The organism is Autumnicola psychrophila (genome assembly GCF_031846645.1).
Lineage (GTDB): Bacteria > Bacteroidota > Bacteroidia > Flavobacteriales > Flavobacteriaceae > Autumnicola > Autumnicola psychrophila.
The window spans coordinates 57,672-101,320 of record NZ_JAVRHN010000015.1; the positions used below are offsets into that span (position 1 = coordinate 57,672).

Here is a 43,649-nt window from a genome sequence, read left to right on the forward strand (position 1 = left end):
CATGCCCAACAAGGAACGTCTTATTGTTAAACTTAAACTCTTTGGGTTTATGAAAAACCGGAATATTCAGTTCTTCCTCAAAATAATTATTCATCCACAAGTCGTGGTTTCCTACGAAAAAATATACCGGAATTCCGCTGTCCTTAATTTCAGCAAGTTTGCCAAGGGTACGCACAAATCCTTTAGGAACTACGTGCTTGTATTCAAACCAGAAGTCAAAAAGATCGCCAAGTAAAAATATTGCAGCAGCGTCTTCTTTAATATCATCAAGCCACTGCACGAACTTCTTTTCACGTAACCGACTTTCTTTTTGAGTGGGCGCACCAAGATGGTTGTCGCTGGAAAAGTACACTTTTTTGCCTTCAGGAATAGTCATAAAATCAATTCTGGATGTAAAGATAATATTTTAAGCAAAAGACCTCACAGGTTTTAAAAACCTGTGAGGTCTGGGTTACTTTTTGAGGTTTAACCCTTCCGTCCTGGTCTTCTGCCGAAGATTAGGCTACCTTCCCTTTAAAAAAGGGAAGGAACTGTCATGTTTGTTTTTTAAGCTCCCCTCCTTTAAGGAGGGGTGGCCGCAGGCCGGGGTGGTTGCGCAAAGGATAGCAGCGGTTAGCTCCCGGTGCACTTTTTTGTGCGGCGGGACTAAGAGCGAATAGCCCGACCCTTTAGGGTTGCGCCCTACTTATTATCACTCGCATACCACTCGGCAAACGAAGTTTCGGTTTCCTGAAGTTTTAACGAATGTAAATGAATATGAGAGGGCAGGTGTTTCTGAATTTTCGCTGCAAAATCGATAACCATATTTTCACTGGTTGGCTGATAATCTACCAAAATTACGTGATGGTCCCGGTTCTGAAGTTCTTTTGCCAGCTCGAGGTGCGGCGTATTTTTGTTGAAAACCGTGGCGTGGTCAAACTGATCTACAATTTCTGACTTCACAATTTTTTTAAGGTCGCCAAAATCGATTACCATTCCAAATTTCACATTTTCAGCGTCTGTAATCGGCTCGCCCATAACCGTAACACTCAATTTATAACTATGGCCGTGAACATTCCGGCATTTGCCGTCGTAGCCGTAAAGGGCATGGCCGGTTTCGAAAGAAAATTGCTTGGTAATCCTTATCTTGCTCATGGCATCTCGATTTTGCTGCAAAGATAAAAGATTTTCAACGCATAAATTTTTTATACAGGCAATCATTTTCTACTTTATATTTGGCAAATTTTTTCACTATGGAAGGAGCATTAGAAGAGTTATATGAGCAGCTGGAGTTTCGGGAGAATCCGCTGTACGAGAAGATCATTTCCGATCTATTAGAGAACCAGTACTCGATTGTCGATTCTTTTTTTGACGAAGATGAAGTGGAGGCGCTACGCAATTCCCTTCTGAATAAATATACCGAAGACAATTTTAAAAAAGCGGCTATTGGTAACAGGACCAACGAAGTTATCGCGAAGTCGGTACGCGGGGATTTTATCTTATGGATTAACGAAGCTGAAGCGGGCGATGCAGAAAAGCTTTTTTTCAATAAAATTAATTCTCTTGTAGATTACCTGAATAAAACCTGTTTCCTCGGAATTCTTACAAAAGAATTTCACTATGCGCTCTATCCTGAAGGGACTTTTTATAAACGGCACCTGGACACTTTTCAGAACGACGGGCGCAGGAAACTTTCTATGGTTTGCTATCTTAACCAAGAAGACTGGAAGCCTGAAAACGGGGGTGAGCTGGTGATCTATAAGGATGAAAATGGAATTGAAACTTCAAACAGTATTTTTCCTTTTCCCGGGCGTATGGTGATATTTGAAAGTCAGGTGCTCGAGCATGAGGTAAAACCTGTAAAACAGGAACGGCTGAGCATTACGGGCTGGTTAAAAACCCGCTAGCTATTTTTTGAACTTTTTATATAGCACAACAACTATAAGCAAAATGGCCAGTAAGAGCCAAAATCCATAACCACTAAGAAAACTAAGGATTTCCCAGGCTTCTCCGTCGGGGGTCTCTTGTTGCATCATCTTTCATGTCTTTTGCGCCAGCTATAACGCGCGTAAAAAAAAATGCCCAAAAGAAAGATTATCGCTACCAGGTACATCCAGTTCCCTTCGATAAATTCCCACAGGCTGTAACCCCACATTTGGTCTTCAGAAGGATTGCGGTCCTGTGGTAAGTGTTGTTGTAGTGCCATAACAAAGTTCAAAGTTCAAAGTTCAAAGTTCAAAGTTCAAAGTTCAAAGTTCAAAGTTCAAACTAATTTGAAAAGGTAGGATGTTTATTTTATATATCCACTGGCAGTAAGAAAACTTTAATGTTTTCAATTTCCAGTTGATTTCTGAATGTTATTTCGCAGAACATCTATTTCCTGAACTTTGACAAAGCTTCCCGTGTAAAGTCTGAAAGTACTAATTCTCCTGAAACAGCAGCTCTCTCCTCCAGCAAATTACCCCAGTCGGCAGTATTTTTCCATAGAATCCGCTTCATTTCCTGTAGGGCCTGCGGATTATAAGAAGCTAGCTTTTCAGAAAAAATTTCTATTTCCTTGTCCAGATCTTTAATCGATTCAAAAACCTTGGCATAAAGTCCTTTTTCCTTTGCCCAATAGGCATTTTTCCACTCATGTGCAGCCAGCGTTAACTCGCCCAAAGCGGCAACTCCCATTTTTCTTTCCACTGCCGGGGCAATTACAAAAGGACCAATTCCTATACTTAATTCAGAAAGTTTTATTGCCGCGGCATCTGTAGCCATGGCATAATCACAAGCGGCTACCAAACCGACTCCTCCGCCAACCGTTTTTCCCTGCACTCTACCTATAATAAGCTTTTTACATGTTCTCATTGCATTAATTACATTTGCAAAGCCGGAGAAAAATTCCTTTCCGGATTCCCGGTTTTCAATCTCCATAAGTTCATCAAAAGAAGCACCGGCACAAAAAGCTTTTTCACCTTCAGATTTAAGGATAATCAGGTTTACAGAATCATCTTCAGAAAGTCGGTTAATTTCTTTTTCCAGTCTTTTCAGAAGTTCAGAGGGAAAGGAATTACTCGCAGGATGTCCAAATTCCAGGGTGGCAATTTTGTTTTCAACATTAGTATATAAACTTCCGTTTTCGCGTGTGGTTGTCATTGTTTGCTTTGGTTTTACTCAAATTTACGTTTTTGTTCGGAGTTTGTAGTTCGGGGTTCGTCGAATTCTTCACTTATGCAGGTCGATAATTGGCATTTTTGGATGCTCTTTTAATGGAGAGAGAAAAGACTTTAGCTATTCGTGATTTAGAGTTTTTTAATTCATAGTATTCCCAGCTGAAGGGTCTAAGACTAACCCTGAAATATGCCCGATCGACAGAAGATATTATCTACAAACCATGAACAATAGACGATGAACTTTATAGTATTTAAACTTCTTTATCTAAATATTTTCTTCGGAATTGGATTACCAATGCGCTGCTCCTAATCAGCATCCATACGAAAAAAGCCATCCAGATCGCATGCAATTTTAGTCCGAAATAGTCTGAAATGAGCAGGGTAGGAGTAAATCCGAGGAAAGTGGCAACTAAAAGAACATTCCGAAGATATTTTGCTTCACCCAGCCCTTTAAAAATTCCGTCGAACATAAAAGCAATGGCATTTACAGGTTGCATCAGCAATACGATCCAAAAAACTGAAGAAAATAAGGCAAGTACAGTGGCTTCCTTATTAAAAAGTAAACCTATTTCGTCGTAAAAAATTCCGCAGATTCCCATTAAAATAAGTGCGATAAGAACGGCATAAAGGCTGATCTTTTTACTCAATTCCCATAAATTTTTATAATCCCGGGCGCCAAGTAAACGACCGCCAATGGCATTTCCGGCATTTGCGTATCCATCAATAAAAAAACTGAAAAATAACCAGATATTCATCAAAATACTCTGCGCCGCGATATAACTTTTTCCATAATCTGTAGCGTAGGCGTTCGCCAGGTAAATGGCAAAATTTAGTGCAGCGGTTCGCACAAAAAGATTTGCTGCCATTAACAACAACGGCCTCATTTGCGGATTAATGTTAAAACTTAGCTTGAAATGAAAAGGGGTTTTCTTAAAGAAAAACCACAGCGCCATAATCAGCATTGTACCCTGGGCGGCGAGGCTGGCAAAAGCAGCACCTTCCAGGTGCATCGCAGGAATATAACCTTCAACTCCGTACACCAGCAGATAATCCAGCGCCACATTAACTACGGCACCGGTAAGGCTGCATTTCATTGCCCAAAGCGTATTTTGAAGACCCCGAAAAACCCCAAATATCGCAAAAGTAACCAGCGTTAAAGGATAACCCAGCGCTCTAATCTGGTAATAATTTTCAGAATATTGTAAAATAAGACCTTCGGCATTATAAGCGCTAAAAATAGCTTCAGCAAAAAAGGCGGTAACGGCATAAATAACGAGACTGAAAATAAGATTAAAGCCAATGGCCTGTGGAATAAGCGTTTTTACGGCATGTAGTCTATTGGCACCAAGATGCTGAGATACTATTGCTGAAATTGCTGTTTTCGTTTGCGCAACAATCCAGATAATCGCAGAGAGGAAGGAGCCTACAATTCCCGCTGCGGCCAGGGCCTCTACAGAATTTTCTTCCACATTGCCAATCACCGCAATGTCTGTGAGCGAAATAAGCGGCTCTGCAATTCCTGCAATTATCGCCGGAATTGCGATTTTGTTGATGTTCCTAAAACTTACCGAAGTCGCCACTGTGAAAAATTAAGCTGCAAAGATAAATATCTGCTGCTGTTTTAGGCTTGCTTTTTAAGACTAAGGCCGAAAATTGCCATTTTAGAGCGCCAGTTCATAATAAAAGAAAAATTTCTGGTTTAGCTGGTTTATACTGAAGGTATCCAGCCTCACCGACTCATAATTGTGCTTCCGGCATGATTTTCAGCAAAAACCATCAGCGATTTTCCCATTATGCAGCGTCAATTGGCAGGGGTTGTCACCAGACTGTGGATATAGAGCTTGTTTCTGCTTTCGTTAGTCATTTAACAAGAATATTTTCTTTGTCCATAAAATTGGTCAAAACCAATGATGCTTTCAATTTGGCAATTTTCGACCTTAGGTAAAATCCTGCTTTTAAATTTCTTTTGAAATTCGTTCACCGGGATAATGCTTATTCCACTGGTAAAATTTCCTTTTGCTGCCTAGCCGCAGCGCAAGTTTCCGTTAGCTGCCTTATCTGCTCAAGATCTTTTTCCTTAGCAAGTGCGATCATCTAAAATTCGGAAAATAAAAGATTTAGTTATTTAAAGAAAATTATTACATTTGCGGCACACGGGGGATTAGCTCAGCTGGCTAGAGCGTTTGGCTGGCAGCCAAAAGGTCATCGGTTCGACTCCGATATTCTCCACAAAAACCACTGCATTTGCAGTGGTTTTTAGCTTTTATATTCTTTCCTAGTCTCCGTAGGCATCTATTAGATCCTGATCGTCGGTTTCCATAAATTCTAAAGTATTGTTCAGAACATACTTAAAATCCTTTGAAAAATCTTCCTCTTCCCAGGGATGCTTCATTCCAAAAACATGATCTGCATTTTCCACTAGTAGTAATTTCGAAGTTGGACTCCATTCAAAAAGATTACCAGCATCTGCTATAGAAACACTGGTGTCGCTACTACCATGCACAACAAGATGTGGAATTTCCAGTTTTTTTGCCGCTTTTTGAATATTCAGTCGTTCTTCATTTTCTTTAAAATTTCGGTAAAACTGAAAATGATGCGGGAGTTGCTGTTTAGTTCTGGTGTTGGTAATATATCGAACACCTTTCTTCTGCCACGCTTCAAGTTCTTTTTCTTTAGGAAACCTTGATCCAAAGTCGCTTATAGATGCAAAGGTGATAAGATTGGTAATCCTTTTTTCTTCCGCAGCTTTTATTATAGTAATTCCTCCACCCCTGGAATGTCCTATTAAATTAATATCGGAAACATCCAGGTGCCCAAGATGTTTAAAGTCGGGTAGTAGCAAGTAATCAATGACAGACTGTAAATCATCAAGTTCTTTGGTGAAATTATTATCACCAAAGGCCTCAATATTTAGAAATTCTGTTGGGTTATCTGGTGTAGTTCCATTATGAGAGAAGTTAAACTTCACGAAAAAATAACCTTTACGGGCAAACCATTCTGCCATTAAATTCCAGCCACCCCAGTCTTTAAAGCCTTTGTAGCCATGACAAAATATTACAATGGGCTTTGGTTTTTCTTCAGATTCAAAGAACAAATCGGCAACAATGGGTTTACCATGTTTTCCTTCTATAATCAGATTTTTTTTAATCTCCATTTTTTCTTTTTAGGCAGAAGTTTGTACTAAAAACTTCCGTAGGATTTCTTGATTTCTTTTTCCGTGAAAGGTACTTCAGGATTACAGATTTCCACAATTAATTTGTTCAATTCTATCTTAAAAGATTCGATAATATCCTTATTTATTTCATATTTTTTAGCACTTCGCTGGTTCGGAGTTTCTTTTTTGCAAAATTTAAGAAATCCTCCCTTCAGATTTTTAAAGGAAATTATTCCGGCTTCCACAGGCTGTTCTAACCTTTTAGTTTGGTTTATCATTGTTGCATAAGTCAATACCTGGAAACTTTTACTGTATTTATCATAATCTGTAGCAATGGCTTCCCAGTCGAAAATTTCAATTTTATTTTGTTCTACTTTTCCGGTTTTATAATCTATAATTCGGGTAATCCCGTTCGTCTTTTCTACCCTGTCCACTTTTCCGCGGATATAAACAGGAAAATCAAGTTCTGGGATATGTAGAGGAGCTTTTAGATTGTTTTCTATCTGAAGGATTTGGATTTCATCTCCTCTTTTCAAACGTTTCTTTTCATATTTCAGAAAATTAAGAAGATACCGTTTTGCTACCTCGAAAATGAGCAAATTCTGACCACGGTCCATAGGTGCGCGTGTATACGATTTTTCAAACTGAAGTTTAATTTCGCTATCGACCCGCTTTATAAAAGTTTCAATAATTTCTTCGGAAATCAACTGATTTTCATACGGCTCGTAAAACTCCTGAAGTGTATCGTGTACCACGGTACCGAGCGTGTTGTAAGCCACAGTTTCTTCTACTTCTTCCTGCTCCTTTATCCCCAGAACGTACTGGTGGTAAAAATCTAGCGGATTCCTGATGTAAGTCGTTAATGCTGAAGGGGAAAAACCCGAAGCTGCCAGAGATTTAATTTTCGCTATGATCTCAGGAGTTTTACTTATTTCCTGAAGCTGCTTTGGATTTGCCCCGACTTTAGGCGCAATGGATTTTTTAATAATATGATGTTTGGACTGTTTTTCTATTTGCAGCTGCGTCAAAAAACGGCTCTTTTCACCGGCATTTAATCCGCTGCTTTCCGTGTTGTACAGCAGCGTCACCTTTTTTGCCCTCTGCAATAACCTGTAGAAGTGATAGGTGTAAACCGCATCTTTCTCTCTGTAAGTCGGCAGTTTATAAGCTTTTTTAAGATCGTACGGAATAAAAGAATTACTTGATTTACCTGAAGGTAACACGCCTTCATTCACTGAAGTAATTATTACATTTTCAAAATCCAGGGCTCTCGATTCCAACATCCCCATTAATTGTAGTCCGTTAAACGGTCGCCCCTGGAAATCGAGACTTTGAGTACTCATAATTTCCCTAAAGAAGCCGTGTAAGGATTTGATAGTTTTTATATGAGGATAGGAGGTATTCAGATTTTCGAGTTTATTAAACAGGACGTGGTAATGGTAAAGAAATTCCAGCCCCAGGTTGTTTTCTGTGGTTCTGAGATGCATTTTTACTTCAGAAATAATATTCTGTAAGTTTTGCAGCGCCAGCTTTGGAGCATCCTGCCAGTCTGTAAAGCAATAAGTAATCAGGTTTTTAAGATCTTCAGGGAAAAAAGAAATTAGTTTTACGGGCTTTAGGTAAACTATGTTTTCTTTACTGATTTTTGCTGTTACCTTTGCAGAATGTAGATTTAAAATAGGGGTGATTGCAGGATGATTAATTATAGAAATCACATCCTTGTAATAATATTCCTTTTCCTTGTTAAGGTGAATATGAAAGAGCTTTTCAAAGAAGGAAGTTATTGGAGCATTTTTGAGAGGGAAACCCATCGTGATGTTAAGTGCTGAAATATGGGGCGGCAGGCTGTTTAAAACCGGAAGTAGTAAATCTTCTTCCCCCAATACAACCGCTGTTTTCTCCAGTTCAGACTGGTTCATATTTGCCAAAATTTCACCTAAATATTTTGCCTGGCCTATGTTTTTTGGAACACCTGCAATTTCAATAGTTTTCTTGCCGGCGTATTCTTCTGTTCTTAAAGGAAGGGAATGGGATTGATAATAGGGCCATTTTTCAAGGTATTCTCTTATAAATAGAGAAGCACCGTGCTCACGGTCTTGAAGAAAAATTTCATCCATATCCCAAAACACTTCAGCAGTAGTATTTTCCAGCATGTACTGGAATATTTTTTCTTCCGCAGCATTTAGGGCATTAAAGCCAATGAAAACATGTTTTTGTAAGTTTTCCAGGGTATACTCTGGAATCTTTTCCGCTGCTTCCCTGTATATTAAACCTTGATATCCCTGCTTTTTAGAGCGAAATTCATCTGAAAGCTTCTCATAAAATTCTGGTAATTTGTGCCAGAACTTCAGATAGTTTTTGATTAAATCTGTTTTCTCTTCCTGCAAAAACCAGTGTTTTTGATCTTGAATTTCTGAAAGATAATTGAAGAATGCACGGTGATCAATCAGGTAGCGATCTACTTCATTGAAATCATGGATGAGCGTTTGTGCCCAATTCATAAAGGTATCGAAATCTTCCTGTTCTTCTTTTGGAGTACACTCTTGGTATACTTCAAAGAACTCGAAAATTGAAATGGTATTGTCTACTGTTTTTAAACCCGAAATTTCTTCGGTAAACTCTTCAATACTGTAAATTTTTGGAGCGAAAATAGCTGTTTCGCTTAACCTGGAAAGTTCGTTAATCAGAAAAGCACCGGCCCTTTTGCTGGGAAGTACAAACGTTATTTCTGAAATATTTTCTTCGGAAGAAAGGAGCCTTTGAATTACGCGGCTTATAAATGATCTCATGCTACCAAAAATAAAAAACGCCCCGATTAATCGGGGCGTTTTTAGTAAAGAAAATTAATTCTATAAGTTACTACTTCTTAGTCTCTCATTTCTTTTTCTTCATCAAGAGAAATTTCAACTCTTCTGTTTTCCTGTCTTCCTGCAGAAGTACTGTTAGTAGCAATTGGTTGAGATTCCCCATAACCTTCAGAAGTTAATCTGGAAGATGAGATTCCTCTTTCTACAAGTGCTTCTCTTACAGATTCCGCTCGTTCTCTGGAAAGTTGCAAGTTGTAATCATCAGCTCCTGTACTATCTGTATGACCTCCAATGTGGAATACAGTGTTAGAATACTCTTCCATAATTTCAGCAATCTGATCTAATGCATCTTCAGATTCTGTACGGATTGTTGCTTTGTTAAGATCAAACAATACAGTATTTGAATACTCATTTAATTCAGAAACAACTTCAGCACTTGGCTCTGGACATCCATTATTTGCCATTGTACCAGCAACATCTGGACATTCATCTTCATCGTCAACTACTCCGTCATTATCTCTATCTTCATAAGGGCATCCATTATTATCGGCAGGACCAGCTTCGTTTGGACAATCATCTTCATTATCGGCAACTCCGTCACCATCAGAATCCGGGCATCCATTCATTGCAGCAGTACCAGCTTCATTAGGACATTCGTCTTGTGGATCTGCAACACCATCCCCGTCAGTATCAGGACATCCGTTAAACTGAGCTAAGCCAGCTTCATTGGGACATTCATCCATACGGTCTTCTATACCATCTCCGTCAGAATCTGGACAACCATTAAATTCTGGTAGTCCAGGAGTCTCAGGACATTCGTCATCTTTATCGTATATACCATCACCATCAGAATCAGTACCACCAAATATAAACTTAATACCGGCAGCATGTTGGAAATGCGATGCAGTTTCAGTTTCGAAAGAGTGCTTATAATTAGATTCAACAGTTAAAGCAACATTGTCTGAAAACCAGAAGTTAAATCCAAGTTTACCATTTAAAGTAGCACCATCAAAGCCTTGCAGATCATTGTCTGTATCACCAATCCAGTTATAACTACCACCAACACCAACTACAGGGTCGAACCAGCCATCATTAAGAAGGGCTCTAAGACTGTAATTAGCCATTAAATCTGCTGAATAATAAGAGAGATCGCCAATAGATCGTTCTCCAAATTGGTCAATTTGGTTTATAGATCCTCCAACCTCGGCTACAAACCCAGCGCCAATATAACGTCCTACTGTAAGTCTCGATACAGCAGGGAGAATATTCCAGTTATCTGTTTCAAAATAATCGTTGAACCACTCACCCTGTGGGGCATCCTGTCCAGTAGGATAAAAATCCACTGCATTTGTCTGGATACCTATAGACCAGGGATTGTTGGCATCCTGAGCATTAACCGAAGTAAGTCCGAGAACCAACATCGAAGCTAATAGGAATTTGCTAAAATGTTTCATATTCAATTGTTTAGTTTACATGTTATTGAAAACAAAAGTATACGCTTAAGGAACATTAACAAAGAAAGAAATAATAAAGTTTTCTTAATTAGCCCTTGAATAATGGCGGTTTCGTGAGGTTTTCTTCCCAAAAAAGAGCCAATTTTTTTCGTGCCTTCTATAAAAACTTTTCTAAATAATCTCCAGTTCTTTACCAACTTCAATAAAGGCTTTTACGGCTTTATCAAGATGTTCCTTTGTATGAGCAGCAGAGAGTTGAACCCTTATTCTAGCCTGTTCTTTTGGTACCACAGGATAAAAGAAGCCAATTACATAGATGCCTTTTTCCAGAAGTTTGTCTGCCATTTCCTGGGATAGCTTCGCATCATAAAGCATTACCGGAACGATTGCTGCCTCTCCATCTATAATATCAAATCCGGCATCTTTTATTCCTTTTTTAAAATATGCGGTGTTTTCTTTTAATTTACTGCGTAGGGAATCGTCTCTTTCCAGCATTTCAAAGACTTTAATAGAAGCTCCTACAATAGCTGGGGCAAGTGAATTAGAAAAAAGATAAGGTCTTGAACGTTGTCTAAGAAGTTCTACAATCTCTTTTTTTGCAGTCGTATACCCACCCATAGCGCCTCCAAGAGCTTTCCCAAGAGTTCCGGTGATAATATCAACTCGATTGAGTACATTTTTTTCTTCCAGGGTTCCTATTCCCATGTCACCAATAAAGCCCGTGGCGTGACAGTCGTCTATCATTACCAAAGCATCATATTTATCGGCGAAGTCACAAATTTTGTCCAGTGGAGCTACAAGGCCATCCATAGAGAAAACGCCATCGGTCACTATAATTTTAAATCGCGCTCCGTTTTCATTAGCTGCTTTTAACTGCTTCTCGAGATCTGCCATATCACTGTTTTGATAACGGTATCTGGCAGCTTTACATAAACGTACGCCGTCAATAATTGAAGCATGATTAAGGGAATCCGAAATTATCGCATCTTCCTTGGTAAGTAATGGTTCAAAAATCCCGCCGTTGGCATCAAAGGCCGCAGCATATAAAATTGTGTCTTCAGTTCCGTAGAAATCGGCGATCTTCTGCTCGAGTTCCTTATGGATATCCTGGGTTCCACATATAAAACGTACGCTGGACATTCCAAAACCATGTGAATCCATAGTGTCTTTGGCAGCCTGTATCACTTCTGGGTGCGAGGAAAGTCCGAGGTAATTATTGGCACAAAAATTTATCACTTCCTGCCCGGTGGAGATTTTTATCACGGCATCCTGCGGAGTGGTAATTATTCGTTCTTTTTTATAAAGTCCAGCCTCTTTAATGTCTTCAATTTCTTTCTCTAAATAATCTTTTATTTTTCCGTACATAGTCTTCTTTTTTGCAAAATTACATTTCTTTTATACAAACATTGGAGAAACCTCCTCGTTAACATAAACCAGGATCTTTTCTTGAATTTCATAGCCCATTCCGCTAAGAACTTCAGCATATTTGTTAATCTGGTTTATATGCGAATCTGCCGTATTTCCGGTTTTATAATCTATGACCGTGCATATATTTCCAGAGATCACCAGCCTGTCGGGGCGAATTTTCTCTTCAGTAGTAATAATGGTTCTTTCATTAAAGCTATTAACTCCCGGTGAAAAAAATTGCTTTAGCTTTGGATGGTTGCAGACCTTAAAGACAAGTTCTTTAATTTCTTCCGCAGCATTTTCTGTTATCATTCCGTCTGTAACAGCATTCTCTATAGCCGCTTTAATATCTTCTTCAGAATTTATTTTTGCCAGAATTTCGTGTGCAATTTCACCTTTTTCTATTGCGCCTTTTTGTTTCGTATCCCAAAGTGAGCCAGAGCGGGTCACTATATTTACCGCCTGGCTTTGTGTTGCTGAAGAATAAAAATGTTCAGGAGAAATGGTATCGGTGCTACTTTTAGTCTCTTTGGCTATTTCTGAAGTTTTCCCGAATTCATAACTTTTGCTTTCGTCCCACAAGCCTTTACTTCTAAGGAATTCTATGAGTAAGCCTGAAGTTTTGTTGGTTTTTGAAATCCCTTTTTTATCCAGGTCGAAATTTGTCAAAATATAGAGTTGATCTGAAGCGCGGGTGGCGGCAACATAAAGCACATTTAAAGTGTCCAATTCCTTTTGGTGAAGCAATTCCTGGTAAACTTCGCCAGATGCGGGGTTCCAGTTTAGCATTTTTTTGGAGGCACTAAGGTAACTTACAGGAATTTCATTCATAGGTTCCTCCATTTCCAGCCAGAGATCGTCTCGTTTTGTGTCGCTGAAGTCCGAATTCGCAAAAGGATAAATTACAATGGGAAATTCCAGCCCTTTTGCTTTATGAATGGTCATAATTTCTACCGCGTCATCATCTTTCGGCACTAAAATGCTTAAACGCGACTTCTCCCTTTCCCATAAATCCATAAATTCTGAAATCCCCAATGAAGATTTTTGGGTGTTTTCAAAAATGAAGTCGAGAAAGAATTGAACATAAGCATCAGAGGCTTCGACCAACTCAAAAGTCTGAATAATATACTCTGCAGCTTCATATAAGGAAAGTGTTGTAAGGTTTTCAAGATCGAAATTCAGGTCAAAATCTTTTAGCCAGCTAAAGAATTCATTTCCGTTGAAAGGAAGGTTTGCACTGATGATCTTATGCGGACTTTCCAGTTGCAAGGCTTTTTGCAGATAGTCGAAAATTGCCATTTTTAGCATGTCATCTTCTGGATTAATCGAGAAGGCGAGGAGATCTGCAATAAAGTTGACTTCAGGAGAATTTGAGATAAGCAAAGTTTCTGAAGAAACTACAGAAATACCGTGCTCGCTGAGATGATTCGCAATGGCAATTCCTTCGGTTTTTTTCCTGGTAAGAATGCAAATATCTCCTTTTCTGAAGTTTTTAGACTCCAGCTCACGAATGATTTCCAGAATTTTTTCAGGATAGACCTCGAATTCTTCTTCCCGGTTTTCTGCTTCAAGAAAACTGACATTTACATAGCCGCAATTTTTACGGATAGGCTCCTGATTGCTTTTCTGAAACAAATCCTTATAATCCGGATGGCTCAGGTAATCTGCCGCAAATCCAAAAAAGGCGTTGTTAAATTTCACAATTTCTTCGCCACTTCTGTAATTGGCCGGAAGATTAACTACGTTCTGCGGTATCGAAAATGGCCGTGTTTTGGTATTGCTCAAATCTATAAACTGCTCTGCTTTCCCGCCACGCCAACGATAAATAGATTGTTTGGCATCTCCTACCAGCATTAAATTTGCCGGAACTTCTTCTCCACCCATTCCCGCAAGGCTGGCATCCATTAACGGAATCAGATTTTCCCACTGCATTTGGGAGGTGTCCTGAAATTCGTCTATAAAATAATTGTTATAACGTTCGCCCAGCCGCTCGTAAATAAAAGGAGCAGGCTGATCTTTTACCTGCGCACTTATTTGCGGATTAAATTCTGAAATAAGAACCAGGTTACGGTCTTTTTTTATTGCCTGTATTTCCTGGTTGATTGCATTGAGCAGAGAAAGCTGAACCGTTCTTTTATTTACTGCTTCAAGAAATTCTATTTTGAAATAATTGTCTTTTGTAGCATTAAAAAGATCGACTATCTTGGGTTGAATAGTATCGATAATTGCCTTTTTGGAATCGTCTTTAAAAGTTTTTTTATATAGCGGGTCACTTTTTAATTTCTGCATCCATCCCGTTTCAAAACTCAAAACAGTCTTTCCATCTAATATTTTTTGAAAATAACCGGGTACATATTTTCCACTAAAATCTGAATCTTCGAGTCCGTTTTGCTTTAAAAGTTCAAAAAATTCTGCTGCCAGTTTTTTATTTTCCTCCTTTGCTTGTTTTGTTTCAGATTTAAGTTTAGCGGCAAATCTTTCAAAATCTTCCAGGGATTTGTTCTGAAGGAGTTCGAGGGGTTTCTGGTTGTTTTCGTTGATAAGCAGTTTAGAAATGTCAAAAAGATCGCGGGCAATGTCCCAGCTTTTATCATCATCTGCTTTATTCAGTGTAAAGTCAACGAGGATTTTTGTCAGTTTTGGATCTGTACCTGCTTTGCTAATCACGCTTTCCACAGCTTCCATAAGGATTTCTTCCTGAGCCATCTCCACTTCAAAATTAATCGGCAGCCCCAGGTCTTTTGCAAAAGTCCGTAATACGCGGTGGGTAAAACCATCTATGGTAGAAACTTCAAAAGCGGCGTAATTGTGGATAATACTCTTCAGGATTTTTGCTGACTTTTCTTTGATCTGAGCCAGATTTAACCCGGTTTCCTTGGAAATTACTTCGAAAAGTCCTCTGGATTTCTCCGGAATTTCTTCCGAAGAAAATGCGTGCAGGCTATCCACAATCCTGCTCTTCATTTCGTCTACTGCTTTATTTGTAAAGGTAATGGCCAGGATATTTTGATACTCCTCTTTCCTTTTGGAATTAAAGAGGAGTAGAAGATATTCTTTTACAAGTGTAAAGGTTTTTCCTGAACCTGCCGAGGCGTTGTAGATCGTGAAAGAATTTGTCAATTTTTAAAAAATTTGAATAGTTACTACAAGCTTCTAAGGTCGTATTTTGCTTAATAATATAAAAGACATTACGGAAAAGCCGCGCTATTTAAGGATTTTATAACACTTAATTGTTTCTTTTATAGCGCTTAATAGCTAACTTTGAGTGAGTAAAAATAATAATCATTAAAAATAAATATTATGGCATTTGAGTTACCAAAATTAAATTATGCATTTGATGCACTAGAGCCTCATATTGATGCTAAAACCATGGAAATTCACCATGATAAGCACCATGCGGGTTATACAACAAAATTGAATAATGCTATTGAAGGTACTGACCTTGAAGGGAAGACCATTGAAAATATACTTAAGAACCTGGACAAATCTAATAAGGCTGTTAGAAATAATGGTGGTGGATATTACAACCACAATTTATTTTGGGAAATTATGTCACCGGATGGTGGCGGAAAACCAGAAGGCGAATTATCTAAAGCAATAGACAATGCTTTTGGATCTTTTGAGGCTTTTAAAGAAGAATTTTCTAAAGCGGCAGCAGGACAGTTTGGTTCTGGATGGGCCTGGTTATGTGTTCACGAAGGTGGAAAAGTTGAAATTTGCTCAACTGCAAATCAGGATAATCCACTTATGCCGGAAATAGGCTGTGGAGGAACTCCAATTTTAGGACTTGATGTATGGGAACATGCATATTACCTGAATTATCAAAATCAGCGTCCAGCTTATATCGATGCTTTCTTTAATGTTATCGACTGGAAAGAAGTAGCAAGTCGCTATGCAAAAGAGAAATAGAAATTATTTCTTTAAGAATATCAAAAAGGTTGTCTTGAAAAAGGCAACCTTTTTTTGTTATGAATGTTTAATTATAATTGATTTTTTCCTATTTAAAAGAGAAGCTCTAAAATTGACAATTATCGATCTATAGTTGATAATTTTTAAATAATGGATTTGAAAATCTGAATTGTAGGTTACGCTAAAACTATTTTCTTTCCTAAGAGTTTTTTTCGATCTTGAAAACTTCAAAAGAAGCAAGAATTAAGAAGTTTTCCTGAATTGGAACCAGAGACTTTCTAATTTCCACTTGAACCAAAGCCGCCTTCTTAAAACGCCAATTATCGACCTGTAGTCATCTACTTTGAAATGTTAGGGTAATAAAATCTGAATTGCTGGATTACTCTGAAGCTCTATTCTTTCCTGAAAGATTTTTTTCAATGTTGAGAACGTCGAAATAAGCAAGAATTAAGAGTTCTTCCTGAATTGAAATTAGAGACTTTCCATTTTCCACTTGAAGCAAAACCGCCTTCTTAAAATGTCAATTATCGACCTGTGGTGCAGGAAAAGGATCAGAACTTTTAGCTTGCGACCTGTTGTATAGAAATAAGAAAAGGCGGATTTTTTAGATCCGCCTTTTCTTGCCCCAAATCTACCATGAACTTAACCTACTTATGCTATGGTATACCGAATATAGTAAGAAACAAGGTGCGACTATCACTTTTTAGATCAAACACCCGGATATTTGTTAAAAGGTAAAGACAGATCAGTTCTTGTAAGAAATATAATCCTTAGTAAAATATTGGTATTAGATGCGTAGTGCCTGAAACGGAAGAAAATAAAAAAAGGCGGATTTGCATCCACCTTTTTTTGCCCCAAATCTACCATGAACTTAACCTACTTATGCTATGGTATACCGAATATAGCAAGAAACCAGGTGCGACTATCATTTTTTAGATCAAACGCCTGGATATTTGTTAAAAGGTAAAGAGAGTTCAGCTTTTGTAAGAATTTAAGTATTCACAATGTAAATTGCTGATGTTTAATGTGTTGAATCTGAAACGGAAGAAAATAAAAAAAGGCGGATTTACATCCACCTTTTTTTGCCCCAAATCTACCATGAACTTAACCTACTTATGTTATGGCAAGTCTAAAGTATGTAAGTAAAACCAACTCACCAATTAAAATAGATCAACTGCATGGATATTAGTTGAAGTGTAATTTAGTATGCACGGTCTTTTGTGCCTTCGTAAAAATTAATAAAAGCACGGTTCACTACACGGTTACCTCCCGGGGTGGGATAATCTCCTGTAAAATACCAGTCTCCAAGATTTTTAGGACAGGCAAGATGAAGGTTTTCTACCGTTTGATAAATAACTTTAACTTTAGCCTTTACGGTAGGTTCACTAATTAGCTCTGAAATTTTATCTGATATTTGTTCGTTTGTGAATGGATCATAAACTTCCTTGACAAAATTCTGCACTTCAGAATCTTCCATGTCTACCTGGTCTTTGCATTTATTATATACATCCTGGATTATCTGATAACTGTTACTTTCCTTATGTAACTCCAGTGCAGCTCTAAAAGCTACCAGGTCTTCGAGCCTGGCCATATCTATTCCATAACAGTCCGGAAAGCGTATTTGAGGAGCAGAAGATACTATCACTATCTGTTTAGGGTTTAAGCGATCCATCATTTTAATGATACTTTTCTTCAGGGTAGTGCCACGTACAATACTGTCGTCTATAATAACAAGATTATCTTCGGGTCTTACCACGCCATATGTTACATCGTACACGTGTGCGACAAGATCATCCCTGCTGCTGTCTTCAGTAATAAAAGTTCTCAGCTTTACATCCTTAATGGCAATTTTCTCGGTTCTTAGACGGTGAGAAAGTATTTGCTGGAGGCGTGCATCGGTAAGAGTTTCTTTTTCAGCAAGAATGGCGTCGTTCTTTTGCTTGTTCAGTTCGTCCTGTGCGGCTTCAACCATACCATAAAAAGAAGTTTCGGCAGTGTTGGGAATAAAGGAAAAAACAGTATTTATGGTATCATGATCGATGGATTTTAATACTTCAGGCATCAGCAATTGACCAAGCTTTTTCCGCTCCTTATAGATTTCAGCATCACTTCCGCGGGAAAAATAAATCCGTTCAAAAGAGCAGGCCTTTCGCTCCAGAGGTTTGATAATTTGGTCTATGGAAACTTTCCCGTTCTTTTTGGTAATTATAGCATGACCAGGTGCAAGTTCCTGCACATCTTCAAACTTCACATTAAAAACAGTTTGGATTACCGGCCTTTCTGAAGCTACAACCACAACTTCATCATCCTTATAGTAGTATGCAGGGCGAATTCCTGCGGGATCACGTAAAACAAAAGAATCACCATGTCCCATTAGGCCCGCCATAGCATAGCCGCCATCCCAGTCTTTGGAGGATTTTCTAAGGATTTTTGCCACATTGAGCTGCTCGGCAATGTGTGGTGAGGCTTGTTGTTTGTTAAATCCTTCCTTTTTAAGTTTTTTATAGAGCTTCCTGACTTCAGAATCCAGGAAGTGCCCAATTTTTTCCATTACCGTTACAGTATCTGCCCTTTCTTTTGGATGCTGCCCAAGTTCCACAAGTTTATTAAAAAGCTTGTTTACATTAGTCATATTAAAGTTTCCGGCCACAATAAGATTCCTGTGCATCCAGTTGTTTTGCCTTAGGAAGGGATGTACGCTTTCGATATTATTCTTGCCGAAAGTGCCATAACGCACGTGGCCCAAAAATACTTCTCCCAGATACGGGATGAATTTCTTCTGCAGAGCTACATCATCAGCATATTCAGGATTAGCTTTAATTTCCTCATTAATGCGCTCATTAATCTGGGCGAAGATGTCCTGTATTGGTTGTGCCTGGTTGGATCTAACCCTGCTTATATATCTTTCACCCGGAGCGGTATTTAATTTAATACTTGCAAAACCAGCGCCATCCTGGCCTCTGTTATGCTGCTTTTCCATCATGAGGTACATTTTATTTACTCCATAAAATGCACTTCCGTACTTTTCTTTATAGTACTCCAGTGGTTTTAAAAGTCGAATGTGTGCAATTCCACATTCGTGTTTGAGGGCATCACTCATAGTTTTTTTACCTGTTTGGGTTTCAACTTTGTCACAAAAAAAGCCCTGAAATTACAGGGCGGTTAGATTATGTTACTTCAATTTCGAATTGGGTAAGTTTCCTGAACTCTTCCAGCCGCGAATGAACTTCTTCTTTAGTTATATCCTGCATCCTTTCAGTTCCAAATTTTTCTACGCAAAAAGAAGCAAGATTGGAACCATATATAATGGCGTTTTTCATGTTTTCAAAAGAAATGTCTTTGGTTTTGGCGAGGTAACCTATAAAGCCACCGGCAAAAGTGTCTCCGGCTCCTGTTGGATCAAAAACTTCTTCCAGTGGTAATGCGGGTGCAAAAAATATTTCTTGTTTGTGGAAAAGAAGTGCTCCATGTTCACCTTTCTTGATAACCACATATTCGGGTCCCATTGCTGCTATCTTTCTGGCTGCTTTTACAAGTGAATATTCTCCTGAAAGCTGCCTTGCTTCTTCATCATTAATGGTGATTACATCTACTTTGGCAATTACTTTCTTTAAATCTTCAAGGGCATTGTCCATCCAGAAATTCATAGTATCCAATACTGCCAGCTTAGGATTCTTTACCTGTTCCAGTACGCTTAACTGTACCAGCGGGTGAAGGTTGCCAAGCATCACAAATTCAGCATCTTTATAATTCTCGGGAACTATTGGTTGGAAATCTGCAAGTACGTTTAGTTGGGTTTCCAAGGTGTCGCGTGAATTTAAATCATTATGATAACGGCCACTCCAGAAGAAGGTTTTACCACCTTCTACCTTTTCAATTCCCTCAATATTAATATTGCTCTTCTTAAATAAGTCAAGATATTCCTGGGGAAAATCGTCCCCAATAATAGAAACTATTGCGCTGTTAGCATCAAAATGTGAAGCAGAAAGCCCAATGTAAGTGGCGGCACCACCGAGAATTTTATCTGTTTTACCAAAAGGTGTTTCAATTGCATCAAAGGCAACGGTGCCTACAATAAGAAGTTTACTCATAACAAAGTTTAAAATAAGCTGCAAATATACAGTTTGTTTTTCAAGGTATAAACCAAAAGGGGAATTAGGGAAATTTTATCTTTAGATTTCCTCAAAACCTTTGTCAATGAGCAGCTTTTTTTCTTTTGAAGCGGCTACAGCAAGTGTGTCGCAGCGCTCATTTTGAGGATGATTGTTATGTCCTTTTATCCACTTAAAGCGCACATTGTGCTTGCGGTATTCCTGTAGAAATTCAACCCATAAATCAGAATTTTTTCTGTCTTTGAAGTTTTTTTTCTCCCATCCAAGCACCCATTTTTTTTCTACTGAATCCACCACGTATTTTGAATCAGTAAAAATTAAAACCTCAATTCCGGGCTTCTTTAATTTTTTCAGGGCTTTAATAACTGCCAGTAGTTCCATACGGTTATTAGTGGTATGTTTATATCCTTGTGAGAATTCTTTGCGGTAGGGCTTTCCAACCCATTCCATGACAATTCCATATCCTCCGGGACCTGGGTTTCCTCTTGCGGCACCATCGGTGTAAATATGAACCTGAGGGTTACTCACTAATTTTTTCTTGTAGAAGTTCCTCTATTACCTTAGGAAAATGTGCGTATTCAAGATCGTGTATCTTAGTAGCAAGACTTTCGGGAGTATCATGCTCTTCAATAATTATTTTTTTCTGAAAAACAATTTCACCTTCATCATATCTTTCATTAACATAATGAATGGTTATTCCGCTTTCTTTTTCTTTATTTTGAATAATTGCTTTGTGTACTTTGTCTCCATACATACCTTTTCCACCATATTTTGGAAGAAGTGCAGGATGAATGTTTACCACTTTATTAGGGAATCGCTGGAGAATGTTTTCGGGAAAGATCCAAAGGAAACCTGCAAGTACAATAAGATCCGGCTCTATATCCTGTAAGACATAAAGAAGCTCATTTGAATGGTAGAAGGAGTCTCTGTCAAAATGAAGGGCTTTTACGTTAAGATCGTATGCTTTTTTTAAAACACCGGCAGAACGGCGGTTAGAAAACACTGCTACCACACGAGACTCTGGTGAATCTTGAAAATATTTTATCATATTTTCGGTATTCGTGCCGGAGCCTGAGGCAAAGACGACTATTTTTTTCTGCTTTGTTTCTCGCATGATCCTCAAAATAGGAAAGTTAACATTTATTAGGATGTAAAATTAACCGGTTTCAGTGAATTTGTGTAAATTACATTCACATTTTTAAAGTAAAAATCGGTTTTAAAATAAAGTTTTTTATTTTTGCCACCTAATCAAAATTAAAATAAAATATTATGTCAGACATTGCATCAAGAGTAAAAGCGATAATCGTGGACAAGTTAGGTGTTGACGAGAACGAAGTTGTAAACGAAGCCAGCTTCACCAACGACCTGGGCGCTGATTCATTGGATACAGTGGAGCTAATTATGGAGTTTGAAAAAGAATTTGATATTCAGATTCCAGATGACCAGGCAGAAAACATTGCTACTGTTGGTCAGGCAATTTCTTATATTGAAGACGCTAAAAAATAAAAGCAAAAAAGCCATATGGAGTTAAAGCGAGTTGTAGTAACGGGATTAGGAGCACTAACCCCCGTTGGTAACAATATTGAAGAATATTGGGATGGATTGGTGAAGGGGAAGAGCGGTAGTGCACCTATCACTTATTTCGATACCGAAAAATTCAAAACCAAATTCGCTTGTGAACTCAAAAACTTCGATCCTTTAAATTTCTTTGATCGTAAGGAAGTAAGAAGGCTAGACAGATTTGCACAGTATGCGATAGTAGCTTCCGATGAAGCTATTGAAGATTCAGGTTTGGATCTCAATGTTGTAGATAAGTATCGCGTAGGCGTAATCTGGGGAGCTGGGATTGGTGGACTTGAAACTTTTCAGGATGAGGTTATAAATTTTGCTGAAGGTGATGGAAGCCCCAGGTTTAATCCTTTTTTTATTCCTAAGATGATTGCAGATATTGCCCCGGGTAATATTTCAATCCGTCATGGATTTATGGGAGCAAATTATACCACAGTTTCGGCCTGCGCCTCTTCTGCGAATGCTATGATAGATGCTCTTAATAATATTAGGTTAGGGTACAGCGATGTCATAGTTACAGGAGGATCAGAGGCAGCTGTTACAAAGGCTGGTATGGGTGGTTTTAACGCCATGCATGCCCTCTCTACAAGAAATGAGAGTCCTGAAACAGCATCAAGACCTTTTGATGCTACCCGGGACGGGTTTGTTCTTGGAGAAGGTGGAGGCGCTCTTATTCTTGAGGAATACGAGCACGCTAAAGCAAGGGGAGCAAAAATCTATGCTGAAGTTTTAGGCGGAGGATTGTCTTCTGATGCTTACCACATGACAGCACCGCACCCTGAAGGGGACGGAGTTGTGGCTGTTATGAAAAATTGTTTAAGGAATGCAGGAATGAATCCTGAAGATGTGGATGCAATAAATACTCACGGAACTTCCACTCCTCTTGGAGATGTGGCAGAATTAAAGGCTATAGTGAAAGTCTTCGGAGATCATGCAAAAAACATCAATATTAATTCCACAAAATCTATGACTGGACATTTGCTTGGAGCTGCCGGTGCGATAGAAGCTATTTCAGCTATTCTTTCGATGAAGTACGGTATAGTCCCTCCAACCATCAACCATGAACATCCAGACGAGAAAATTAATCCGGAATTAAATTTAACCTTAAACGAGGCACAGAAACGTGAGGTAAACGTGGTAATGAGCAATACATTTGGTTTTGGCGGGCATAACGCCTGCGTGTTATTCAAAAAATTCATTGAGTAATCACGATGAGTGTTATTCAGAACATATTAAATTCCCGCTCTTCCAAGGGCGGGAATTTTTTTAATGCCATACATAAGATACTCGGGTTTCGCCCTAAGAATATTTCCCACTACAAGAAAGCCTTTACACATCGTTCTCTTAATATAAAGGATGAGAATGGCAATGCGATTAATTATGAAAGGATGGAATTTCTGGGAGATGCCATGCTAAGTGCCGTAATTGCCTCGCATTTGTTTAGGGCAGTGCCTGGTGGCAATGAAGGCTACCTTACTAAAATGAGGTCTAAAGTGGTAAGTCGTAAGCACCTGAATGAATTGGGCAAAGATCTTAATCTGATTTCTCATGTTCAGACTAATATTCCCAAAGAGCAATTTGGCGTGAATATTCATGGCAATTTGTTCGAATCTCTTGTTGGAGCAATTTACCTGGATCGTGGCTACAAGTACTGCAGAAGGTTTATTTTTGATCGTGTTATAGAGCCCTATGTAGATATAGAACAATTGGAAGGCAAGGTAATCAGTTACAAGAGTTTGCTCATCGAGTGGTGCCAAAAGGAGAAAAAAGAATTTGATTACGAAGTTTATGAGGACACAGGAAATGATGAGCTTAAACATTTTGCAGTGAAACTCAGGATTAATGACAGGGTAGTGGCAAAGGCAAGAGCAACTTCTAAGAAAAAAGCAGAAGAAAAAGCTTCAAAACGAGCCTATTATGCCTTTCAAAATAAGATGTAACAACTTTTACTGAGTTAGGTATACTATATCGTTTTCGTAAAAAGTTCGTGATTTTTAATCTGTGGAACCCATATTTTGTCATTCTTATTTTATCTTTAACCAAAGTATTTGATATGCATTCGCATAAAATGTTGCTGGATGAGGTAGAGGAAGAAAGCTTTAGGTTAGTAGCTATTTATTGTCCTGTAGAACAATATAAAATGGCTTACCTATTAAATAAATACTTAAATCTACAATTAAAAAGAGCTAGGCAGGACGTAGATTTTAACCATAAATCTGTTCAGGCAATGTACGCTTTGTTCATTTCAAAAGACCATAAAACGCATTGTGTATACAATCTGGTCACAAATAAATATAAAGGTCAGGCCAGAAAAATATTAAGCTCAGGGTCGTTATTTTATGAAGAAGAAGTGAGGCCTCTGGTTGTACATCTTATACCTGAGTATAAAAAGGTGGACTTTTTTTTGAAAATACAAGAAGACATGCCCTATAATGTTTATAAAAGACTTCTGAATATTATAAATAGTATTCCGCAAGTTCTTGCTGCATATGATATAGATGCAGATAACCTAAAATCGAAAGAAAATCTAATTTTTGAATAATGCCAACAAACAAGAAGACTAAAATAGTTGCCACTCTCGGGCCGGCGACAAGTACCAAGGAAATTTTATACGATATGCTCCAGGCTGGAGTTAACGTGTTCAGGATTAACTTTTCTCATGCAGATTATGAGGGGGTTAAAGAGCGTATCAAAATGATTAGGGAACTTAATAAAGAACATAATTTCAGTGCTGCCATCCTGGGTGACCTGCAGGGTCCAAAATTGCGCGTTGGTGTAATGAAGGAGGAAGTTGTGGTTAAGAAGGGAGATGAAATTATCTTTGCTACCGGAAAGAAATTCGAAGGAACAGCAGAGCGGGTATATATGAATTATGATACATTCCCACAGGATGTAGCTCCCGGAGAACGCATCCTTCTTGATGACGGAAAGCTCATATTTGAAGTCGTTAGTACAAATAAAAAGGACGAAGTCAAAACCAAGGTAGTACAGGGAGGTCCTTTAAAATCCAAAAAAGGAGTAAACCTTCCCAATACAAAAATTTCTTTACCTGCTTTGACTGAAAAGGACGTAAAAGATGCCATATTCGCCTGCGAGCAGGAAGTAGACTGGATAGCACTTTCTTTTGTGCGACATGCAGAAGATCTTATAGAATTACAGGAATTATTAAAAAAGCATAGCCAGTATAAAACTCCAATTATTGCTAAAATTGAGAAGCCTGAAGGGGTTCAGAATATTGAAAAAATTGTAGCTTATTGTGATGGTTTAATGGTTGCCCGTGGGGATCTTGGAGTAGAAATACCTGCCCAGGAAGTGCCGCTTATCCAAAAGAAACTTGTTCTTACCGCTAAAAAAGCTAGAATTCCTGTAATTATTGCAACACAAATGATGGAGACGATGATCACAAGCCTTACGCCTACAAGGGCAGAGGTGAATGATGTGGCAAACTCTGTTATGGATGGTGCAGATGCCGTGATGCTTAGTGGAGAAACGTCTGTTGGACAATATCCGGTGCAGGTAATAGAAAAGATGTGTCAAATATTAGAGAGTGTGGAGAATTCACCGCTTATTAAGGTACCTCATGACCCACCACACGTGCGCACCAAGCGATATATTACCAAAGCGGTATGCTTTCATGCGGCCCATATGGCTAACGAGATAAAAGCAAAAGCTATTTGTACATTAACTAATAGTGGCTACACGGCTTTTCAGATTTCTGCATGGAGGCCGGAGTCGCATATCCTGGTTTTTACTCCTAACATGAGAATTTTGGCGCAGTTAAGTCTGCTTTGGGGTGTTAAAGCTTTTCACTATGATAAATATGTTAGTACAGACGAAACCATAGATGATATCAACTCTATTGCTAAAGAAGGAGGTTATGTGAAGCCGGGAGATTTTACCGTCAACCTTGCCGCAATGCCAATGGCAGATAAAGGTATGGTGAACACTCTAAGAGTTTCGGAGATAGAATAGCAGAAATAGATCTTTATTTAAAGGCCACGGATACTTGCTGTATTCGTGGCCTTTTTATTTTTACTATTCTTGCGGTATGGTAACAAAATTCACAGAGATTATTTTTCAAAAGTCGAAATTTAAGAGGTTCTTATAATCAGGAACTAACGATGATAATATCTGTCGCTAACATCTAAATCTTCACGTACAAGAAGGTCTGTAATAACCCTTTTGTTATTGCCGTCTTGCTGATGTTCAAAAGTTAATTTTAAAGTGTCTTTTGATAAATACAATACCTTGAAGTACTTATGATTTTCCGAAATCTTTAATAATTGTGAAATTTGAGGGCCCACTAACTTTATATAGGAATCGCCTTTAGAGTTATGATGTAAGTGCCAATTTCCTTCTAAACTTTCACCAAAACCTTTGGTTTCTTTACTATTATCATAAAAGAACTTTCTCTAAGAAATGTTTGGCGGTAGGACATGAAGCAGGGGTCCATATTCATTCTTACTTTGCCATTGTAGCGTTCAGCTATTTTCCAGGTTTTAATGCTGTCTGAAGAAATTAGCATAACAAAATTTTCAGGTATTTTGTAGCGCTCCTTCTCGTTATCATTAAAGGAATATAATAACAATGCAAGTACAATGAGAGACCATAATTTTATTAAGTTTTTTCTTAAAACTATTACTAATAAAATTTTTAAAATTCGAATCTCAGCTGAACCTCTATTTCTTCTTTCTGTTCTTTTTCTTCCGGCTTGTCGGTATTAAGATTGGAGAGGGAGATACCTAGCAATCTAACAGAATTTTTCATCTTTTCCTGATACAACAGCTCCTTTGCAATTTCGAGGATCAATTCTTTGCTGGAAATATAATAGGAGATGGTTTTGCTCCGTGTTTGTAACGTAAAGTCGCTGTATTTAATCTTTAAGGTAACAGTTTTCCCGGCAACTTTGCTTTTTTCCAGTCGGCGTTCTATTTCTTCAGCAATGTTTTCCAGTCGCTCCAGCATAAAAATTTCTGAAGAAATATTTTCATTAAAAGTTCGTTCCGCACCAAGTGATTTTCTTATTCGATTGGGCTTTACTTCGCTTAAGTGAATTCCCCTTACTACGTTGTAGTAATGTAGCCCGCTTTTTCCGAAGTTTTCGGTTAAGTATTCAGCTGACTTCTGTTTAAGGTCCACGCCGGTAAAAATTCCGAGTCGGTACATCTTTTCTGCAGTTACCTTGCCAACACCATGAAATTTCCTGATGTCCAGTTTTTCAAGGAATTCCAGTACCTCTTCAGGGTTAACCGTTTTTTGACCGTTAGGCTTATTATAATCGCTGGCAATTTTGGCAATAAATTTATTAATGGAAATTCCCGCAGATGCATTTAGCCCCGTCTTATCCTTAATTCTTTGCCTTATTTCCCTGGCAACTAAGGTGGCACTGGGGTTTCCTTTTTTATTTTCCGTGACATCAAGATAAGCTTCGTCCAGGGATAATGGCTCCACCAGGTCTGTATATTCCAAAAATATTTCCCTTATCTGCCGGGAAACTTCACGATAGCGTTCAAAACGTGTTTTCACAAAAATTAAATGAGGACAGTTCCTGATAGCCATAACGCTGCTCATCGCACTTTTTACTCCAAATTTTCGTGCTTCATAACTTGCGGCAGCCACTACACCTCTTTTAGAACTTCCGCCAACGGCAATAGGTTTTCCCCTAAGCTCAGGATTGTCCAATTGTTCTACGGAAGCATAAAAAGCATCCATATCTATGTGGATGATTTTGCGTAAAGGGATAAGTTCTTGCACGCTGTAAATTTAATGAATTCCGCTTCTGAAAAGAATATTTTCCTCTATGATGTGGCTAATCAAACCTGTATAAATAGTCGTGATAACATGAAAAAATCCACTTGTACAGACTATCTTCGAAAATACAAATCATTATGTATCTTTGGTAGAACGCATACCTAATCATCTCAACTTAAGATTTTTCATCATATGAAAACTGCAATTATTTTAGGAGCAACGGGTCTTACTGGCGGTATTCTGCTCCGCAAGTTGCTGGATGATGATCGCTACGGCAAAATCATCCTTTTTTCCAGAAGCTCTGCCAACCTTGATCATTCCAAAATTGAAGAACATTTAGTTGATTTATTTCATTTGAAAGAACATTCCGATAAATTTAAAGCAGACGAGGTTTATTGCTGTATAGGAACAACCAAGAGCAAAACTCCCGATAAAGATGTATATAAGAAGATTGATCACGGTATCCCGGTAGCTGCAGCCGGGCTGTGTGAGAAAAACGCCATTCCATGCTATGTGCTCATTTCTGCTATGGGTGCAGATCCAAAAAGCAAAATTTTCTATAGCAGAATCAAAGGGAAAACGGAGAAGGACGTGCTCGAATATGATATTAAAAAAACCTATATTCTCAAACCATCCCTTATTGTCGGTGATCGTGAGGAGAATAGAACAGGGGAGAAAATTGCCAAATTTGTGATGGAATTTTTCAAGCCTTTAATGATAGGTAGTTTAAAAAAGTACAGGCCAATAACTCCGGAAGAAATCGCTTCAGCAATGATTTTTCTTGCAAATGATGGGCATCATCAAACAAGAATAGAATCTGAAGAAATACGCGAACTGGCCAATTCTATGGAAAAAGAGTAAAAATGGAAATTGAACGTAAGTTTTTAGTGACTTCAGACGATTTTAAGTATGAAGCAGAGGAAGAATTGAAAATAAAACAGGGTTATTTAAATTCTCATCCAGATCGTGCTGTTAGAGTAAGAACAAAGGGAGCGAAAGCTTTTATCACTGTTAAAGGAAGATCTTCTGAAAGCGGCCTAAGTAGATTTGAATGGGAAAAAGAAATTTCTACTGAAGATGCCGAAGAGCTTCTGAAGCTTTGTGAGCCCGGAGTCATAGATAAGATACGATATTTAATAAAAATGGGGCACCACACTTTTGAAGTTGATGAATTCTTCGGAAGTAATAAAGGCTTAATCGTTGCCGAGGTGGAACTGTCTTCAGAAGAAGAAGAATTTGAGAAACCAATGTGGCTGGGCAAAGAAGTTACGGGCGATAATAAATATTATAACGCCCAGTTATGTAAAGTACCTTATCAAAACTGGAAAAAATAAGCTTCCAATACTCAATAAGTACTGAAGAATTTAACTGAGAAAGGTGACACTTCAAAAATGGCAATTTTCGGACCTGTTCTACGCAGGAATTTAAATGTTCCCATTAGGCCTGATCTTCTTGGACTTTCATTACAATTCTACGAAATGTATTGTTCCGGGATTGTTAATTTCATGCTTTCTTGTTACAGACCATATTATGACAACCAAGAATAGAAAAAACAAAAACAGCCCCGATAAAACTTATCTATCAGGGCTGTTCATACTAACAACTAACTAACAACAACTTAATTTACTGCCAACCTCCTCCAAGGGCCTGGTATAAATTTACCATCGCCTCCAGTTGGTTATAGTGGGCATTTATAAGATCTAATCTTGAATTCAGGGCGTTCTCCCTGGCTGTAAGTACTTCCAGATAGTTGGCAAAGCCATTATTCAGTAATTCTTCTGAATATTCCGTGGCAGTGTCATACGCGTCAAATTCTTTTTGCTTAATGTCAATTTTTTCTGTGGCTGCCTCGTAAGAGTATAGAGCATCTGAGACTTCCCGGCTGGCCGTAAGAATGGACTGTCTAAAATTTAACCTGGCCTGTTCCTGTTCTGCCAAAGAAACCTCGTATGCGGTTCTTATTCTCCTGCCGTTAAAAACAGGCTGGGCCAATCCGCCAACGAGCGTTGCGAAAAGGGAATTGGGATCTAACAATTCTTTTATATCAAGGCTTTGAAATCCACCTGCCGCCGTGAGGGTCAGTGAAGGATAAAATTCACTTCTTGCAACGTTGGTGAGTTCAAAAGCATTTACAAAATTATATTCCGCAGCAATAACATCAGGACGGTTTCTTAAGAGCTGTACTGGAACACCAATATGTAATTGAGTGGTAATTTCCTGTTCTGCAAGGTCTGTTCTTTCAATTTGCATTGGAGCTTCTCCAAGCAATATGGCAAAAAAGTTTTCCAACAGTCGCTCCTGTTTTTTAAGGTCGACTAGTATGGCCATTGCAGTATAGAGTTGAGCTTCTGTTTGCTTTACCCCAACTTCGGTGACATTACCTGCCTCTTTTAAGGCACTTGTAGTTTCAAGGCTGGTTCTGCGGTTCTCGATAGTCTGCTCTGTAATACGTATTTGCTCATCTAAAGCAAGTAATTGATAGTATGTAGAAGCAATATCAGCAATTAAGCGTGTTTTTACGGCCTGATGTGCCGCTTTGCTCTGTAAATATCTTGCCTGAAAAGCTCTTTTGGTGCTCCTTATTTTTCCCCAAATATCGGCCTCCCAGGAGAGGGATCCGCTTAATTCATATTGATCTATGGAAGAAAACAGGCTTCCAAACTGGCTGTTTGCAGAGAGCTCCTGATGCGTGATTTGGGCATTAGTATTAAGCGTAGGAAAGTAACCGAGTTTCCCCTGCTTCAGGTAAGCTTCCGCAGCAATTACCTGCTGAACGGCTATTCTTATATCAATATTATTTTCTAAACCTTCTTCAATATAACCGGTAAGCAAAGGATCTGTAAATATTTCTCTCCAGGAAACATTGGCCATATTCAGCGAATCCTTCGGAAAAGTATCTGTACGGTAATGCTCTTCTTTTACTACATCTGGTTGTTCATAATCTTTGGCCACAAAACAGGCCTGCAGGGAGAGCAAAACTACAGGCGCCAGAATAAATTTATATAGTTTTAATTTTTTCATTTTTAGCTATTCTAGGTTCTTATTGTTTTGTTCAGCAACAGCAGGTTGAGGCTTGGAACTTACTTTTTCCTGCAGCCACTGGAAGAATATAAACAGGATTGGAATAATAAATACCCCGAGTACAGTACCAATTAATAATCCGCCCACGGCTCCTGTACCAATGGAACGGTTTCCGGCAGCTCCTATACCTCCGGCAAACACGAGAGGAAGTAGTCCCACGATAAAGGCGAAGGAAGTCATAAGGATGGGTCTTAGGCGCACCCGTGCAGCATCAAAAGCAGAGTCCACAATAGAATGGCCAGACTTTCGCCTTTGTATGGCAAACTCTACAATTAGAATAGCATTTTTTGCCAATAAGCCCAGCAGCATGATGAGTGCAATCTGGAAGTAAATATTGTTTTGAAGGCCTGAAAGTGCAGTAGTTACATAGGCGCCCATTACTCCAACCGGAAGCGAAAACAATACAGCTAGAGGCAGAAGGTAACTTTCATATTGAGCGGCAAGAATAAAGAACACAAACAGAATACTTAAAAAGAAAATAAAAGTTGTTTGATCTCCTGCGGAAATTTCCTCCCGGGTAAGTCCTGAGAACCCTATGTCAAAGCCAGCCGGTAAAGAACCGGTCCCCACTTCCTGTACGGCAGCAATTGCGTCACCCGAAGAATAACCGGGAGCCGATGCCCCGTTTACACTCGCTGAATTAAAAAGGTTAAACCTGGTAACAGATTGTGGTCCGTAAACCCTTTCCAGGGTAACAAATTGGGTAATAGGTGTCATTTCTCCCTGATCATTTCTCACGAACATCGAATTTAAATCACTTACAGTGGCCCTGTCTTCCGGTAATCCCTGAACAAAGACCCTATATTGCTTTCCAAACCTGGCAAAATCGGCAGCATATACACTACCAATGTAACCTTGCAGGGTAGAGAAAATATCGTTTATTGCCACTCCCGCTGCTTTAGCCCTTGGTACATCAAGGTTTATTTCGTATTGTGGATAATTGGTATTAAAGGAACTTTGGGCATAAAGAATCTCGGGACGCTGTAAAAGTTCTGCAAGATACCCTCGGGTAGCTTCATCTAGATTTTCATAACTTCCACCTGTTCGGTCTAAAATTTTCATTTCAAATCCTGCAGATGCACCGAAGCCCGGCACACTGGGGGGTTGAAAGAAAATAATGTCGGCATCACTAATCCCTGCAGCCACTCCAAAGAATTTTCCGGTGATCGCTTCAGCTGAAAGACTTTCATCCTCCCGCTGATCCCATGGGTCCAGCTTGATAAAACCAAGAGCGTAATTACTACCAGCACCTCCAATTAAACTAAAACCATTGACCATGGAAACTGCACTTATGCCTTCCATTTTTTCGATTTTCTGTGATAGCTGGGAGGTTACCTCTGCAGTTCTGTCTAGGGAAGCACCTGCGGGAAGTTCAATACTTGCAAAAACTAGCCCCCGGTCTTCATCTGGTACAAAACCTGTTGGAGTAGTGGAGGAAGCCCAAAAAATTGCACCTATCGCCGCCACAATTATGGCACCGGTAATCCATTTATGCCTGTGTAAAAAGGATAAGGATTTTACATATTTCTTTGTAGTAACTTCAAAAGCTATATTAAAGGACGAGAAGAAACGACCTAAAAATCCTTTTTTCTTACCTCCTTTTTCTTCATGAGATTTTAAAAATAACGCACAAAGCGCCGGACTCAATGTAAGTGCATTAACGGCTGAGATGAAAATGGAGACAATAAGAGTAACTCCAAATTGCTCGTAAAAAACACCTGTTGGTCCGGAAATAAATGTCACGGGAATAAACACCGCTGCCATCACCAGGGTAATAGAAATAATTGCTCCTGCAATTTCTTCCATGGCGGAATGTGTCGCGGTCCGTGCAGTTTTTGCGCCTTCCTCCAATTTTGCGTGGACGGCTTCCACCACCACAATTGCATCGTCTACCACAATACCAATTGCCAGCACCAGTGCGAACAAGGTTAGAAGGTTAATCGAATAGCCGAATAAATTAAGGAAGAAAAAGGTTCCAATAATAGATACCGGTACGGCAATGGCAGGAATTAAGGTTGACCTGAAGTCCTGAAGAAAGATAAACACAACTAGGAATACCAATAAAAATGCTTCAACAAGTGTAGTTACTACTTTTCCTATAGAAGCAGATAAGAACTCATTCGTGTCGAAGTTCACCACTACTTCAAGACCTCTCGGGAACTCTTTCTCAAGTTCATTAAGTTTAGCATGGATGTTCTCAATAATTTCCTGGGCATTTGATCCCGGAGTCTGATAAACGGCCATACTTACCCCGGGATTTCCATTGGTGAATGAAATAACGCTGTAACCTTCAGCGTCAAGCTCCACTTCGGCTACATCCTGAAGGCGTAGAAATTGTCCGTTACCCAAAGCTTTAATAACGATATCTTTATACTGACTTTCGGTATTATACCGGCCACTATAGCGAATAACATATTCAAAAGCTTCAGCATCATTCTGCCCTATAGATCCTGCCGCGGCTTCCTGACTCTGCTCATTTATAGCTGCAATCACGTCTGATGGGATCAGGTTGTAAGCAGCCAGTTTCTCAGGCTGAAGCCAGATTCGCATTGCATAGTTTTTAGATCCAAATACGCGCACATCTCCAACTCCATTAATCCTTTTTAATTCAGGAATCACGTTTATATTCAGATAATTCTGAATAAAGGTGGCATCATATTCGTCATTTTCAGACAAAACGGTAAAGAACATCAGGGAACTTGTTTGCTGCTTCTGCGTAGTAACACCAGACTGTGTCACTTCCCTTGGAAGGAGCGGAGTAGCCCTTGCCACACGGTTTTGTACGTTAACAGCTGCGATATCTGGATCTACACCCTGATCAAAAAACACCTGAATACTTGCACTACCATTATTACTGGCAGTTGAGGTAATGTAATCCATTCCCTCAACTCCGTTTATCTGTTCTTCTATGGGAATAATTACACTTTCCAGAACAGTAGCGGCATTGGCTCCCGGGTAATTTGCAGACACCTGCACCGTTGGGGGCGCGATATCTGGATATTGCGTTACAGGCAATGTGGTAATTCCCAGCACCCCCAGAACTAATATAACTATGGAAATGACCGTAGATAATACTGGTCTTTCTATGAATACTTTTAGCATTTTTTTTATTATTTAAATACAGGGTTGATGGAATTTGCAATACTGTCAAAAGCAACAGGTTGTGGCTGGATTGGAGTATTATTCCGAAGTTCGCCAACTCCCTGGGCCACAACTTTATCTCCTGCTTCTATTCCCGATGCTACCACCAATAGATTGTCTACCCGGTCTGTTACCTTAATAACTCTGGAGATTGCAATACTATCTCCCTGAACCTCGTATACATATACTCTCCCTTGTTGTTCGTAAGAGGAGCTTTCGGGTACTACAGGTACATTTTCATATGTCTTCGGAATTCTTATCCTGCCGCTGCTACCACTGGCAAGAAGCTGATTTGGATTCGGAAATATTGCCCTGAAACTCACAGTCCCGGTAGAAGGATCCACCTGCCCTGTCACCGTTTCTATCCTGCCTTTACTTTCGTAAATCGATCCATTCACCAGTTCAAGTTCCACCGGAGGGATATTATCAATTTTTTCTGAAAGGTTCGCTCCCTCTGTATTCTGCAAAAAGTTAAGGTAGTCCCGTTCGTTCATCGAGAAAAACGCATAGATATCTTCAATCTGTGAGACTGTGGTTAACGGTGTTGGATCCCCTGGGCTCACAAGAGCGCCTTCACGATATGGTATTGCTCCAACATATCCATCTACCGGGCTTTTTATATTTGCATAGCCTATGTTGGCAGCCACACCCTGGTAATTTGCCTGTGCCTGTGCGAGCTTCGCCTTTGCAGTCTCCAGTTGTACACCACTAATAATATTCTTTTCTACCAGTGGCTCTAGTTTATCTACTTCTACCTGAGCTGCATTAACGTTTGCACTTGCCGCTCCGGCTTCCTGGCTTAAAGATTCGGTTTCCAGTTTAAAAAGAAGTTGCCCTTTCCTTACTTTTTGACCTTCATCTACAAGAACATCAGTAATATATCCAGGTACTTTTGCTCTTACTGCACTATTCACCACTCCTTCCAGGCTTGCCGGATAAGAGGTGTAGCCAGTCACGGTTCTGTTAGGAATTTCCAGTACGGGAAAAGGCGTGGGACCTTGCGCCTGCTGTTGTTGCCCCGGATTGTCTCCGCAGGAGATGACACTTAGTACGCCGGCAATGACGACAATATATTTGAATATGATTTTCATTTTTGGTAGAATTACTTGTTACTTATTTTGAATTTCGGAGATTTTCGCTATTGTATTTTTAAGATTCTCTTTCTGGCGCAAGAGGTATTCCTTGAAAAGTAAAGGCACTTCACCTGTTTTTTTATATTTTTCTGAATTGTAGGTCGAATTAAACTCGGTGATTTTTTCTACTACTTTAATTTCTTCTGAAATGCTAGAGAGGTAAGTTTCCAACGTATTTTTTAAATACATTCTATTCCCGCGGAAATATCTTTTTCGGTCTCCGGGTTTAGTGAAGTATTCAATTTTATTTAGCTGAAGTAGAAGATTCAGTTGTGTAGAAACAGAACTTTTACTGGCCTCGGTAATTGTCATTATCTCATCAAAGGTATGGCCCTCTTTGGGAGAAAGGATCATAATGACGTAAATGCGCGCGGCTAAAGGAGCTAATTGGTGCGTTTTTTCAAAATGCACACCAATTTCTTCAATAAGTTTAATTTTTTCGGGTGAGCAGCTCATTATTTAAATTTTTCAAGCTGCAAAGATATATTTAGTTCGGAAGTTACCGAACCAAAGAAACTTAAAAGATTGTTAATTTAGCTTCCGGAGAATTTGAAGAAATTGAGGTTGTTAGATTTTATTACGTAGCCTACTCGCAACATACTTCTGTACTGATCATAATCAATCAGACTTTCTCCATAGCCGTGGTACCATTCCAGCATGAGATACTGATTGTCCATTTTAAAAGGACGATAGAATAACTGCGTTCTCATTGATCCCTTCCAGTCGTCAAAATTGCTGCCTTTTCGAAGCTGTAAGTCCAGGATCCACTTTTCAGGCTGCAGTTCGTAAGAAATATTCAACTCTCCATATCCCATGTATTCCAGTATATCTGGATTATCTTTTTTGTATTTAAATGGTAGCCAACCTTTTAATCGTATAGATGTTCTTGGGTTTATGGCAGTTTCAAAACTTAACGACAGCCTGTTCCAGGACCTGGAATAAATGCTGTCCCGGCCGTTGGACTCGTGCTCATATTCAAGGTAAGCCAAAGCCATAAGCCTGTCATTTTTGTTGAAAATTGGCTTTCCCAAACCTATACCCGGATTAAAGTTAATATCAGAAAACGGACTGGAGAAACTATACAAATCCCAGAATGCCTTTTGTGTATAGGTGAGAAAAAGATAGGTGTTTAGAGGAAGCGTATTTCTTGTGAGTAGTTGCTTGAAACTTATCTGGTATTTGGCATCAGAGTTATCAGAAACTGATCTGTTAAAGGGAACTCCGGTAATAAAATAGTTATTCTTGTGTATAGAAAAAGAAGGCATCTTTTCTATGGTATCATCGACCTGTTCTCTGGTCAATCCCTGTGCATTCAGGGAAATGGCAGTACAGAAAAAAAGGGCAAAACTTAGAAAATAATAGAACTTCATTTGTTTTTTCACAAAGTTAAAAGCTCTTTGGCAACGTTGCGATTATCAACTTCTAATTCTATGTTAAAGGTGCTTTTAAGGTTAAAAACAAACAATTCTTCAGTATCTAAAAAAGATAAATTATAAAATCAGTTTCCATAAATTCCTATTTCCAGTTCTCCTTTATTGTTCATTTTAGCGCGGTACATCCCTGCAGTGTTAAATTCCATTGCAACATTTCCTTCGTGGTCAATAGCAATAATTCCCCCGTCGCCGCCAAGGTTTGGAATTTTTTCCTGGATCACTTCCCGGGCAGCCTCTTCCAGGCTCACTCCTTTATATTCCATCATTGCAGAAATATCGTGCGCCACCATCCCACGGATAAAAAATTCTCCCCAGCCGGTGCTGGAAACCGCGCAGGTTTTGTTGTTTGCGTAAGTCCCCGCGCCAATAATTGGCGCATCACCAATGCGATTGTACCTTTTATTGGTCATTCCGCCGGTAGAGGTTCCTGCAGCAAGATTTCCATTTTTGTCAAGTGCGGCGCAACCTACAGTCCCAAATTTGGAATCTTTTATATACGGGTCGAGAAATGCCGTTTTTCCGTCGTGATCCAGTTCAGATTTTTCGCGATCTTTAATTCTTTGTAGACTTCTAAAGCGGTTCTCTGTATAGAAATATTCAGGATCTACAATCTCAATTCCCTGTTCCTTTGCAAAACGTTCAGCACCTTTTCCTGCCAACATCACATGTTCCGAATTTACCATCACTTCATAAGCCAGGTTTATCGGATTTTTGATGGTGGTCACGCCCGCAACCGCACCTGCATTCAGCGTTGCACCATCCATTATGGAAGCGTCCAGTTCGTTGGTCCCTTCGTTTGTAAAAACAGCACCTTTTCCGGCGTTAAAGAGTGGAGAATTTTCCATAACATTTATGGTGCGTTGCACTGCTTCCAGCGCCGTACCTCCGTTGGCCAAAATTTCATACCCGGTTCTTATTGCTTCCTCCAGTTTTGCTTTATAAGCGCTTTCTATAGAATCACTCATGTTTTCTTTCAGAATTGTTCCTGCGCCGCCATGAATTACAATCCCAAAATTGGCAACGGAATCTTTTTTCTGAATATTTTCTGAATTTGCTTCGGAAGAGGTTCCGGCTTCGGTAGAAGTATTGTCGTTACAGGCAAAGCAAAGGCAAAGACTGAAGAGAAAGAGTATTTTTTTCATCTGAATTGGTATATTTACTAAAGGCTACAGGTCGATAATGGTCATTTTCTGCAGCACGCCGAAAGTTAACAAAAACTTCTGGTAGTTCCTGGTTTCATTGTTTGTTGTTGGGAGTAAACCGCTGGTATAGATCGAAAAATGGCATTTTTGGCACTTCACTTCTGAAATTTTCCGGATGTAGGTCTTTATTCCAGTTTCTTGCAGCGCAGCGTTCTGGATTCTAACCTGTGAACTGCTGGTTTCACTCTTTTTCTTTTCTATAGGCCAATAATTGTCATTTTTGGAGTGCTCTTTTAGTGGAAAGAGGAATTGGAAGTTAAAGGTCAAATGTTGAAGGTTTAAAAATGAAAAGTGAAGAGATGTTCGCATTGCTGATTTTGAGATTTTTAGCCGTTGTGCGTGATCAGTTATCTGTTATAAGTCGAAAACTGCCATTTTGAAGATACGATAATCAGTCGAGAGGTCAGGGGAATTTTAATTCAAAATTGAAACTCATCATTTAAAATAAATTAACGGTTGCGGTTATCGCAATTTTCGGGAGTAGGAACGCGAACTTGTCGGCTTACCGTTTTGTTTCCAAGCTTCCAAAATTAAACTTTTTCTATAATCACCCGGAATTTGAGATGAACCGTTGTGCAACATTTCTTAAGTTTAATTTCTGGAAAACGAACGATTATAGAATGTAATGTTTTTGTCCTTTGTTTTCAAAAACAGAATTATCCTATTTTTGGAGTTTCTCTAATCCAACTCCAAAATTGAATTTTAAGATTTAATTTTAGGCGTATGATTTAAAAAATTTTCTTTTTGGGAAGTATTTTAAATAAAAATTTTTCCATTGCAACTTATTTTAAAGATTATATATTTCTTTAATAGTCTGCCCCCTAATAAGATTTAAAAAAAATTCATTTGCTTTTTTTTGTCTTTTATCAAACTCTTTAAAATACTTTTCTTTTTCTTCGATAGTATCATAATCCTCTACGGATTTATTATTTAATTCCTTAAAACCTGTGGTTTTATCTGCTTCATCTTTAATATCTAATATTTTATTTGCGAATCTGTCAGCATCTTCTTTATCTAAATTTGAGAGAATATAGCTTCCTTCTTTAGAAAAGAAGTTATCGATTGATTCTGCTTTTATAACATAACTTTCTTTATCAAAATTTTGAACGATTCCTTCTTCTTGATTTTGGACTGGTAATTTTTCTTGGTAAATATTATTATTTGATTTGTCTTCAGATTTACAGCTTGCAAAAATTATGGAGGTTAATAGGCAGGAAATAAAAATTAATAAGTTTTTTTTGGTTTCATAATTTTTAAGTTTAAATGGAAAATATATTTAAAAAGATTGTAACTAATTTTTAATTATCAATAATTTAATAAATTTTTCGTTTATAAATCCTGAAAGTTATTGGAAATGTTGCACAAGAGGCCGAAAATTGTCATTTTTGAATTGCTCTTCTAGTGGAGAGAGGAAAGTGGAAGTTCAAGGTCAAATGCTGAAGGCCTAAAAATGAAAAGTGAAGAGATGTTCGCGTTGCTGGTTTTAAAATTTTCCGGCGTTGTGCGTGGTCAGTTATCTGTTATAAGTCGAAAACTGTCAATTTTGGAGTGCTTTTAAGTGGATAGAGGAAAGTGGAAACATCGAAAATTGAACTTCCCTGATTAGTGTTGACCGAAATTTTTACATTATACTCGGGTCTGTAAATTAAACTCTGTCTGATATTTCAATTCCTCTGGGGCTAGCCCTTCATTGAATTCCGGATTTGATGTACAATACAAAGCTGCACCTGAGCCTTTGGATAAACGCTCAAGATGGCCTGTGTAAAGCCTTTGAGGTTATCCGTACAGGCAATCAGAATATCCTGTAATCCACGGTTATGAAGATCGGTTAAAACCTGTAGCCAAAAATTAGCACCTTCGCTCTCAGAGATATACCTCCCTAAGATTTCCTTTTTTCCTTCTTTTGTAATACCCAGGATGTTATAGAGTGCTTTATGGGTGATCTTACCATCTACCTTAACTTTATAATGCATGGCATCAAGCCAAACAATGCAGTAGAGCGGCTCTAAAGGACGACTTTGCCAGGCTTTGATATCAGGAATGATCTGATCGGTAATTTGGCTTAAAACGGTATGGGAAATATCGGTATCATACATTTGCTTAATATGCCCCGAGATGTCACGGTAACTCATCCCAAGTCCATAAAGACCCATGATTTTTTCTGAAAGATTATCCGCCAGGATTGTCTGCCGTTTTTTGACCAGTTCCGGTTGGAAGCTGCTTTGACGATCTTCAGGGGTTTCAATATCAAAGGAACCAAAGCCACTTTTTAGCTTTTTATTTCCCTTGCCATTGCGCTTATTCCCTTTAGAGCGTTCATCACTATTCAAATGGGAATCCATCTCTGCCTCAAGGGCTTTCTCAATAACGTTCTTGAGCATCGGTGCAAAAGCACCGTCTGCACCAAAAAGGCTCTTACCAGACATGAACTGGTCAAGTACCTTCTTCTCGAATTCTTATTGTTCTTTTGTTGTCATAATTCTATCTGAATGAAATTAATAAATAATTCAATTCAGACAGAGTTTATTTTACACCCTCTTAGAAAGTTTTTTTTCATTAAAATTCTATACTTTCAATATTATCTTGTAAATGGTCATCAACTAAAACCCTCGATATTAAGTATTTTTTTTCAGATTTATTAAATGTGTGGTTTTCGATGCTTAAGGAGCTCGGAATTGTATAGCCTGTTTTTACTTAGTATTATTTTTTAAGCTAATTTTATGGTACTATGCGTATTAGATAAATTCAGCTTTTAGAAAGGTGTGATTTTCACTACTTTTGTAGTATATTTTTGTATCCAAAATCACTAGCCAGGAATTCTGGAGTATGTCCTTCACTCCTTTATAAAATGATTAAAATTTCCAATCCTATTTCCAAATGCTGAATTTTTATAATATCAGAATTTTTCAATTTCTAATTTTACTTACCCTATTGCTTTCTAGTTGTGTAGACTCTGAAAGAAACGAGGATTCGAATATTATTGACGGCCAAATTCAAAATAACTCCGAAGAAAAATCTACTCAGGATATTAAGCAAAGAGTAGCAGCTATTAATATAGAAACCGTTCCTTATATTTTCAATAATAAGAAAGTAGCTCTTTTAGAAAGAAAACTAGAATCAGCCGGGGGGAATGAAAAACTAAATTTGCTCTTAACTTATGGTTTGGAATTACTAAATGCTGGAAATACCGAAGAATCAATTGCTGTATTAGATTAAGTATTGGAAATTATAGAAGATACAAATGTACGGTCTAAAGCTGAACTATTATATTTTATTAAAAAGCAACTTGCCATTGCTTATATGCGGAAAGCAGAACAGGATAATTGTATAGCAAATCATAACGAAGAATCATGTATTATTCCCTTAACTAGAAAAGGGCAGCATGTAGTAAAGGATGGTGCTCAGCAGTCAATAGTTTTACTTAAGGAACTACTTGCTTTAAATCCTAATGATTTAGAATCCCAGTACTTGCTGAATATTGCAAGCATGACCTTAGGTCAGTACCCGGAAAATGTACCAGAAGAGTTTAGAATTCCTGAATCTTATTTTTCCGATACCGCAGAATTCCCACGTTTTACAGATGTTGCCATGTCTTTAGGAGTTGACGTAAATATGAAATCTGGCGGGACTTGTGTAGATGACTTCAACGGAGACGGATACTTAGACATTATTGCATCCTCTTGGGGTTTTAACGACCAGATCAGGTATTTTGAAAATGATGGAATGGGTGGTTTTACTGACCGAACGAACGATTCAGGACTAGAAGGTGTTACAGGAGGACTGAATTTGAGACATGCAGATTTTAATAATGACGGGCATTTGGATTTTATTATTTTAAGAGGTGCCTGGTTGTCTGTATTTGGTGAAATTCCTAATTCCTTGATGCGAAATAATGGAGATGGGACTTTTACCGATGTTACTAAAGCCGCCGGTATCTATTCACTGAATCCTACGCAAACTGCTGTTTGGGTGGATATTAATCTGGACGGCTGGCTCGATTTATTTGTAGCCAATGAATGGACAGAGGCTAAGCAAAGTTATTGTGAATTATTTTTAAATAATGGGGATGGTACTTTTAAAAATATAGCCAAAGACGCGGGAATAACTGTTCCCGGATACTTCAAAGGAGTGGCAAGCGGGGATATTAATAACGACCTATATCCCGATTTATATTTGTCTAACTATGATGGGCCAAATACTTTGTACATTAATACTACTGAAGAAACCGGAAGACCTTCTTTTAAAATAGCTGGTAATGCGGGGGTTTCTAATCCGAAATTAAGTTTCCCTACCTGGTTTTTTGATTACAATAATGATGGTTTTGAAGATATTTTTGTTTCGGGTTATTCTTCTTCGGAAATTTTGCCTTCTGAAATGATACTTAGAAACATTAAATCTGGATCTACAGAATACAGGCCTTTATTATATCAAAATAAAGGAGATAATACTTTTGAAGAGGTGTCTTTAGAAATGAATTTAACAGAGCCTATCGCTACAATGGGCTGTAATTTTGGTGATCTGGATAATGATGGTTTTTTGGATTTTTATTTAGCAACGGGAGATCCTGATTTTTTTTCTATTGTACCCAATAAAATGTATCACAATATGAATGGGGAAAGCTTCGAAGACATTACCTATAGTGGTGGTTTTGGCCACATTCAAAAAGGACATGCCATTGGTTTTGGAGATTTAGACATGGATGGAGACCAGGATATTTATGCTGTTATGGGCGGAGCGGTTGAAGGTGACGTCTTTAGAAATTTACTATTTGAAAATCCTATTGGGAATAAGAATAACTGGATCAATATGGTTTTAGAAGGTAAAAAGAGTAATCGCTCTGCTATTGGGGCTAAAATTGTCATCACAGTCGATGAAGATAACCAGGAAAGAAAGATTTACAACACGGTTGACTCTGGAGCGAGTTTTGGGGGCAATAGTTTAATGGCCGAAATTGGATTGGGAAAAGCCGCTGTTATAAAGAAAATTGAAATTCATTGGCCTCATTCTACTATGCCTATTTCTATTTTTGAAAATATTGCGGTCAATCAAAATATTAAAATAGTCGAAGGAGGAAAAATTCAGAAGCTTGATCTTCATGAGGTTTCATTTGATAAAAAAAGACCTAAACATCAACATTAGCTCTTGCTTCTTTTAAATAATCTTAACTATTTCATCCTTGTTGGCACATAATATCAATTTTGACCATTGTCGTTATCTTATTCAACCAGATGAACTCCGTCCACGAAGAGTTTTTTAAAGAGATCTTTGCCTATATATTCTTTGTCGCCATACGGACTACTGATCCAGAGAAATTATCACTAAATTTGCGAGGCATACATTATCAACTATATTTACTTAAAAATAAATAATCAACATGCCGACCGTAGTAACTGACGCCAAATTTTTTAATTGTACGCAAAGCCGGGAACTTGCAGAAAAAATTGCAGCTGCTTATGGCAGTAAACTGGGGAACGTGATCACCTCTACTTACAGCGATGGTGAATTCCAGCCTTCTTTCGAGGAATCTGTACGTGGTTCAAGGGTTTTTATTATTGGCTCGACCCATCCCGGTGCAGATCATCTTATGGAGATGCTCCTAATGCTCGATGCAGCAAAACGAGCCTCTGCACGACATATTACAGCGGTAATGCCCTATTTTGGATGGGCAAGACAGGACAGGAAGGATAAACCGAGGGTACCTATCGCAGCAAAAATGATTGCCAGCATTTTAGAAACAGCAGGTGCTACGCGCATTATAACTATGGATCTGCATGCAGATCAAATTCAGGGCTTTTTTGAAAAACCTGTAGATCATCTTTTTGCTTCCACTGTTTTCCTGCCTTATCTCCGGAATCTTAACCTGAGCAATCTCACTATTGCATCTCCCGATATGGGAGGTTCCAAGAGAGCTTACGCTTATTCCAAAGCGCTGGAAAGCGATGTTGTGATCTGCTATAAACAACGTGTCAAGGCCAATGTAATTTCGCATATGGAGCTTATTGGAAACGTAGAAGGAAGAAATGTTGTTCTGGTTGATGATATGGTAGATACGGCAGGAACCTTAACAAAAGCTGCTGATCTGATGATGGAACGCGGTGCAGTTAGTGTCCGGGCTATTTGTACTCACCCAGTACTTTCAGGAGAAGCTTATGAGCGGGTGGAGAAATCAAAGTTGCAGGAGTTAATTGTAACCGACTCCATTCCGCTGAAGAAAGAAAGTAGAAAAATCAAAGTCGTTAGTTGCGCAGATTTATTTGCGGATGTAATGAACAGAGTCCATAATAACCGTTCTATCAGTTCTAAGTTTATAATGTAGTTTTTCAGTGAAGAGTGAAAAGTGAAAAGGGAAGAGTTCAAAA

The 43,649-nt window shown here is 38.6% G+C and carries 34 protein-coding genes, 1 tRNA gene and 1 pseudogene (1 of these 36 only partly in view); 13 read left to right on the forward strand and 23 right to left on the reverse strand.

What is annotated here, in order from left to right; genetic code table 11:
- Both RM541_RS16040 and RM541_RS16045 read right to left on the reverse strand, forming a co-directional pair.
- Nucleotides 1–376: the start of a UDP-2,3-diacylglucosamine diphosphatase gene (locus RM541_RS16040; RefSeq protein WP_311501147.1), read on the reverse strand. It extends 377 nt beyond the left edge of the window; the window shows 376 of its 753 coding nt (coding positions 1–376); its start codon is at nt 374–376; the stop codon falls past the left edge of the window.
- A gap of 305 nt (nt 377–681) precedes the next feature.
- Nucleotides 682–1,134 carry a 6-pyruvoyl trahydropterin synthase family protein gene (locus RM541_RS16045; RefSeq protein WP_311501148.1) on the reverse strand — a complete coding sequence of 151 codons (453 nt, stop codon included), beginning with the start codon at nt 1,132–1,134 and terminating at the stop codon, nt 682–684.
- A 98-nt stretch (nt 1,135–1,232) separates the two neighbouring features.
- Between RM541_RS16045 and RM541_RS16050 the strand changes: the two genes are divergently transcribed.
- The gene (locus RM541_RS16050) at nt 1,233–1,886 is read left to right on the forward strand and encodes a 2OG-Fe(II) oxygenase (RefSeq protein ID WP_311501149.1); all 654 of its coding nucleotides are present in this window, start codon (nt 1,233–1,235) and stop codon (nt 1,884–1,886) included.
- On the opposite strand, the gene RM541_RS16055 is transcribed toward RM541_RS16050, so the two are convergent.
- The 4 genes from RM541_RS16055 to RM541_RS16070 form a co-directional block, all read right to left on the reverse strand.
- On the reverse strand, nt 1,887–2,015 hold the full coding sequence (locus tag RM541_RS16055; RefSeq protein WP_311501150.1) for a hypothetical protein: 129 nt from the start codon (nt 2,013–2,015) through the stop codon (nt 1,887–1,889).
- Complete coding sequence (locus tag RM541_RS16060; protein ID WP_311501151.1) at nt 2,012–2,185, reverse strand: hypothetical protein; 174 nt, start codon at nt 2,183–2,185, stop codon at nt 2,012–2,014. Before RM541_RS16060 ends, RM541_RS16055 begins: the two co-directional genes overlap by 4 nt.
- A 167-nt stretch (nt 2,186–2,352) precedes the next feature.
- Nucleotides 2,353–3,120 carry an enoyl-CoA hydratase/isomerase family protein gene (locus RM541_RS16065; RefSeq protein ID WP_311501152.1) on the reverse strand — a complete coding sequence of 256 codons (768 nt, stop codon included), beginning with the start codon at nt 3,118–3,120 and terminating at the stop codon, nt 2,353–2,355.
- A 268-nt stretch (nt 3,121–3,388) separates the two neighbouring features.
- Complete coding sequence (locus tag RM541_RS16070; protein WP_311501153.1) at nt 3,389–4,717, reverse strand: MATE family efflux transporter; 1,329 nt, start codon at nt 4,715–4,717, stop codon at nt 3,389–3,391.
- A gap of 575 nt (nt 4,718–5,292) precedes the next feature.
- Here RM541_RS16070 and RM541_RS16075 point away from each other — a divergent pair.
- A tRNA-Ala gene (locus tag RM541_RS16075) sits at nt 5,293–5,366 on the forward strand.
- A 46-nt stretch (nt 5,367–5,412) separates the two neighbouring features.
- Here RM541_RS16075 and RM541_RS16080 read toward each other — a convergent pair.
- From RM541_RS16080 to RM541_RS16100, 5 genes are all read right to left on the reverse strand, one after another.
- Complete coding sequence (locus tag RM541_RS16080; RefSeq protein WP_311501154.1) at nt 5,413–6,291, reverse strand: alpha/beta hydrolase family protein; 879 nt, start codon at nt 6,289–6,291, stop codon at nt 5,413–5,415.
- A 26-nt stretch (nt 6,292–6,317) separates the two neighbouring features.
- A complete protein-coding gene (locus tag RM541_RS16085) occupies nt 6,318–9,080 on the reverse strand; it encodes a PD-(D/E)XK nuclease family protein (RefSeq protein WP_311501155.1) in 2,763 nt (920 codons plus the stop codon).
- A 77-nt stretch (nt 9,081–9,157) separates the two neighbouring features.
- Entirely contained in the window at nt 9,158–10,552 is a 1,395-nt protein-coding gene (locus tag RM541_RS16090) for an OmpA family protein (RefSeq protein ID WP_311501156.1), read from the reverse strand.
- Nucleotides 10,553–10,723: 171 nt separating this feature from the next.
- Nucleotides 10,724–11,917: a glycine C-acetyltransferase gene (kbl, locus tag RM541_RS16095; RefSeq protein ID WP_311501157.1), complete on the reverse strand. Its 1,194-nt coding sequence runs from the start codon at nt 11,915–11,917 to the stop codon at nt 10,724–10,726.
- Between the two features lie 30 nt (nt 11,918–11,947).
- Entirely contained in the window at nt 11,948–15,079 is a 3,132-nt protein-coding gene (locus RM541_RS16100) for a UvrD-helicase domain-containing protein (protein WP_311501158.1), read from the reverse strand.
- Nucleotides 15,080–15,259: 180 nt separating this feature from the next.
- Between RM541_RS16100 and RM541_RS16105 the strand changes: the two genes are divergently transcribed.
- Nucleotides 15,260–15,868, forward strand: coding sequence for a superoxide dismutase (locus RM541_RS16105; RefSeq protein WP_311501159.1), 609 nt, complete (start codon nt 15,260–15,262; stop codon nt 15,866–15,868).
- A gap of 1,201 nt (nt 15,869–17,069) precedes the next feature.
- Here the strand turns inward: RM541_RS16105 and RM541_RS16110 are convergent.
- From RM541_RS16110 to purN, 4 genes are all read right to left on the reverse strand, one after another.
- Nucleotides 17,070–18,968, reverse strand: coding sequence for an amidophosphoribosyltransferase (locus tag RM541_RS16110; RefSeq protein ID WP_311501160.1), 1,899 nt, complete (start codon nt 18,966–18,968; stop codon nt 17,070–17,072).
- 67 nt (nt 18,969–19,035) lie between these two features.
- Nucleotides 19,036–19,959 carry a PfkB family carbohydrate kinase gene (locus RM541_RS16115; protein ID WP_311501161.1) on the reverse strand — a complete coding sequence of 308 codons (924 nt, stop codon included), beginning with the start codon at nt 19,957–19,959 and terminating at the stop codon, nt 19,036–19,038.
- Between the two features lie 81 nt (nt 19,960–20,040).
- Nucleotides 20,041–20,508: a ribonuclease HI gene (gene rnhA / locus RM541_RS16120; protein WP_311501162.1), complete on the reverse strand. Its 468-nt coding sequence runs from the start codon at nt 20,506–20,508 to the stop codon at nt 20,041–20,043.
- Nucleotides 20,501–21,094 carry a phosphoribosylglycinamide formyltransferase gene (gene purN, locus RM541_RS16125; RefSeq protein WP_311501163.1) on the reverse strand — a complete coding sequence of 198 codons (594 nt, stop codon included), beginning with the start codon at nt 21,092–21,094 and terminating at the stop codon, nt 20,501–20,503. Before purN ends, rnhA begins: the two co-directional genes overlap by 8 nt.
- A 155-nt stretch (nt 21,095–21,249) precedes the next feature.
- Here purN and RM541_RS16130 point away from each other — a divergent pair, with 155 nt between their 5' ends.
- The 5 genes from RM541_RS16130 to pyk all read left to right on the forward strand — a co-directional run bounded on the left by RM541_RS16130 (nt 21,250) and on the right by pyk (nt 25,521).
- Nucleotides 21,250–21,486, forward strand: a complete 237-nt coding sequence (locus RM541_RS16130) for an acyl carrier protein (RefSeq protein ID WP_013069791.1) — start codon at nt 21,250–21,252, stop codon at nt 21,484–21,486.
- Nucleotides 21,487–21,501: 15 nt separating this feature from the next.
- Entirely contained in the window at nt 21,502–22,755 is a 1,254-nt protein-coding gene (gene fabF, locus RM541_RS16135) for a beta-ketoacyl-ACP synthase II (protein WP_311501164.1), read from the forward strand.
- Between the two features lie 5 nt (nt 22,756–22,760).
- A complete protein-coding gene (gene rnc, locus RM541_RS16140; protein ID WP_311501165.1) occupies nt 22,761–23,489 on the forward strand; it encodes a ribonuclease III in 729 nt (242 codons plus the stop codon).
- Nucleotides 23,490–23,602: 113 nt separating this feature from the next.
- Nucleotides 23,603–24,091: an IPExxxVDY family protein gene (locus RM541_RS16145; RefSeq protein WP_311501166.1), complete on the forward strand. Its 489-nt coding sequence runs from the start codon at nt 23,603–23,605 to the stop codon at nt 24,089–24,091.
- Nucleotides 24,091–25,521: a pyruvate kinase gene (pyk, locus tag RM541_RS16150; protein ID WP_311501167.1), complete on the forward strand. Its 1,431-nt coding sequence runs from the start codon at nt 24,091–24,093 to the stop codon at nt 25,519–25,521. Before RM541_RS16145 ends, pyk begins: the two co-directional genes overlap by 1 nt.
- Before the next feature lie 681 nt (nt 25,522–26,202).
- On the opposite strand, the gene dinB is transcribed toward pyk, so the two are convergent.
- The gene (gene dinB, locus RM541_RS16155; RefSeq protein ID WP_311501168.1) at nt 26,203–27,303 is read right to left on the reverse strand and encodes a DNA polymerase IV; all 1,101 of its coding nucleotides are present in this window, start codon (nt 27,301–27,303) and stop codon (nt 26,203–26,205) included.
- Between the two features lie 189 nt (nt 27,304–27,492).
- Between dinB and RM541_RS16160 the strand changes: the two genes are divergently transcribed.
- Together RM541_RS16160 and RM541_RS16165 are read left to right on the forward strand one after the other, a co-directional pair.
- Nucleotides 27,493–28,161: a Rossmann-fold NAD(P)-binding domain-containing protein gene (locus RM541_RS16160; protein ID WP_311501169.1), complete on the forward strand. Its 669-nt coding sequence runs from the start codon at nt 27,493–27,495 to the stop codon at nt 28,159–28,161.
- A gap of 2 nt (nt 28,162–28,163) precedes the next feature.
- Entirely contained in the window at nt 28,164–28,634 is a 471-nt protein-coding gene (locus RM541_RS16165) for a CYTH domain-containing protein (RefSeq protein WP_311501170.1), read from the forward strand.
- Between the two features lie 289 nt (nt 28,635–28,923).
- Here RM541_RS16165 and RM541_RS16170 read toward each other — a convergent pair whose 3' ends face one another.
- The 7 genes and pseudogenes from RM541_RS16170 to RM541_RS16200 all read right to left on the reverse strand — a co-directional run.
- On the reverse strand, nt 28,924–30,321 hold the full coding sequence (locus tag RM541_RS16170; RefSeq protein WP_311501171.1) for an efflux transporter outer membrane subunit: 1,398 nt from the start codon (nt 30,319–30,321) through the stop codon (nt 28,924–28,926).
- 6 nt (nt 30,322–30,327) lie between these two features.
- Complete coding sequence (locus RM541_RS16175) at nt 30,328–33,483, reverse strand: efflux RND transporter permease subunit (protein WP_311501172.1); 3,156 nt, start codon at nt 33,481–33,483, stop codon at nt 30,328–30,330.
- 8 nt (nt 33,484–33,491) lie between these two features.
- Nucleotides 33,492–34,613: an efflux RND transporter periplasmic adaptor subunit gene (locus RM541_RS16180; protein WP_311501173.1), complete on the reverse strand. Its 1,122-nt coding sequence runs from the start codon at nt 34,611–34,613 to the stop codon at nt 33,492–33,494.
- Nucleotides 34,614–34,631: 18 nt separating this feature from the next.
- A complete protein-coding gene (locus RM541_RS16185) occupies nt 34,632–35,111 on the reverse strand; it encodes a GbsR/MarR family transcriptional regulator (protein ID WP_311501174.1) in 480 nt (159 codons plus the stop codon).
- Between the two features lie 77 nt (nt 35,112–35,188).
- Nucleotides 35,189–36,025, reverse strand: a complete 837-nt coding sequence (locus RM541_RS16190; protein ID WP_311501175.1) for a phospholipase A — start codon at nt 36,023–36,025, stop codon at nt 35,189–35,191.
- A gap of 128 nt (nt 36,026–36,153) precedes the next feature.
- Nucleotides 36,154–37,230 carry an isoaspartyl peptidase/L-asparaginase family protein gene (locus RM541_RS16195; RefSeq protein WP_311501176.1) on the reverse strand — a complete coding sequence of 359 codons (1,077 nt, stop codon included), beginning with the start codon at nt 37,228–37,230 and terminating at the stop codon, nt 36,154–36,156.
- 1,745 nt (nt 37,231–38,975) lie between these two features.
- Nucleotides 38,976–39,716: pseudogene (locus tag RM541_RS16200) on the reverse strand (IS256 family transposase); the annotation flags it as partial.
- A gap of 451 nt (nt 39,717–40,167) precedes the next feature.
- Between RM541_RS16200 and RM541_RS16205 the strand changes: the two are divergent.
- From RM541_RS16205 to RM541_RS16215, 3 genes are all read left to right on the forward strand, one after another.
- A complete protein-coding gene (locus RM541_RS16205; RefSeq protein WP_311501178.1) occupies nt 40,168–40,506 on the forward strand; it encodes a hypothetical protein in 339 nt (112 codons plus the stop codon).
- Nucleotides 40,507–40,509: 3 nt separating this feature from the next.
- Nucleotides 40,510–42,429, forward strand: coding sequence for a CRTAC1 family protein (locus RM541_RS16210; protein ID WP_311501179.1), 1,920 nt, complete (start codon nt 40,510–40,512; stop codon nt 42,427–42,429).
- Between the two features lie 235 nt (nt 42,430–42,664).
- Nucleotides 42,665–43,606, forward strand: a complete 942-nt coding sequence (locus RM541_RS16215; protein WP_311501180.1) for a ribose-phosphate pyrophosphokinase — start codon at nt 42,665–42,667, stop codon at nt 43,604–43,606.
- The last annotated feature ends 43 nt before the right edge of the window (nt 43,607–43,649 follow it).

Excerpts from the sequence above, each read along its gene's own strand:
- RM541_RS16045 (WP_311501148.1), bottom strand. The coding sequence starts at position 1,134 with ATGAGCAAGATAAGGATTACCAAGCAATTTTCTTTCGAAACCGGCCAT.
- RM541_RS16050 (WP_311501149.1), top strand. The coding sequence starts at position 1,233 with ATGGAAGGAGCATTAGAAGAGTTATATGAGCAGCTGGAGTTTCGGGAG.
- RM541_RS16055 (WP_311501150.1), bottom strand. The coding sequence starts at position 2,015 with ATGATGCAACAAGAGACCCCCGACGGAGAAGCCTGGGAAATCCTTAGT.
- RM541_RS16060 (WP_311501151.1), bottom strand. The coding sequence starts at position 2,185 with ATGGCACTACAACAACACTTACCACAGGACCGCAATCCTTCTGAAGAC.
- RM541_RS16065 (WP_311501152.1), bottom strand. The coding sequence starts at position 3,120 with ATGACAACCACACGCGAAAACGGAAGTTTATATACTAATGTTGAAAAC.
- RM541_RS16080 (WP_311501154.1), bottom strand. The coding sequence starts at position 6,291 with ATGGAGATTAAAAAAAATCTGATTATAGAAGGAAAACATGGTAAACCC.
- RM541_RS16085 (WP_311501155.1), bottom strand. The coding sequence starts at position 9,080 with ATGAGATCATTTATAAGCCGCGTAATTCAAAGGCTCCTTTCTTCCGAA.
- RM541_RS16090 (WP_311501156.1), bottom strand. The coding sequence starts at position 10,552 with ATGAAACATTTTAGCAAATTCCTATTAGCTTCGATGTTGGTTCTCGGA.
- kbl (WP_311501157.1), bottom strand. The coding sequence starts at position 11,917 with ATGTACGGAAAAATAAAAGATTATTTAGAGAAAGAAATTGAAGACATT.
- RM541_RS16105 (WP_311501159.1), top strand. The coding sequence starts at position 15,260 with ATGGCATTTGAGTTACCAAAATTAAATTATGCATTTGATGCACTAGAG.
- RM541_RS16110 (WP_311501160.1), bottom strand. The coding sequence starts at position 18,968 with ATGAGTGATGCCCTCAAACACGAATGTGGAATTGCACACATTCGACTT.
- RM541_RS16115 (WP_311501161.1), bottom strand. The coding sequence starts at position 19,959 with ATGAGTAAACTTCTTATTGTAGGCACCGTTGCCTTTGATGCAATTGAA.
- purN (WP_311501163.1), bottom strand. The coding sequence starts at position 21,094 with ATGCGAGAAACAAAGCAGAAAAAAATAGTCGTCTTTGCCTCAGGCTCC.
- RM541_RS16130 (WP_013069791.1), top strand. The coding sequence starts at position 21,250 with ATGTCAGACATTGCATCAAGAGTAAAAGCGATAATCGTGGACAAGTTA.
- fabF (WP_311501164.1), top strand. The coding sequence starts at position 21,502 with ATGGAGTTAAAGCGAGTTGTAGTAACGGGATTAGGAGCACTAACCCCC.
- rnc (WP_311501165.1), top strand. The coding sequence starts at position 22,761 with ATGAGTGTTATTCAGAACATATTAAATTCCCGCTCTTCCAAGGGCGGG.
- RM541_RS16145 (WP_311501166.1), top strand. The coding sequence starts at position 23,603 with ATGCATTCGCATAAAATGTTGCTGGATGAGGTAGAGGAAGAAAGCTTT.
- pyk (WP_311501167.1), top strand. The coding sequence starts at position 24,091 with ATGCCAACAAACAAGAAGACTAAAATAGTTGCCACTCTCGGGCCGGCG.
- RM541_RS16160 (WP_311501169.1), top strand. The coding sequence starts at position 27,493 with ATGAAAACTGCAATTATTTTAGGAGCAACGGGTCTTACTGGCGGTATT.
- RM541_RS16165 (WP_311501170.1), top strand. The coding sequence starts at position 28,164 with ATGGAAATTGAACGTAAGTTTTTAGTGACTTCAGACGATTTTAAGTAT.
- RM541_RS16170 (WP_311501171.1), bottom strand. The coding sequence starts at position 30,321 with ATGAAAAAATTAAAACTATATAAATTTATTCTGGCGCCTGTAGTTTTG.
- RM541_RS16175 (WP_311501172.1), bottom strand. The coding sequence starts at position 33,483 with ATGCTAAAAGTATTCATAGAAAGACCAGTATTATCTACGGTCATTTCC.
- RM541_RS16180 (WP_311501173.1), bottom strand. The coding sequence starts at position 34,613 with ATGAAAATCATATTCAAATATATTGTCGTCATTGCCGGCGTACTAAGT.
- RM541_RS16185 (WP_311501174.1), bottom strand. The coding sequence starts at position 35,111 with ATGAGCTGCTCACCCGAAAAAATTAAACTTATTGAAGAAATTGGTGTG.
- RM541_RS16190 (WP_311501175.1), bottom strand. The coding sequence starts at position 36,025 with ATGAAGTTCTATTATTTTCTAAGTTTTGCCCTTTTTTTCTGTACTGCC.
- RM541_RS16195 (WP_311501176.1), bottom strand. The coding sequence starts at position 37,230 with ATGAAAAAAATACTCTTTCTCTTCAGTCTTTGCCTTTGCTTTGCCTGT.
- RM541_RS16205 (WP_311501178.1), top strand. The coding sequence starts at position 40,168 with ATGCTGAATTTTTATAATATCAGAATTTTTCAATTTCTAATTTTACTT.
- RM541_RS16215 (WP_311501180.1), top strand. The coding sequence starts at position 42,665 with ATGCCGACCGTAGTAACTGACGCCAAATTTTTTAATTGTACGCAAAGC.